The sequence below is a fragment of the Aeromonas media genome, from assembly GCF_020423125.1.
In the GTDB taxonomy this organism is placed as follows: domain Bacteria; phylum Pseudomonadota; class Gammaproteobacteria; order Enterobacterales; family Aeromonadaceae; genus Aeromonas; species Aeromonas media.
The window spans coordinates 2,430,251-2,487,921 of the sequence record NZ_CP075564.1 but is presented as its reverse complement, the minus strand read 5'-3'; the positions used below and the strand labels follow the sequence as shown (position 1 = coordinate 2,487,921).

Genomic DNA, 57,671 nt, shown 5'->3' with positions numbered 1-57,671 from the left:
TGGAAGGCGGCGCTCAATGACGCCAAAAACCTGCCGGACTTCGAGGTGCCGCCGCACCTGCGCAACGCCCCCACCAAGCTGATGAGCGAGCTCGGCTATGGCGCCGAGTACCGCTACGCCCACGACGAGCCCGGCGCCTATGCCGCCGGCGAGGAGTACTTCCCGCCAGAATTGGCCGGCAAGCACTACTACCAGCCCACCGATCGGGGCCTCGAGAAGCAGATCGCCCAGAAGCTCGATTACCTGCGCGATCTGGACCGGCAGAGCCCGCGTCAAAGAGACAAGTAAAGGCACGTTGTCCGGGCAGCATGGCGATCCCTCGGATCGGCGAAGATAAGCCTGCCGATGCCGTCAAACTTGGCAAAAACGACAGCAATACGCCCTGTTCGGGCGGGGGGGCGGTCTGCTACACTGCCCCTCTGACCCCGCTTGTCTTGGCCTTGCACCATCTTCTTGATTTAGAAGGCCCGATTCCGAAGACATAGGGGTGCGCCAACCGACGTTAACTTCCGGATCTGTTTTCTCGCCAGGGCGGATGACCCAGGCCCAGATCCCATTAAAAAAAGTAGGTAAACCATGCTGGATCCCAAATATCTGCGCAGCGATATCGAAGAAGCTGCCGCTCGTCTGGCGACACGTGGCTACGCGCTGGACGTAGCGGCTGTCAATGCTCTGGAAGAGAAACGCAAGGATCTGCAGTCCCGTACCCAGGAGCTGCAGGCCGAGCGCAACGCCCGCTCCAAGTCCATCGGTGAGGCTGCCCGTCGCGGCGAAGATGTGGCTCCGCTCAAGGCCGAAGTGACCAATATCAACGACGAGCTGGAGACCAGCAAGGTCGCGCTCGAGACCCTGCTGGCCGACATCAAGGCCATCTCAGACGCCATCCCCAACCTGCCGAGCGACACCACCCCGGTGGGCCGCGACGAGAACGACAACGTGGAAGTACGCCGCTGGGGCACCCCGCGCGAGTTCAGCTTCCCAGTGCGCGATCACATCGATCTGGGTGAAGCGGCCAAGGGCGTGGACTTCAAGAACGGCGTCAAGCTCTCCGGTGCCCGTTTTGTGGTGATGAAGGGTCAGATTGCCCGCCTGCACCGCGCGCTGGCGCAGTTCATGCTGGACCTGCACACCCTGCAGCACGGCTACACCGAATGCTACGTGCCCTATCTGGTGAACCCGGACAGCCTGTACGGCACCGGCCAACTGCCGAAATTCTCCCAGGACCTGTTCAACACAGGTATCGAGGGCGAAGGGGAAGACGAAGGCAAGGTGCGCAAGTTCTCCCTCATTCCTACCTCCGAAGTGCCGCTCACCAACATGGCCCGCGACGAGATCTTCGACGAGCAGGAACTGCCCATCAAGATGACCGCCCACAGCCCCTGCTTCCGCTCCGAAGCCGGCTCTTATGGCCGTGACACCCGCGGCCTCATCCGCATGCACCAGTTCGACAAGGTCGAGATGGTCCAGCTGGTGCACCCGGAGAAGTCCTGGGATGCGCTGGAAGAGATGGTGGGTCACGCCGAGAAGGTGCTGCAACTGCTGGAGCTGCCGTATCGCGTGATGGCGCTCTGTACCGGTGACATGGGCTTCTGCGCCGCCAAGACCTACGATCTGGAAGTGTGGCTGCCGGCCCAAAATACCTACCGCGAGATCTCGTCCGTCTCCAACTGCACCGACTTCCAGGCGCGCCGCATGCAGGCCCGTGTGCGTGTCGACGGCAAGCCGCAACTGCTGCACACCCTGAACGGCTCCGGCCTGGCGGTAGGGCGCACCCTGGTGGCGGTGATCGAGAACTACCAGCAGGAAGACGGCCGCATCGCCATCCCGGCGGCGCTGCAATCCTACATGGGCGGCCTGACTCACATCGGCTAAGTCCCCCTTGCTCAGCACAACGCCATGGCCATGCCATGGCGTTGTGCATTTGGGCGCCAGTCGCCCTCTCGGCAGGGGACGAGAGTGGTCTCTTTCGGCGCTCAGTTGAACCTTTAACACATTTTTATCAAGCATTGCGCAATCGTTTTTGTTAGACTGCGCCGCAATTTCGCAGGACATCTTTTTCTATGGTCTGGATTGATTACGCCATCATCGGCATCGTCGGTTTCTCTGCCCTCATCAGCCTGGTGCGCGGCTTCCTGAAGGAAGCCATGTCCCTCGTCACCTGGTTCGTCGCCTTTTTCATTGCCAGCCATTTCTATCCGGATCTCGCCGTCTACTTCACCTCTTTCTCCGACGCCATGGTGCGCAACGGCCTCGCCATCGCCGCCCTGTTCGTGGCGACCCTGATCCTGGGGAGCGTGGTCAACTACGTGGTGGGCCTGCTGGTGGAAAAGACGGGACTTTCCGGCACCGACAGAGTGTTGGGGGTCTGTTTTGGCGCCATTCGCGGGGTACTGATCGTCAGTGCCCTGCTGTTTTTCATGGATACCTTCACCAGCCTCTCCCAGAGCGACTGGTGGGTGGCGTCCAAACTGGTTCCCGAGTTCAAGCCGGTGATCCAGTGGTTTTTCGGGTTCATGCTGAACTCGTCCAGTTTTCTTCAACAGGTACAGTGACTTCGAGGTAGCAAAGACATGTGCGGTATTGTCGGTATAGTTGGCACCACCCCCGTCAATCAGGCCCTCTACGACGCCTTGACGGTGTTGCAGCACAGGGGACAGGATGCCGCCGGGATCGTGACCATTGACAGTGGAAACTTCCGGCAACGCAAGGCCAACGGCCTGGTGAAGGATGTGTTTGAAGTGCGCCACATGCAGCGACTGAAGGGGCATATCGGCATAGGACATGTCAGATATCCCACCGCAGGCAGCTCCAGTGCCGCTGAAGCCCAACCCTTTTACGTGAACTCTCCCTACGGCATGGTGCTGGCCCATAATGGCAACCTCACCAACGCCAAGGATCTCAAGGAGCAGCAGTTCAAGGTGGCCCGCCGCCACATCAATACCACCTCCGATTCGGAAGTGCTGCTGAACGTGCTGGCCCACGAGCTGGATCTGTGCGACAAGATGGCGCTGCGGCCGGAAGACATCTTCTCTGCGGTGCGCAAGGTGCACCAGCAGATCCGCGGCGCCTATGCGGTGGTCTCGCTGGTGATTGGCCACGGTCTCATCGGCTTCCGCGATCCCAACGGCATCCGCCCGCTGATCCTGGGTCGTCGCGCTGACGAGCAGGGCCAGGTGGAGTACATGCTCGCCTCCGAGAGCGTGGCGCTTGACGCCATCGGTTTCGAGACGGTGCGTGACGTCGCTCCGGGCGAGGCCATCTACATCACAGAGCAGGGCCAGCTCTTCTCCGAGCAGTGTGCGGAAAACCCGCAGATGAGCTCCTGCATCTTCGAGTACGTCTACTTCGCCCGCCCCGATTCGTGCATCGACAAGGTCTCCGTCTATGCCGCCCGTCTCAACATGGGCCGCAAGCTGGGCAAGAAGATTGCACGGGAGTGGGAAGATCTCGACGTGGACGTGGTCATCCCCATCCCCGAGACCTCCTGTGACGTGGCGCTGGAAATCGCCCATACCCTGGGCCTGCCTTACCGCCAGGGCTTCGTGAAGAACCGCTACATAGGTCGTACCTTCATCATGCCGGGACAGACCCAGCGCAAGAAGTCGGTGCGTCGCAAGCTCAACGCCATCAGCTCTGAATTCAAGGGCAAGAAGGTGTTGCTGGTGGATGACTCCATCGTCCGTGGCACCACTTCCGAGCAGATCATCCAGATGGCCCGTGAAGCAGGGGCGGCCAAGGTCTACTTCGCCTCGGCGGCACCGGAAATCCGCTTCCCCAACGTCTACGGCATCGACATGCCGACCGCCAACGAGCTGATCGCCCACGGCCGTGAAGTGGAAGAGGTGTGCAAGCTGATCGGCGCCGATGGCCTGATCTTCCAGGATCTGGAAGATCTGGAAGAGGCGGTGCGGGAGATCAACCCCGAGCTGCGCCACTTCGAGACCTCGGTGTTCAATGGCCACTACGTGACCTCGGACGTGGATCAGGGTTATCTGGACCACCTGAACGCCCTGCGCAGCGACGACAACAAGGCGGTGCGCGAGTGGCAGGAAGGGACCAGCAACCTGGAGATCTTCAACGAAGGCAGTTAAACGTTTTCTGACTGTCGTCGACATGACACAGAGATGGGGGCCCAGGCCCCCATCTCTGTTTTTGTCCCTGCCGCAAGCCGCCCCTTCGTCTGCGGGGCGGCCCTCGTCATGCCAGATCTTCCCCGTTGCTGGCGATGACCTTCTGGTACCACCAGAACGACTTCTTGCGCCTGCGCGCCAGGGTGCCCTGGCCGGCATCGTCCCTGTCCACATGGACGAAGCCGTAGCGCTTGCTCATCTCGCCGGTGGAGGCGGAGACCAGATCGATGCAGCCCCAGCTGGTGTAGCCCAAGAGCGGCACGCCGTCTTCGATGGCATCCCCCATGGCGCGGATGTGCGCGCGCAGGTAGTCGATGCGATAGTCGTCCACTATCTCGCCATCGGCGTTGATCTCGTCCATGGCCCCCAGGCCGTTCTCCACCAGGAACAGCGGCTTCTGGTAGCGATCGTACAGGCTGTTCATGGTGATGCGAAGGCCGAGGGGGTCTATGCCCCAGCCCCACTGGCTCACCTCGATGTGGGGATTTCGCAGGGACTTGACAACGTTGGCGGCGCTGGTGTTGCCCGCATTCATGTCGGCCGAGGCGCAGCGGGAGGCGTAGTAGCTGAAAGAGACGAAATCGACGGTGTGCTTCAGAACCTCGTCATCCTCCGGCGCCTTGACGAGCCGGATCCCCTTCTCGCGAAACACCCGGGCGGCATAGGCCGGGTAGGCGCCTCTCGCCTGCACGTCGATGAACAGCAGGTTCTCCCGCTCCTTTTGCAGCGCGGCCCAGACATCTTCCGGCTTGCAGGAGTAGGGGTAGAAGCTGCCCCCCGCCAGCATGCAGCCCACCTGGTTGGCCGGGTTCACCTCGTGGGCAATTTGGGTCACCAGGGCGCTCGCGACCAGCTCGTGGTGGGCCGCCTGGTATTTGACCTGCTCCTGGTGCTCCCCTTCCTCAAACACCAGCCCCGCCCCGGAGAAGGGGCTGTGCAGCAGTATGTTGATCTCGTTGAAGGTGAGCCAGTACTTCACCAGGCCGTCGAATTGCTCGAAGCAGGTGCGGGCATAGCGGGTGAAAAAGTCCACCATCTGGCGGTTGCGCCAGGAGCCGTACTCCACCACCAGGTGCATGGGCACGTCGAAGTGGCACAGGGTCACCAGGGGCTCGATGTTGTACTTTCTGCACTCCTCGAACAGCGCCCGGTAGAAGGCGATGCCCTCGGGGTTGGCTTCTTGCTCGTCACCCCTCGGGTAGAGCCGGCTCCAGGCGATGGAGGTGCGAAACACGGTGAAGCCCATCTCTGCCATCAGGGCGATGTCTTCCTTGTAGCGGTGGTAGAAATCAATGGCCTCGTGGCTTGGGTAGAACTCGTCATCCCGCAGGGTGAAGCGCTTCTCCTGGCCAAGCTTGACCGCCATGCGGTTGGCGCCATGGGGGATCATGTCGACCGTGGTCAGCCCCTTGCCCCCCTCGCGATGGCCGCCTTCCGCCTGGTTGGCGGCCAGGGCGCCGCCCCAGAGGAAATCCTGGGGAAATCTGGTTATCGACATCGGTTACCTCTTGTCATGTCGGATGATATGAATTCACAGGCTGGTGGCCGGCTGGCCCGGCATGGCCGCGTCGGCCCGGGCTGGCGTCTGGGAAGCCTGCTCCTGCACCGGTATGTCTTCAAAGCCCATCACCAGGGTCAGCACGAAGGAGAGCACCACGGAGAGCGCCATCACGGCGAACACCCAGGCGATGCTTATGGGGTTGGCCGGATCGAAGAACTGCACGCTGGTGAAGAGCCCGGGGGCCGCCATGGAGTGGCTGGCGAGCCCGGCCATGCCCGCGACGGCGCCGCAGATGAAACCGCTGATGAGGCTGGCGATGAGGGGGCGCTTCAATCGCAGGGCGACGCCGTAGAGGGCAGGTTCGGAGATCCCCGCCATGATGGCGGAGGCGGCCGCCGCCAGTGCAGTCTGGCGCAGCTCGGGGTTTTTGGTGCGCCAGGCGACGGCCAGGGAAGAGCCGCCGAGGGAGAGGTTAGCGCCTATCTCAGAGGGCATCACCATGCCTTCCTTGCCGGTCTCGGCGATGGTCTGAATGATGGTCGGGGTGAAGACGCGGTGCATGCCGGTCATCACCAGCAGAGGCCAGAGCGCGCCCATGATGGCCACCGACAGCCAGCCCAGGTAGTCGTGGACCGTGTAGACCAGGCCCGAGATGGCGGTGCCAATCCAGATGCCGATGGGGCCAATGAGCAGGATGGCGAGCGGCGCCGCAATCAGCACTATCAGCATGGGCTTCAAGAAGTTCTTGGTCACCGCCGGGGTGATGCGATCGATCCAGCGCTCTATGTAGGAGAGGCACCAGGTCATCACCAGGGCCGGGATCACTGTGTAGGTGTATTTCACCGCGGTGACCGGGATCAGGGCGAAGGTCACCTGTTCACCCTCGGCGGCCCTGGCCATCAGCTCGATGAAGCTGGGGTGCACCAGCACGCCGGCGATGGCGATGGCGAGCGACATATTGGTCTTGAACTTGACGGCGGCGGAGGCGGCCACCATCAGGGGCAGGAAGAAGAAAGCGCCGTCACCGGCCACCGCGAGTATGGTGAGGGTCGAGGAACCTTTCTCCAGCACGCCGGTCATCTCCAGCACCATGGCCAGCAGCTTGAGCATGGAGCCACCGATGATGGCCGGGATGAGCGGCGACATGGTGCCGATCAGGGCGTCGAGGATGGCGGCGCCCATGCGGCGCAGGCTGAAACCTGGCTTGGCCGCTGGCACGTCTCCCTGTGCGCCTTCCGGCAACTGGGCAAGCACCTCGCGATAGGCGTGGGAGACCATGTTGCCGATGATCACCTGGCACTGGTTATCACTGCTGACCACCCCAAGTACCCCGGCAGTGGCCTTGAGCATTGGACTGTCCACCTGGGTGGGGTCTTGCAGCACGAAGCGTAGGCGCGTCATGCAGTGGGTCACGGCGATTATGTTGCCGGTTCCGCCGAGGGCCGTGATGACCTTGCCGGCCAGGGCCGCGTAGTTCTTTGACATCTAATCGTATCCTTTTTACCAAATGAGGCCTGTCGAACCCTGTCATTGACGACGGGAAGGACGGGAATGAAACTGCATTGTGGAACCGGTTCCACACAGCATGCTCAGTTTCATACTCACAGACAAGACGGTCGCACCGCCATTGTGCAGAAGCGTGAATGGGATCACTGAAAGGGGGGGCTGCGCCCATTCTCGTTAGCACAAGCGGGTCCCGTGCAGTACACTGCGGCCCGTCGAGAAGAGGGGAAGATGATGACGACTATGCTGGAGGTGGCGAAGCGGGCAGGGGTGTCGAAGGCGACTGTCTCCCGGGTACTGTCGGGCAATGGTTATACCAGTCAGGAGACCCGGGATCGGGTGTTCCAGGCCATAGAGGAGAGCGGCTATCGCCCCAACCTGCTGGCCAGGCAGCTGGCCACCAAAAACACCCAGACTCTGGGCTTGGTGGTGACCAACACCCTCTATCACGGCGTCTATTTCAGCGAGCTGCTCTCCCACGCGGCGCGGCTGACCGAAGATCGGGGCCGCCAGCTGATCCTGGCCGACGGCAAGCACAGCGCCGAGGAGGAGCGACAGGCCATCCAGTACCTGCTCGACTCCCGCTGTGACGGCGTCATCATCTACCCGCGTTTTCTCAGCGTCGAGGAGATGGACGAGCTCATCGAGCAGCACTCCCAGCCCATCATGGTGCTCAACCGGCGGCTGCGGCGCCACCCGGCGCACTGCGTCTACTCCGATCAGCAGGCTGCTGCCGCGGCCGTGGTGGAGAGGCTGGTCGGGATGGGGCACAGCGACATCGCCTTCATCACGGGCTCGGCGGATTCCCCCACCGGCATGGAGCGCCTCGTCGGCTACCGCGAGGCCCTTGCTCTGCACGGTATTCCCGTGCAAGAGGCGCTGATCGCCCCCGGCAAGTGGACGCCCGCCTGCGGCGCGGCCGCCGTCTCGACCCTGCTGGCGCGCGGGATGAGCTTCACTGCCCTGATCGCCAGCAATGATGACATGGCGATCGGTGCCATCAAGCAGTTGCACGAGTGCGGCGTGTCGGTGCCGGAGCAGGTCTCCGTGGTGGGGTTCGACGACATCGCCCTGGCTCCCTACGTCATTCCGTCGCTGGCCAGCGTCAAGATGCCGGTGACCGAGATGATCCAGGAGACCATCAGCCGGCTGATCACCATTGTGGAGGAGGGGGAGCCCGAGGCGCTGCCCTCTTTCAGTGGCAAGCTGGTCCGGCGCGATTCCCTCAAACGCCTGCTGGAGTGAGGCTGCCTCTGTGCTGGGCAGGCGGGGCGGGATCCGTTAGCATGGGCCCCCTTCGCGGGCTTCGCCCGCCGTATCAAGCCGCATCAAAATATGCCAATCAAGACCAACCAGAGAGTACAAGAGTTCAAATGGATGACCTGCTAGCCCCCGTTCGCCAGTTCCTGTATTGCGAGACCCCGGATGAGTGGGTGGAGATGGCGCGGGACCCCGCCCAGTTGCCGACCCTGCTCATCGATCACGCCAACTGCGAGAACAAGGCCGCCCTGACGGCCCACAGCCTGGTGCGCCGCTACTGCCTGCCCAAGGAGAAGCGGCACCTGCTGCCCAAGCTCGAATTTTACCGTGAGCTGGACGCCATCCCCGAGAAGGCCGAGATCCTCGGCAAACGCACCATGGGCGAGTCCGACAGAAGCGTGTTCGCCGAGCTCGAACGCAATCCCCTGCTGTTCCCCATGGTGCGGCTCATTCAGGAGGAGCTGCACCACTTCGAGCAGGTGCTGGAGATCATGCAGGCCCGCGGCATCCCCTACGGCCCCGTCACCGCCTCCCGCTATGCCCGCAGCCTGCTGGCCCACGTGCGCACCTACGAGCCGGCGGCCGTGGTGGACAAGATGATCATCGGCGCCTACATAGAGGCGCGCTCCTGCGAGCGCTTTGCGAAGATTGCCCCTCACCTTGACGAGGAGCTGGGCCGCTTCTATGTCTCCCTGCTGCGATCGGAGGCGCGCCACTACCAGGACTATCTGGCACTGGCTGAGCAATATGCCGGGGAGGATATCAGCGAGCGGATCGCCTTCTTTGGTCGTCTCGAGGCCGAGCTTATCTGCTCACCGGACCCGCAATTCAGGTTCCATAGCGGCCTGCCTGTCAGATCTGACAGTTGTTGAGCCCAAAGGGGCTGCCTACTATCTCGGTGTTCCTACTACGAGCGACGCAATCACTTTTTTGAGCGCAATCCCCCGGCGACTGATGTGACATCAGGCCGGGTTTTTTTATGCTCGGCCCATGGGCCGGAGGGGGAACGGCTGGGGATCAGCGGCGGTATTCGTTGTTGTAGTTCTGGATGAGGCGGCGGGTCACGTCGTGCTGGGGATCGGCGAAGACCCGCAAGGTCTTGCCGCGCTCCACCACCCGGCCCTCGTGCATCACCAGCACCTCGTCGCTGATGTGGCTGACGATGCCCAGATCGTTGGCCACCAGCACATAGCTCAGCCCCATGGTCTCCTGCATCTCCAGCAGCAGGTTGATGATCTGGGAGCGCACCGAGATGTCCAGGGTGGAGAGCGCCTCATCCGCGACCACGATTTTCGGGTTGAGGATCAGCGCACGCGCCAGCCCCACCCGCTGCTGCTGACCGGCGGAGAGCATCTGTGGGTAGAAGAGGGCGTGATCTGCCAGCATGCCCACCATGCGCAGGGTCTGGATCACCTTCTCCCGACGCTCCTCCTCGCTCAGGGCCGTGTTGAGGCGCAGCGGCGTCTCCAGGATCTGGCCGACCCGAATTTTTCGGTTGAGCGAGGTGTTGGGGTCCTGGAAGATCATCCGCAGCAGCTTGCAGCGGGTCTGATAGTCACCGTGAACCAGGGGCTGCCCCTCGATGGCGATCTCGCCGCCGCTCGGCTCTATCATGCCGGCCAGGATCCGCGCCAGCGTGCTCTTGCCCGAGCCTGCCTCCCCGACGATGGCTAGGGTCTGGCCCACCCCGAGATCAAACGACAGGGGCTTGATGGCCTCCACCGCCTGGCGCCGAAACAGGCCGGTGCGGTTCTGATAGGTCTTGCACAGGCCCCTGACCTGCAACAGGGCGGGTTCGATCACAGGCTTGGCTCCTTCATGACAACATTCACGTTCAGGCTCATTTCTTTGGCTCTTCCATGTTCAAGGGGAAGTGGCAGCTGGGGCATGGATGTCCCTTGGCCTAGCTGATTGGGCATGGAATGGTGATGACTCGGGTTCATTTCTTCGGCTCTTCCATGTTCAAGGGGAAGTGGCAGTTTAGAAATGGATGTCCCTTGGCCTTGCTGATTGGGCATGGGCTGGTGATGACTCGGGCTCATTTCTTCGGCTCTTCCATGTTCAAGGGGAAGTGGCAGCTAAATTGGTGTCCCTTTACCTTGCTCATCAGCGGGGTCTGCACGCACTGCTTCTGGGCATAGGGACAGCGGGGGCCGAGGCGGCAGCCGATGGGCAGGTGCTGCAGGGGGGGGATCACCCCGGGCAGGGTCTCGAGCCGGGACTTGTGGCGCACCAGCTTGTCGAAGTCGGGAATGGACTTGAGCAGGGCATCCGTATAGGGGTGACGGGGGGATTCGAGGATCTGATCCCGGGTGCCCACCTCCACCATCTGGCCGCAGTACATGATGTTGATGGTGTCGGTCAGGTTCGCGATAGCGGCGATGTCGTTGCTGATGATGAGGATGGTGGTGTTGCCCAGCTTGTTCATCTTGTCCAGCAGCCGCAGGATCTGGGAGTGGGTGGTGGACTCCATGGCGCTGGTGGGTTCATCCGCCACCAGCAGCCGCGGCTGATTGGCGATGGCCATGGCGATCATCACCTTCTGGCACATGCCGTCCGACAGCTCGTGGGGATAGGCCCGCATCACCTTGCGGTGATCCTTGACCCCGACCCGGTGCAAGAGGGCGATGGCCCGCTTCTTGCGCCACTGGAAGCGCTGCCAGAACTTGCCGGCGAAGGCGCTGGTGGGAATGGCCTCTTCCAGCTGGGTGCCTATCTCTTCCGAGGGGTCGAGACAGCTGATGGGGTCCTGGAAGATCATGGCGATCTCGCGGCCCATGATGCGACGCCGCTCCTTGGGGGCCATGGTCAGCAAGTCCATGTCGTTGAAGCGCATCCGGTCGGCACGCACCGTCCAGTTGTCCTTCTGGATGCCGACGATCACCTTGGCCACCAGGCTCTTGCCCGAGCCCGATTCTCCTACCAGGCCGCGGATCTCCCCCTCGTTCAGGGTCAGGCTGACCCTGTCCACCGCCTTGACCTTGCCCTGGGGAGTGTCGATCTCGATGGTCAGGTTGCGTATATCAAGCAAGGGCATGATGATTTCCCCCTTTTAACGGCGCGAGGGTGACTGTATCGGCTCGTGACGGCTGGGCCTGAACGCTGTACCGGCGTGAACCCGGAACCATGAGGCTGCCTCTCTTCAATGATACCCCCATCAGTCGTTCCCCTCTTTAAGCGCTTCGCGAATGCCTTCACCCACCAGGTTGGTCACCAGCACGCTGAACAGGATGGCCATGCCCGGCAGGGTCACCGTCCAGGGGGCCAGATAGATGAGATCGCTCGAATCCGCCAGCATGGCGCCCCACTCCGGCTGGGGTGACTGGGCCCCGAGGCCGAGGAAACCCACCGCCGAGATATCCAGGATGGCGGCAGAGAGGGTGCGGGTGGTCTGGGTCACCAGGGTTTCCACTATGTTCGGCAGTATGGCCAGACGCATGATCCGCAAGGGGGGCGAGCCGTCAAGGCGGCTTGCGATGATGTACTCCTTCTGCATCTCGGCGTGGACGGCGTTGTAGGTCGCCCGGATGAAAGGCGGTATCAATGCCAGCGTGATGGCGATCAGGGTATTGAACAGCCCGGGCCCCAGGATGGCGACCACTATGATGGCCAGCAGCAGGGAGGGGATGGAGAGCAGGGTATCGAGCAGGTGATGGAGCACGCTCGACTTCACCCCCTTGCTCATGCCGCCGAGGATGCCGATGGCGGAGCCGACGAGGAGCGCTATCACCACCACCAGCAAGGCGTTGCCGAAGGTGAGGCGGGCCCCCACCACCAGGCGGGAGAGGATGTCGCGGCCCAGATCGTCGGTGCCGAGGAAGTAGTCAATGTTCCCCGTGCTGGCCCAGGAGGGGGCCAGCAGCAGGCGGCCGCTGTGCTGATCATCGATGCCGTAGGGCACCACCAGGGGGCCCACCAGGGTGATGAGCAGCAGCAGGCCGAAGCACCAGAGCCCCCCCATGGCCAGCGGATTGCGGCGATAGGAGGCCCAGGTCTGCTCCAGGGGGGAGAGGATCTTGAGCTCCGGATAGATGTTCGATTTATCGTGCATGATGCAGGCTCCAGCCCTGGCCCCAGTTCAGGCAATAAGCGAGTTCAGTCTTGTTTTGCATAGAGTTCTTTGCGTCGTGCCGGATACATGATGGTGGTCAGCAACTCGGTGCTGACGCTGATGAAGATGACGAAGCTGGCCACCACCAGGAAGGCGCCGCGGATGGCGGCATAGTCCTGCAGCGCTATGCTGCTCACCAGCCAGCGGCCGATCCCGGGCCAGTCGAACACCACCTCGGTGATCATGGCGGAGGTGAGCACGCTGCCGAGCTGCAGGCCGAGCAGCGGCAACACCGGCGGCAGGGCATTCTTGAGGCCGTGGCGCCAGACGATCTGGCGGCGGGAGAGGCCGCGGCTGGCGGCGGCCTTGATGTAGTTCTGCTTCATCACGTCGATGAGGGAGCTGCGCACGTGGCGGATCACCTCTGTGGTGGGCACCACGGCTAGCACCAGAGACGGCAGCACCAGGTGACGCAGGGCGTCATGCAGCGCCGCCTCGCGCCAGGGCTCCTGGCTCATCAGCACGTCGACGATGGCGATCCCCGTGATGGAGGGAACGTCGTAGAGCAGGCTGATCTGACCCGAAGAGGGCAGCCAACCGAGATCCAGGGAGAAGAACATCACCATCAGCAGCGCCAGCCAGAAGACGGGCACGGCGTAGCCGATGAGGCCGGCGGCCATGATGGAGAGATCCAGACCGCGCCCCTGATAGAGGGCCGCCAGGGTCCCGAGCGGGATCCCCACCAGCAGCGAGATGGTAAAGGCCGCGAGACAGAGGGTCAGGGTCGCCGGGAAGTAGTGGCGGATCTCGTCCAGCACCGGCAGGCCGGAGACGCTGGAGAGGCCGAAATCCCCTTCGACGATGCGCTGCAGAAAGTCAGGATAGCCGTGCCAGAAGTCCAGCACCTGGCCGATGAGGCGAAACTCCAGCAGATAGGCCCCCAGCGTCAGCACCAGCAGGGTGATCACCAGCAGGGTGATGCGGCGCAGAATATAAAAAAACATGCTTATGCCTCCGCGTGCGGGTGCGTCGATGGGAAGGGAGGCCAGATGCCACCTGTGGGATGGATGTCAGCCATGTTCACTCCCGATGGGCCTGGTTGAAGGTGGTGCCGCCAAAGGGCATGAGGGTCAGCCCCTGGATGTCGCTGCGGCTCACCTGGGTGCGCAGGGCATGAGCCAGCGGGATGAGCGGCAACTGTTCGTTGAGCAGCGACTGGGCATAGTAATAGTTGCGCAAGCGGAACGCGAGTTGCGGGGTGGTTACCGCATCGTCCAGCAGTTGATCGAAGGCGGGGCTGCACCAGCGGCTGTAGTTGTTGCCCCGCTCGACGGCGGCGCAGCTCAGCAACTGGCGGAAGAAGTTGTCCGGATCCGCGTTGTCGGCGATCCAGCCGGAGAGCAGGCTGTCATATTGTCCCTTGGCGAGCCGGGTCTCGATGACCGGCCAGGCCTGCTGCACTATCTTGAGCTTCACCCCTATCTTGGCGAGATCGCTGCGCATCAGCTGGGCGGTCTTGAGGCCGTCCGGGTTGTAAGGGCGGGCACCGGGCTGCACCAGTACCTGCATCTCGAACCCGTTCGGGTAGCCAGCATCCCTGAGCAGCTGACGGGCGAGCGTCAGGTCTGGCTTGCGCTGGGTCAGGGAGGGGTTGTAGCCCCAGGAGAGCGGCGGCAGCAGGCTGGCGGCAGGCTGGCCGGTCTCGAAATAGACCGCCTGCAGCAGGTTTTGCACGTTGATGGCGCTGGCCAGCGCCTGGCGCACCTGTACCTTGTTGAAGGGGGCCTTGCGGGTGTTGAGGGCGAGGAAGGCGACGTTCATGCCCGACTGTACCGACAGGTTGAGGTGAGCGTCCCTGTCGATCACCGACAGCTGGCTGGCGGAGGGGGTACTCATCACGTCGCACTCGCCGGTCAACAGCTTGGCGAGCCGCTTGGACGACTTGGGGGTGATGTCGTAGATGAGCTGATCAATCTTCGCCTCGCCGCCCCAGTAGCCGGGGTGGCGCAGGTAGCGCACGAACTCGTTGTGACGGTACTCCTTGAAGCTGAAGGGCCCGGTACCTATGGGTTGGCTGTCCAGCAACTCGGGGGTGCCGGCCTTGTCCATCTGCTCGCCATATTCGGCCGAGAGCACGATGGCGTAGTCGCTGGCCAGGGTCGCGAGGAAGGAGGCATCCGGCCGGTTCAGCTCGAACACCACCTCATGGGGGCCATTTTTGTAGACCCGCTTGATGAGGCTGGTCAGCCCCAGGCTGTGAAAATAGGGGTACTCGCCACCCGAGATGCGGTGGAAGGGATGCTGTTCGTCCAGCAGGCGATGATAGGTGAACAACACGTCGTCGGCGTTGAAATGGCGTGTCGGATTGAACCAGGGGGTGTGATGGAAGGTCACGCCCTTGCGCAGGGTCAGGGTATAGGAGAGGCCATCTTCGCTGCTGCGCCAGTGGGTGGCGAGGCCCCCCTCGATGCTGAGGGTATTGGCATTGACCTCGAGCAGGCGATCGTAGAGCGGGCGGGCGCTGGCATCCAGGGTCGCCTCGGCATTGGCAAGCTGCGGGTTGAAGGATCTGGGCGCCCCGTCGGCACAATAGATGAGCCCGGTCCTGGAGGCATCGTCTTGTTTCTGACAGCCGGTGACCAGTACCAGGAGACCGAGCAGCAGTGGTGTGAGCATTCTCATGTTGGAACCATGTTTTCAGACAGAGTTGCCCGCCAGAGGGCGAGCGCGTTGCGGAATCCTGCCGGGCAGGGACTCCCATCGGGATGTGCGAAGATCCCGTTCGTCAATTCCCTCGAGCAGCTGGCATTGGCTCCTGAAGGGGGATGGCTCGGGGTCAGTCGTTGTCCGCATTGCCATTGTTGTCATCCCCGTCGAGCAGCTGGTATTTACGCAGCATGCCCCTGAACTGGTGGTAGCTCAGGGTCAGCAATTGGGCGGCTTTGCGCTGATTATACTGGGATTGCTGCATCGCTTGCTTGAGTAAATTAATCTCGTATTCCGCGACCACTCCCTTGAGATCCAGTGGCAGGCTGATGACCTGGGGGCCGCTTGCCGAGGCCGCCTCGGTGGCAACCGGGGACGGGGTGCCGGTCCGGGGGCGCCAGGGGGAGTCGAAGGGGTTGATCACCAGCTCCGAGAGCGGCAACTGCGGGTTACCCTGACGGTAGAGGCTGCGCTCCACCACGTTCTTGAGCTCCCGCACGTTGCCGGGCCAGGAGTAATCTTGCAGCAACTGGGTCGCCTTGCGGGAGAAGCCGGCAAACAACGGATACCCCAGCTCCCGGGTCATGCCGTGGGCGAAGTGCTCCGCCAGCATCAGTATGTCCTCCCGTCGCTCCCGCAGCGGGGGCAGGGTGATGACATCGAAGGCCAACCGGTCCAGCAGATCGTGACGAAACTGTCCCCGGGCCGCCAGCTGCGGCAGATCCTCGTTGGTGGCGCACACCAGGCGCACATCCACCTTGAGCGCCTTGGCACCGCCGACGCGCTCGAATTCACCGTACTCGATGACCCGCAGCAGCTTCTCCTGCACCCGGGCGCTGGTGGTGGCCAGCTCGTCGAGGAACAGGGTGCCGCCATCGGCTCGTTCGAACCGGCCCTGATGACGCTTGGCGGCGCCGGTGAAGGAGCCCGCCTCATGGCCGAACAGCTCGGTTTCCAGCAGGCTCTCGCTCAAGGTGGCGCAGTTGATGGTGACAAAGCTTTGATCCCAGCGATCCGAGAGATAATGTAGGCGGTGGGCAATGAGCTCCTTGCCGGTCCCCCGCTCGCCGATGATCAGCACAGGTTTGCGCAGGGGGGCGAGTCGCGAGGTCTGCTCGATGATTTCTAGAAACGCGTTGGACTCACCCAACAGACTTTCCGTGGCCGTGGTCATCCTGATCCCTGTTCGTTGAAAAATCTGGTTAATCTTACCAAAAGTTGGTTATTTTTATCATCTCTTGTTCCGGGCATCTTGCAACTCATGGAGAGTGCCCATATAAATCAACAAGTTAATTATTGTTCCAGATTGGCACACAAGTTGCCATTGTCAATGGAGAAACAACCCAATGCCCATCACAGGAGTAGAACCATGAGTATTTTTTCCCGCCTGGCCGACATCATCAATTCCAATCTGACGTCCCTGCTGGACAAGGCCGAGGATCCCCAGAAGATGGTGCGCCTGATCATCCAGGAGATGGAAGATGAACTGGTGAAGGAGCGCTCCAACCTGGCCCGCTTCCTCGCCAACCAGAAAGAGATCGGCCGTCAGGTCAGCCGCCATCAGGAGCGGGTGAACGAATGGCAGGCCAAGGCCGAGCTGGCCCTGACCAAGGGGCGCGAGGATCTGGCCCGTGCCGCCCTTATAGAGAAGAACAAGCAGAGCGAGCTGGCCGAGGCGCTCTATCGCGAGCAGCAGGCTGTGGACAGCGGCATCGACAAGCTGGGCGACGAGATCCGCCAGCTGGAAGCCAAGCTCGAAGACGCCCGTGCCCGCCAGAAGGCGATGGCCATTCGCAGCGAAGCGGCCAGCAGCCGCCTGAACGTGCAAAGCCAGGTGGCCCGTGGCGACAGCCAGGCCGTGGTCAGCAAGTTCGAGCGCATGGAGCGTCGCATCGACGAGATGGAAGCCCGTGCCGATCTGGGACAGTCCGACAAGGCCCTGGCCCAGCAGTTTGCCGAGCTGGAAGCGGACGATCAGATCAGCAAAGAGCTCGAGGCCATGCGCCAGAAGCTGGGTCAAGGCGATACCACGCCGAAACAGGGGGAGTAACAGATGGAAGATCTGCTGGGTGTATTGATGGTTCCCATGGTGGTCTTCATGGTGGTGGTGGCCCCCATCTGGCTGGTGCTGCACTACCGCGCAAAGGGACGCATTGGCGCCGGTCTTGCCGATGACGAGCGTGAACAGCTGCAGGGGCTGTTGGTGCGTGCCGAGAAGATGCAGGAGCGGGTCGGCGCCCTGGAGTCGATTCTGGATGCGGAAGTGCCGGGCTGGAGGAACAAGGTATGACACAGTGGAGCAAAGAGGGGCGCAACCTCTATCGTGATCCCCAGCGCGGCAAGATAGCCGGCGTCTGCGCCGGCCTTGCCGACTACTTCGGAGTGGAGACCTGGATAGTGCGGCTGCTGGCCATCAGCGGCCTCATCTTCGCCGGTTTCATCACCTTCACCGCCTACGTTGCCGCCTGGTTTCTGCTCGACAAGAAGCCAGTTACCCTCTACGCCCAGGAGGATGCCGATTTTGCCGAGGTGCGCATGAAGGCGCGCAGCTGGCAGGCCGGTGTCACTCCCCATCAGGCGCTCGGTCGCATCGCCCAGGAGCTCGACGCGCTCGAGCCTAGGGTGCAGCGGCTCGAGAAGCTGGTGACCTCCAAGGAGTTCACCCTGCAGCGCGAGTTCAGCAGGCTGTAAGTGCCGCAAGGGCTGCGGGGCCATGGCCCCGGCCCTTATCCTCATGGTTCGGCTGTGACAGGAGAAAAAGACCCGCCTTGATACGCAACAAACTCGAACAGTCATGGTCTGTGCTGCAGCACAAGGCCTTTGAGGTGGTGAACCGGGCTCGGGATCGCCACATCCGGCTGGCGGTCACCGGCCTGTCGCGCAGCGGCAAGACTGCCTTCATCACGGCGCTGGTGAACCTGCTGGAGCACGCCGCCATCGACGGCCGTCTACCCCTGTGGGATGCCCATCGTCAGGGGCGGATCCTCGGCGCCCGCCGGGTTCCCCAGCAAAACGCTCACATCCCCACCTTTCCCTACGAGCGGGGCCTCGATGCCCTGTTTGGTGATCCCCCCGCCTGGCCAGAGCCGACCCGTGGGGTGGCCGAAGTGCGCCTGGAAATCCGCTACCGCACCCGCCATCCCTTGCGCCGGCACCTGGGGGAGATCTCCACCCTCTATGTGGATCTGGTGGACTACCCAGGCGAGTGGCTGCTGGACTTGCCGCTGCTGGATCTGAGCTACGAGCAGTGGAGCGAGCAGGTGGCAACCCAGTTGCGTCGCCCCGAGCTGCAGGCCCTGGCCGCCGACTGGCTGGCCCCCGGCTGGCAGGCCGAGCAAGCCTTCGAGGAGCGGCCGGCGAGCGAGTTGGCGGCACGTTACACCGACTATCTGCATGCCTGCAAGCAGGAGCTCGGGCTGCACCTCATCCAGCCGGGCCGTTTCGTGCTGCCGGGGGAGTATGCCGGGGCGCCGCTGCTGCAATTCGTGCCCTGGGTGTGGGACAAGCCAGCCCGGGAGCCCGCCGATGGCACCCTCTACGCCACCTTCAAGCAGCGATTCGAGCAGTACAAGCAGCATCTGGTGCAAGGCTTTTACGAGCAGCACTTCGCAGGCTTCGATCGCCAGATAGTGCTGGTGGACTGCCTGGCGCCCCTCAACGCCGGGGCCGCCAGCTTTGGCGACATGCAGCAGGCCATCGCCCGCATCATGGAGAGCTTCGCCTATGGCAAGAGCAACTGGTGGCGCCGGCTGTTCTCTCCACGCATCGACAAGCTGTTGTTCGTGGCGAGCAAGGCCGATCACGTCACCCCGGAGCAGCACGGGCCCCTGGTCTCCCTGCTCCAGCATCTGGTGAGCAGCGGCCGGGGTCAGGCCCGCTTCGAGGGGATAGAGACCGAATGCCTGGCGCTGGCCGCCATCAAGGCCACCGAGGTGGGCAAGGGGGTCGCCAATGGTCGCGAGTTCCCGGCCATTCGCGGCACCAGTCTCGCCGGGGAGCCGCTCTTGCTCTTCCCGGGGGAGGTGCCACCCCATATTCCACCCGCTCAGTGGTGGAGCACCCAGGGCTTCGATTTTCAGGCATTTCGCCCGCTGCCCATGAGCGCCCATCAGGCGCTGCCCCATATCCGGTTGGACGCGGCACTGGAGTTCTTGCTCGGGGATCACCTCGAATAACCGGCGCCGCACCAAGGAGCAGACAACAAGATGAACGATCAGACAACACAGAAGGTGCCGCTGCAAGGCAAGGTGATCCTGGAGCCGACCCTGTCGGTGGCGAGCGAGACGCCGCCCCCGGCACCGGCCCAGCGGCTGGAAGAGGAGAGCTTCGAACGACTCGAGGCGTTGGACGAGCTCACCGAGGTCGAACCCGCGCTCACTGTCAGGCCTCGCCGTCGTCATCGCCTGCTGGCCTGGGGGCTGGGGGCGGTTGGCCTGCTCTCCCTGGGCCAGTTTGGCGCCTTCCTCTACGACCAGTTTCTCACCACCCCGCTCTGGGGCGGCGCCTGGCTGCTGGCTTCGGGTCTGGTGGCGGTGGGCACGGCCGGCGTGGTCGGGCGCGAGTGGCTGCGGCTGCGCACCCTCAAGCGGCGCCAGGATGTGCGCTCAAGGGCCGAAGATCTGCTCGCCCATCAGGGGGTGGGGCAGGGGCAGGCATTCTGCGAGGCCCTGGCCGAGAAGAGCGGCGACAAGGGGCGGGAGGGATATAGCACCTGGCTGGCCCAGCTCGATGAGAGCCACAGCGATCGGGAGGTGCTGACCCTCTACAGCCAGCTGGTGCTGGGGGAGCGGGATAAACTCGCCCAGGCCCGGGTCGCCAAGTGGTCCGGGGAGGCCGCGGTGCTGGTGGCCCTGAGCCCGCTCGCCACCGTCGACATGATGCTGATGCTCTGGCGCAACCTGCGGATGATCGAGGACATCGCCGATGTCTACGCCATCGAGCTCGGCTACTGGAGCCGCATTCGTCTCATCCGCCAGGTGTTTCGCAACATGCTCTATGCCGGCGCCACCGAGCTGGTGACCGAGGTGGGGATGGACTTGCTGGGAGCCGAGCTCACCGCCAAGCTCTCCGCCCGCGCCGCGCAAGGGGTGGGGGCCGGCCTGCTCACCGCTCGCCTTGGGCTGCGCACCATAGAGGCGTGCCGCCCGCTGCCCTGGTGTGCGGACGAGAAACCCAGGCTCGGGGAGCTGCGCAAGCGGCTTGTCGGCCAGCTGGCGGGCTATCTTCGCAAGTCATAGTGTCATTCAAGGGCGGGGATCACCCTGCCTGATCTCTCCCCGTGCGGGTCGTTTGCGCCACCACAGCGTCCGGGAAAGCACATCATGATGTCACAAATTATTTACATCTGTGGCAGGCAGCCGACCTCGGGGTCGGCTGCTTTTTTGCTGGGCAAGCCGTTACAGTGATCCTGAAGAGCAACGACAAGGGGCCCCTAGGGGCAGGAGATGGCAGGGATCATGGCAAGCCGCTACACAGCACACCAACCGGACGTACAGGGCGTCATCCACTACTCGGAGGAAGAGCAGGGGACCTGGCAGATCCTGATCGCGCGCCAGCTCGCGGCGCTCGAGGGCAAGGCCTGCGACGCATACAGGGCGGGGCTGGAGAGGCTGGCACTGCCCCGTGATCGCATCCCGCAACTGGGGGAGATCAACGCCGCCCTGACCCCCACCACCGGCTGGTCGGTGGCCGCCGTGCCCGCCCTCATCTCCTTTGATCGCTTCTTTGCCCTGCTCGCTGATCGCCAGTTTCCGGTGGCCACCTTCATCCGCCGCCGGGACGAGCTCGACTACCTGCAGGAGCCCGATATCTTCCACGAGATCTTCGGCCACTGCGCCATGCTGACCAACCCCGCCTTTGCCCATTTCACCCACCTCTATGGCCAGCTCGGGCTGAATGCCAGCAAGGAGGATCGGGTCTATCTGGCGCGGCTCTACTGGTTCACCGTGGAGTTTGGTCTCCTGCAGGAGGGGGAGGGGCTGCGCATCTACGGTGGCGGCATCCTCTCCTCCATCGGCGAGACCGCCTATGCCCTTTCCGGGCAGCCGGTGCTGCAACCCTTCGATCTGCTGGAGGTGCTGCGCACCCCTTATCGCATCGACATCATGCAGCCCGTCTATTTCGTGCTGCCAAGTCTGGATTGTCTCTACCGCTTGGGGCCGCAGGAGATCATGGCGGCAGTGGCCGAGGCCCGTCGCCTCGGCCTGCGGCCGCCCCGCTTTGCCCCGGCCCCTGGCCGGCAGGCGAGCTGAACCCATTTTCAACCCATTCCACAACATGATTGATGAAAGGAGTCCCGAATGTCTGAACTGGCAACCCAACGGTGCGAAGCGTGCCGCGCCGATGCCCCCAGGGTGACCGAGCAGGAGCTGAGCGAGCTGATGCACGCCATCCCCGACTGGCAGCCCCTGGTGGTGAACGGCGAGCTGCAACTGAGGCGCGAATTTGCCTTTCGCAACTTCAAGGAGGCGCTGGCCTTCACCAATCGGTTGGGGGAGCTGGCGGAGGCCGAGTTCCACCACCCGGCGATCCTGACCGAGTGGGGCAAAGTGACCGTCAGCTGGTGGACCCACAAGATAGGCGGGTTGCACCGCAACGACTTCATCATGGCGGCACGTACCGACGAGCTGCTGAGCTGAGATTCCGCGCCTCTGCATCCCCATTGAGAGGGGCTGCCCGGTGAAAACGGGGCAGGCCCGCATTTTTATGGGGGAGCGCTCGCACTGGCGGGATCGAGTCTGTATCATCCGGCTATTCAGAATGTTAGCTAGGAAGTGTGTGCCGAATGCGTCTTGAAGTCAGCTGTGAAGACCGTCTGGGCCTGACCCGGGAACTGCTCGACCGACTGGTGGAGCACAACATCGATCTGCGCGGCATCGAAATCGATACCTCAGGCATCATCTATCTCAATTTCCCCGAGCTGGAGTTTCGCGATTTCCAGCATCTGATGCCGGAGATCCGCCGCATTCCCGGCGTCTATGACGTCAAGACCATCCCCTACATGCCCTCCGAGCGAGAGCATCACGAGATAGAGGCCCTGCTCAAGGCGCTGCCGGATCTGGTCTTCTCCCTCGACAGCAAGGGACGGGTGACCCAGGCCAACCAGGCCGCCCTCACGACCCTGGCGCTGCCGCCGGAAGAGGTGCGCGGGGTGGCGCTCGCCTCCCTAGTCAAGGGTTTCTCCTTCGCCCGCTGGCTGGAGGCGAGCGAGATCAAGCCCCAGACCTGCAAACTCAGCCTCGGCGGTGAGGAGTACCTCGGCGATCTGATGCCGCTGTTCGTGGCAGAAGAGAAGGGCAAGCAAGCCTTGGCCGGCGCCGTGGTGGTGCTCAAATCCGCCCGCCGGGTCGGCATGCACTTCAGCGCGCTCCATGCGGTGGAGGTGGGAGGCTTCGAACACCTGCAGGCCGAGAGCCAGAAGATGAAAGAGGTGCTGGCCCAGGCCGCGAAACTCGCAATGCAGGATGCCCCCCTGCTCATCGTCGGCGAGACCGGCACCGGCAAGGAGCTGCTGGCCCGTGCCTGCCATGGCGCCAGCCTGAGATCCAGCCACCCCTTCATGGCTCTGAACTGCGCCGCCATGCCGGACAACGTGGCCGAGAGCGAGCTGTTTGGCTACGCCCCCGGCGCCTTTGGCAACAACACCGAGGGCAAGCGCGGGGTGCTGGAGCTGGCGAGCGGCGGCACCCTGATGCTGGACGAGATCGGCGACATGTCCCCCCATCTGCAGACCAAGTTCCTGCGGGTGCTGCAAGACGGGGTCTTTCGCCGGGTCGGGGACGAGCAGGAGGTGAGGGTCAACGTGCGCTTCATCTGCACCACCCAGAAGCAGTTGCTGGATCTGGTGCACGAGGGCAAGTTCCGGGAAGATCTCTACTACCGCCTCAATGTGCTGAGTCTGGCGCTGCCGCCGCTGCGCGAGCGCAAGGCGGACATCATGGCGCTGGCCCAGCAGTTCGTCTCCCGCTTCGCGATCGAGTTGCAGCGCCCGCGCCCGCGCTTTACCCGCAACATGGCAGAATACCTGACCGCCTACCGCTGGCCCGGCAACGTGCGCCAGCTGCGCAACTGCCTCTACCGGGCCATGACCCTGCTGGAAGGGGACGAACTCGGCCCCGAGCACGTTGACTTGCCGGTGGCGGCGGATGCCATGCCGCTCATCGACGAGTGGTTCGAAGGGGGGCTCGACGAGGCGGTGAAGCGCTTCGAGAGCCGGCTGCTGGAGCGGCTCTACCCGGCCTTCCCCTCTACCCGCCAACTGGCCAAGCGGCTCGGGGTCTCCCACACCGCCATCGCCAACAAGCTGCGCGAATACGGGATTGGTAAAAAGTAACTCCGAAGGCGGTGTGCACCCAGGACGCCCCTCCTGGTGTGGGCGGCCGCCATCGCTGCGACGCCAGATGACGCAGCCGTGTGTGTCCGGATGGGGAGCCGCCGCGCGGCTGGTAAGCTCGGTGCGACTCCTCTCTGGCACTCCCTTCATGGGCGTCGGCCCATCCCGGTACCGACGTGGATTTAAGCGCGGGCATCATGCAGTTGTTTTGTTTCATCCGGATTTCCATGTGGTTGCTGCCACTGTGTTGCATGCTGGCACTGGCCAACGTGGCGGTGGCCGCGACCTCGGCCGAGATCCGCAGCGACATGGTGCGTCAAACCGTGCTCGATATCCTCAGCTACACCCGTTGGCCCAGCGAGCCTGCCACACTGCGGCTCTGTGTCGCCGCGCCCACGGCATATGCGGCGTCGCTGCTGACCATCAGACAACAGGCCAATGGTCGCCCGGTCGATGTGCATCGCTACGAGCTCGACGACGAGGCGTTGTTTCGGCGCTGCGATGTGATCTATCTGGGAGTGCTGACCCCCGAGCAACGCCTCGCCCTGTTCGAGCGTCTGCATGGTCACGCCATCCTCAGCATCAGCGAGCAGAGCCGCGAGTGCATCGCCGATGCGGTGTTCTGTCTGCAGGCAGGGGAGCGGGTGCGCTTTCGGGTCAACCTGGATGCGCTGGCCCGCAGCGGCGTGCGGGTGCACCCGGCCGTGCTGAAGCTCGCCAGGGCGGATGAGGACGCGCGATGACAATCAATCACGCAAACCCTCGACTCACGCTGCGACAGAGCCTGGGGCGTACCCACATGATGATCTCCCTGACCGCCGTCTGCATGGCGGGCCTCTTCCTGACCATCACGGCGCTGCTGGCCCTGCGCCTCTATGCGGATCACAACCTCAAGCTGGTGGCGCGTGCCATCAGCTACACCACGGAGGCGGCCGTGGTGTTCGATGACAAGGATGCGGCCAAGGATGCCCTGGAGACTATCACCTCCCGGGAGGACATCGCCAGCGCCAGTATTCTGCTGCCCGACGGTCAGGTGCTGGCGAGCTGGCGGCGGGACATCACGACCCCCTGGACCAGCCTGGAACAGCAGTTGGCCCGCTTGATCCTGCCGGGGCAGGTGGAGCTCTCCATGGTGCGGGAGAACAAGGAGATTGCCCGGGTCCACCTGGTCGGTCACGGACAATACCTGTTGCGCTTTCTCTTGCAGACCCTGATGGCGACCCTGGTGTGCCTGTTGCTCAGCATCCTGGGGGCGCTCTATGTGGCGCGCCGGATGCAGCGTTCCATCACGGCACCCCTCAAGGCCCTGACCGAGGTTGCCTACAACGTCAGCCGCCAGCGTGCTCTCAAGCAGCGAGTACCGGCGGCCAACATCGCCGAACTGCACGCGCTCGGGGAAGACTTCAATTCCCTGCTCGACGAGCTGGAGGCCTGGCAGGCTCACCAGAAGCGAGAGAATGCCAGCCTGCTGCACCAGGCGACCCATGACCCTCTCACCGGTCTGCCCAACCGGGCGCTGTTCGAGGCGCGGCTGGAGCAAGCCATCCAGGCAGGACACACCCGGCATGAGCGGTTTGCCCTTCTCTATCTGGATTGCGACCGCTTCAAGCAGATCAATGACAACCTGGGCCATGCCATAGGTGACGAGGTGCTCATCGCGCTGGCGCGGCGGGTGCAGCATCAGCTCAGGCCCATGGATCTGGTGTGTCGATTGGGAGGGGATGAATTTGTCATCCTGCTCTCTCCGGTGCATCAGGAGAGTGAGGTACACGAGGTGATGATGCGGATCCAGCAGGCGATGACCACTCCTGTGGTCTTGAGCGATGGCCGCCATCTGCAGATAGGGGTGAGCGTCGGCTCCGCCCTCTACCCCGAACAGGGGGGGACGGCAGAAGCCCTGTTGCAATTCGCCGACGGTGCCATGTATGAATCCAAACGACAACGCAGGGAGGGAGCCGGAGACCATAAGACAACCACTTGAAATTGAAAATAATGAAAGGACAAGAACAATGACTTTTTTCAACCTGATGAGAGCGGGTCTGTTCGCGCTCTTGCTCGGTGGGCTGGCGGCTTGCCAGAGCGCGCCCAAGGGCCTCACCGAGCAGCAGATCGCCGCACTCAAGGAGCAGGGGTTTCACCTGACCGACGAAGGCTGGACCCTGGATATCTCCAACAAGGTGCTCTTTGCCAACAACGTGGGGGCCCTCAATCCCGGCACCCGCCAGGTGGTGGAAGCCTTGGGCAGGGCCCTGATTGAGGTGGGGCTGAACCGGGCCCGGGTGGACGGTCACACCGACTCCAACGGCGAGGCGGCCTACAACCAGCAGCTCTCGTTGAAACGGGCCCAGTCCGTGGCCGAGGTGCTGGCATCTGTGGGCATGCCTGCGGCCAACCTGGACATCCGTGGACGCGGGGAAGAGGCGCCCATTGCCGATAACGGCACCGCCGCCGGGCGGGCGGAGAACCGCCGGGTCGCCATCATCATCGACAACGGCTGATCGGCCAACGCCCTGCATCAACTGCTATCATCCGGTTTTCCGGATCCCTTCGTTCGTTAGCCCGAATGCGTGTGTGCCACCACTCTCCTGGCGGAGAGTGGCTCTCTTCCTGCCACTCCTTCAGCATGATCCCGCTCTACATATTTTCTCGCACCCAGATAGCGGAGGCGATGACGCTTTCTCAATGTTCCTGACTTGATCCAGCACAACACGGAGATCAACTGATATTCGTTATCATTTGCATTATTTCCAGACGGTAACCTGCCAGTGATGACGCCACTATTCACCCCGACCATGACGGGGCTCGCCACCCCGGATCCCCTGAAGTTCGCCTTTGGCGCCAAGACCTCGGCCCATGCCAGCCGGGGCGGCGCAGCTCCCTTGACGCTGGACGACGCCGGTTGGCGAGCCTGGTGGCAGCGGCCGAGCGAGGCCCAGGAGCGGGCGCTCTATATCCATGTTCCCTTCTGCCGCAAGCGCTGCAGCTTCTGCAATTTCTTCGAAAACGGCGCCAACCCGGCGCGCATGAGCCACTACATGGCGGCCCTGTGCGACGACCTGCAACGGGCCGCCGAGTCTCCCTTTGGCCAGAGTCGCCCCTTCTCGGCCGTCTACGTGGGGGGCGGCACCCCGACCGACATGGCGGCGGCGGATCTGGGGCGACTGGCCAGGGCCATTCGCGCCTTCCCCCTGACCCCGGATGCGGAGCTGACCCTGGAGGGGCGGCTCAACGGTTTTGATGATGTGAAGTGGCAGACGGCCCTTGCGGGGGGCTTCAACCGCTTCTCGTTCGGGGTGCAGAGCTTCAACACAGCAGTGCGCCAGCAGGCGGCCCGTTTCGACGACAGGGAGACACTGCTCGTCCGACTGGGGGAGCTGACCCGGGATGACGCAGCCGTCATAGTGGCGGATCTCATCTTCGGCCTGCCGGGGCAGGATGATGCCCTGTGGCGCCAGGACATCGCGGACGTGATGACCAGCGGTGTGCACGGGGTGGATCTCTACCAGCTCATCTCCATGCAGGGCACCAATCTGGATCGGGCGCAGGAGAAGGGCCGGCTCGGCTGGTGCGCCGATGGCCAGCAGCGGGCGGCCATGTATGCCTATGGCGCCCACACCCTGGAGCAGGGGGACTGGCAGCGCCTCTCCTGCAGCCACTGGCGGCAAGGTGAGGCCGAGCAGAGCCGCTACAACCAGATGGCCAAGCGCGGCGCCGAGATCCTCCCCTTCGGCGCGGGGGCGGGGGGCAACATCCATGGCCACGGCCTCATGTATGGCCGGGATCTGGCAGCCTGGCACGAGGCGCTGGCGGCCGGTCTGCGTGCCCCCGGCATGGTGATGAGGCCCAACCCCAACGCGCCCGTCGATGGCCTGCTGCGCGGTGGCCTCGATACCGGCTGGCTGGCCCTCGGGCGCTTGCCGTCTCCCTTGCGGACGCATCTGTTGCCGCTCTTTGAACGCTGGCAACAGCACGGCCTGGCCGAGCTGACCGGGGAGACACTGGCGCTGACCCTGGCGGGGCGCTTCTGGAACGTCAATCTGCAGGCGGGTCTGTTCGAGTATCAGCAGTCAAATCCCCTGGGAGGGGAGGCGGCAACCCTCGCCGCTCATCCGGGCGGGGCCCGGCATCACTCGCGGGTGTAGTGGGCAGGGAGCAAAACGAGAAAGGAAAGGGGGCCGCTTGAAGGCCCCCTTTTCGTCATGGAGTGTGCACTTCCTCCACCCGCACCCGCAGGCTGCCCTCGGCGAGCGTGGTGACCAGTTGCTGGCCCGGGCTCACCTGGGCGGCGCGGCTGATGACCTCGCCACTGGGGGTACGGGTGATGGAGTAACCCCGCCCCAGGGTGGCCAGCGGGCTTATCCCGTCGAGGCGCGCACTCAGCATGGCGAGGCGGTGGGCGGCGAGATCCTGGCGCTTGTTCATCAGGGTATGGAGCCGCTCTTGTGCCAGCTGGTGACGACGCTTGCCAGCGGCCAGCAGTTTTTCCGGGCTCCTGGCCTGCAAGCGCAGTTCTAGGTTTGCGAGGCGCCGCTCCCCCTGATGCAGGCGCAGATTGAGCAGTTGCTGCAGGCGGCCGGACAACTCGTCCAGACGCTGGGACTGCTGCTCCAGTCGGCGCTTGGGGTCCTGATGGTCGAGCCGCTTTTGCAGCAGCGCGAAGCCGTGGCGGGCGGCGGTCTGGCGCCGGGAGATGGCCTGCACCAGGCGCTGCTTGAGGTGCACCAGGCGCTGGGCGCGGGCGCTCCTGTCCGGTGCTACCAGCTCGGCGGCGGCGGAGGGGGTGGGGGCGCGCAGATCGGCGGCGAAGTCGCTGATGGTGACGTCCACCTCGTGGCCCACGGCGCTCACCACCGGAATGGTGGAGTGGGCAATGGCGCGGGCCACCGCCTCCTCGTTGAAGCACCAGAGATCTTCCAGCGATCCGCCGCCGCGCCCGACGATGAGCACATCCACCTCGGCGCGGCGGTTGGCCAGGGCAATGGCCGCGACGATCTGGCCGATGGCGGCGCTGCCCTGCACCTGGGTCGGATAGATGAAGACCGGGAGATCCGGGGCGCGGCGCCCCAGCACCGTCAGCATGTCGTGCAGGGCGGCGCCGGTGGCCGAGGTGACCAGCCCCACGGCTCGCGGCTCGCGGGGGAGCGGGCGCTTGCGGCCCTCGTCGAACAGCCCCTCGGCGCCGAGGCGGCGCTTGAGCTCCTCGAAGCGCAGGGCCAGCATGCCGTCCCCGGCGGGTTGCATGGATTCGATGATGAGCTGGTAGTCGCCCCGGGGCTCATAGAGGGAGACCCGCGCCTGCACCAGCACCTGCATGCCATCTTGCGGCCGGAACGGCACCCGGCGGTTGTTGCCCTTGAACATGGCGCAGCGCACTTGGGCTGAGATGTCCTTGAGGGAGAAGTACCAGTGGCCCGAGCTTGGCATCGCCAGGTTGGAGAGCTCCCCCGTCAGCCACACCAGCCCCAGATCCTGCTCCAGTATCATGCGCACGGCGCTGTTGAGGCGGGTGACGGTGAAGATCTGCTGTTGCCTGCTCTGGCTGGATTCGTCGAGATGGTTCAAGGCTGGCCCTGCTGCTGTGTCCGCCGGGGCGGGGAGAAAACGATGGGGCATATCTTACCCCAGTTCAGCCCATCCGCCGAGTCCGTGTCTGTGGCAGCAGCGGCATCTGGCACCAGTTTGGCTGTGCCAGACGCCGAGCCATGGGGTCCGGCAGATGGCAGTTAGCTCTGTGGCTGCGCCTTGGCCGGTTTGGCGGCCTTGCTCGGGCTCACCACCAGCCAGACCGCGAGACAGACGATGGCGCCGCCCGCCACGAAGCCGCCAGTGAGGGTCTCGCCGAGCACCAGATAGCCCCACAGTATGCCAAAGGGCGGGATCAGGAAGGTGACCGTCAGGGAGCGCAGGGGCCCGATATCGGCGATCAGCCTGAAGTAGATCAGATAGGCGAGGGCGGTGCAGATGAAGCCGACCGCCAGCACGCTGGCCCACACCTCGGGCAGGGCCCAGTCGACGGTGGGGCCAGTCACCAAGGTGTAGCCGAAGAAGGGGAGCAGGAAGAGGCAGGCACCGAGCTGGCTGCCAAAGGCCACCAGCTTGGCGTCCAGGCCGCCCCGCTCGCTGATCCAGCGCCGGGTGAGAAAACCGGCGCAGCCATAGCAGGCGGTGGCGATGAGGCAGGCCAGCACGCCGATGGCCAGCTGACCGCTCAGGTCGACCTCCCCCGTGGTGGTGATGAGCCCTATGCCCATGAGCCCCAGCATGACGCCGCTCCACTTGCGCAAGGTCAGCGTCTCGTTGAAGAAGGAGAAGCCGATGAGGGCCCCCATCAGCGGTGTGGTGGCGTTGAGGATGGCGGAATAACCGGCGGGCAGCCAGAGCGCGGCGATGGCGTACATCAGGAAGGGCACGCCTGAGTTGATGATGCCGAGCACCATGATGGACTTGAGCTTGCCCTGAAACAACATGGGGGTGCGCAACAGCAACAGCATGGCGGCGAGCCCGACCAGGGCGAAAAAGACCCGCAGGAAGGTGGTGTTGACCGAGCCGAAGGCGGGCGCGGCGATGCGCATGAACAGGAAGCTGGCGCCCCAGATGGCCGCCAGCACCAGCAGCCGCACGTAATCCGATGTTCTCATCTTCTCTCCCTGAATGAACCGCCCTGCTGCCCGAGATGGCAAGGGGCCTTGCATCATGGCGGCAAGCGCCCCCAATGGCAACGGCCCAGTGCAGGAGGCAAGGCGCTGATAAGGTTCCCCGATGTGACCGCCACGGGCGACGCGTCTATATCCTCCGGGTGGGGGACTTCCCCTTCACTCCCATGCAAAGAAATGAAAGCGCTATCAATCACATACAGCCAATGGCGAGGTCGATATCGGTCACATTTTGCGCGTGTTTGCCATGAGTCGGTCACTCGGGACTCTAGACTGGTCGGGCTCATCCGAAGGCGGGACGTTGCGGATGGGGGAATGCCTGGGTACACAGGCGTCACACACAAAACAATGAAAATAAAGGACTATCAATGGCTAGATGGATACTCGCGGCCGGATTGTTGGGAACCCTGATCACGGCGCCGAGCACGGCGGCGGAATGGTTCTTCCGGGGCACCGCGAATGGATGGGCGGCGACCGCCATGACATCGACGGACGGCGTCAACTTTGATACCTGCCAGCGCTTCGTGAGCGGGGACGCCAGCGGCGGCCCGCGCTTTAAAATCGACCGATACGGCAACTGGCAACAGAGCTACCCGAGCGCCGACTACGCGGTCACTGCCAATACCTCCTATCAGATCCGCATCCATGCCGGCACCCAGGCCATCACCACCACGGCGGTGGCGAGTTGCGAGGCCGCGGGGTTTACCAGCACGCTGCCGCAGCTCAACGTGCGCGGCACCTTCAATGGCTGGGCCAGCCTGCCCATGACGCTGGTGGCGGATCACCTGTGGCAGGCCGACGCCTACATGGATGGCAAGACCAATCAGCGGCTCAAGTTTGATCAGGCGGGGGACTGGACCATCAACTTCGGCGACAGCAACGCCGATGGTGTGCTCGAGCGCAGCGGCGGCGACATCCTCTGGAGTGGCACCGGCAATGTTCGCTTCCAGGTCAATGACCAGACCCAGGCCTACAGCATCACGGCGCTCGGGGACGACAACCAGCCCCCCATCGCTGTCATCACCCCGGGGGGCACCCTGAATGTCGCTGTGGGGGATGCCGTGACCTTGAGCGGCAGCGACTCCACGGATCCCGACGGCCAGATAGCGAGCTATCTCTGGAGCAGCGGTGAGACCACGGAGAGTATCAGCGTCAACACAGCTCAGGCGGGCACCTTCACCTATGGCCTGACGGTCACCGACGATCAGGGCGCCAGGAGCAGCAGCAGCGTGAGCCTGGTGGTTGCCGCTGCCCAGACCGGCGGTAGCTGGTATTTCCGCGGCACCCCCAACAATTGGGGCCTGACCGCCATGACCAGCGAGGATGGAGTGACCTTCTGTACCGAGCAGACCTTTGGCAGCAGCAACCCTCGCTTCAAGATTGACCGCAAGGGGGACTGGACCGAGGCTTACCCGGCCCAGGACTACAAGGTGAGCGCCAACACCAGTTACCGCATCTGCTTCGACAGCCAGGACAAGACGCTGGAGGCGGCACCGCTCGCTGGCGCCGACAATCAGGCGCCCACCGTGACCGCCACCCCGGCCCCGGGCAGCTATGTGGATAGCCAGTCCATCACCCTGGGAGTGAGCGACGATAACGACAGCGCCCCCGCCATCCATTTCACCACGGACGGCAGCACCCCCACCACGGCATCCCCCCGCTACGCCGGTCAGGCCATTCTCGCCAGCGACAAGGGCAGCGGCACCGATCTGGTGATCCGCACCCTTGCCATCGACGCCAGCGGCAATCAAGGGGTGCAGAGCTTCAGCTATCAGATTGGCGAGACCCCGGTGGCGAGCGGCGATTTTCGCGTCGAGAGTATCTACTTCCTGCTGACCGCCCGTTTCTACGATGGGGATGGGAGCAACAACTACTACAATCGGGACCGCTACAAGGCGGGGGATCCTCATTGGCGTGGCGACTTCAAGGGGCTCATCGAGAAGCTCGACTACATCAAGGATCTCGGATTCACCGCCATCTGGGTGACGCCGCCGGTGGAGAACCGCTCCGGTCTCGACTATCACGGCTATCACGCCTACGACTTCTACCGGGTCGATCCCCGTCTGGAGTCGCCGGGGGCCGGTTATCGCGAGTTCATCCAGGCCGCCCACGCCAAGGGGCTCAAGGTGATACAGGATGTGGTGATCAACCATTCGAGCCAGTACGGACTGCGCGGCAAGACCTGGATCGATCGCCTGCCGGTCAAGTACTACGTGCCGGCAGGCTCCAGCCAGGGACTCATCAACAACGGCCCCTATCAGGGCAACCTCGGGGACTACGCCAGCGCCAACCGCTGTGACGACGACAACCCGGCGGCCCCCGACTGGTACAAGGCCCGCTGCCAGTCCGATCCGGCGGGCACCCAGCCCCTGGTGGACCCCAAGACCGGCGCCACAGTGCCGAGCGCAGGCTACAACCCGAACCGCTTCTTTGGCATCGACGCCCAGACCCTGGATCCCGCCTGGTATCACCTGGACGGCTTCATGTCCGGCGGCGACTGGGAGAGCCCGCTCGCCCTGCAGCGCAAGCACATGGCGGGGGATTGCATCGATCTCGCCACCGGCAACCAGAACGTCAAGGATTACCTCAACGGCGCCATCCACCAGTACCTCGACATGGGAGTGGACGCCATTCGCATCGATACCTTGAAGCACATCGAGCGGGACGAGCTGCTGACCTATGTCCACGATTGGCAGGCCCACAAGCCGGGGCTGTTCGTCTTTGGTGAGAACCTGGTCAAGGGCACCGGCTGGGGCTCTGAGCTGGCCAATGACAACGCCTCGGCGGTGATCCGCCCCTGGTGGTATACCCGCACCACGGCCAACCCGGCGGATCCCCGCGCAGGGGGTGATTCCGGCCTCTCGGTGCTGGACTTCTCCCTCTTCTCCACCTTCCGTGACAACGTCACCAAGGGGAGCTTTGGCGGGGTGGGGGGGATCTTTGGGATGGACTGGGTCTATGGCGATGCCACCAAGCTCATCACCTTCTTCCAGAACCACGACGTGGGGCCGGACAACGACTTCAAGTACCGCTACGGCGGGGAAGAGGGCAATGCGGCCATGACCTACAACCTGCTCTGGACCGCGCGGGGCATCCCGACCCTCTACTACGGGGAGGAGGTGATGTTCCAGGCCGGCAAGCCGCAAGACATCGACGGGGCCACCATGACGGTGGATCAGACCGGTCGCGCCTACTATGGGGACGTGCTGGACAACCCGGCGACTCCTAGCCACCCGCTCTATCAGCACATCAAGCGCCTGAACCAGATCCGCAAGGCGGTGCCCGCCCTGCAGAAGGCGCCCATGAGCCAGGTGAACGAGTTGGGGAGCGGCATCAGCTTCGTGCGCGACCTGAGCGCTCAAGGCAGCTACGCCGCCGTGGGCCTCGCGGCCAACGCGGCCCAGCAGATAAGCCTGAGCGGCCTGAAGAACGGCACCTACAGGGACGCGGTAACCGGCGCGAGCCAGAGCGTCAGCAACGGCAGCCTGAGCTTCCAGGTGCCGGCCTACTCGGCCCGGGTCTGGGTGTTGAACGGCCCGGGCAAGGTGGGGATTGACGGCAAATACCTCAAATAAGGGAAGCCTGTCATGGTGTGCAGCGAGTCGGCCTTGGGGCCGACTTTTTTATGGCACCGAGGCGTGAAGCGGGGGATGAAGGTAGGTGCATCCCACCCTGGTCGCGCTGGGGGAGGCAAGCCCAGGGCCCAGAATTGCACGTATTTGGTGCGTTTGCCCCGATGTGGTGCATTTCCTTGTTGTTTGCCCTTGAGCCCAATCCCGCAGAAACATGCCGTATCACCCCCATGGCTCCCTCCTGATGGGCATCTTACATGCTTTAAAGTGGCATTTAATCGGCATGATCCACCGAATAAACGGGTTAATCAGGAATGACCGCGACATGTTTTTGAGTGGATTGGGTAAACATGCTGATCCAGCAGGGTAGCCCATCCCCGGATTGGTATGTTCCATCTGTTTCTTGATGGCTATACGGAATTTAAATTCGATTTTTGATGGTATCTCGGACTCTTGTTTTGATTGGCGCTCTTTTTGCTGTGACTTGTCATGCCCATGATGGCGATGTCAGGGGCAGGGGGCCGCAAGGTCGGGGGTTGGTGTCAGCAGGCTGAATGCACCGCCGCCACCCGTGCCGGAGCGGCCTGGTTTTCGGGCAAGGGACGCCACAATCAATTCGTGTTAAGGAGTCATATGGAAGGTGAAATGACCATGCAGCCACTCTCAGTGGACAAGGGGCTGGCCCACAGCCTCAAGGACGATGTCTACGGCATGGTGCTTGGCGTCATGTTTATCGCAGTCGGCCTCAATCTGCTCAAGTGTGCCGGCATGATCACCGGCGGCATCGCGGGTATAGCCCTGCTGCTCGCCCATGTCAGCAGCCTGCCCATAGGGGTGCTCTTCTTTCTGGTCAACTTGCCCTTCCTGGTGTTTGGTTACGTCACCATGGGGAGGGCTTTCATGGTCAAGACGCTGATCGTCAACGTCGCCCTCTCGGCCGCCACCCAGGCGGTGCCGCTGCTCTTGACGGTGAGCTATGTCCACCCCCTGTTTTCGGCCCTGGTAGGGGGCACCTTCCTCGGCATGGGGGTCTTGTCCCTGGCCCGTCACAATGCATCGGTGGGGGGCATAGGCGTGGTGACGCTCTGGCTGCAAAGGCGCACCGGCATCAACGCGGGAAAGAGCCAGATGGTGCTCGATGTGCTGGTATTTGCCCTCTCCCTGCTCACCCTGCCGCTCTCTCTGCTGCTCTGGTCCACCCTGAGCGCACTCGCCATGAACGCCATGCTGATGAACTGGCACAAACCCGGTCGCTACCAGGGGGGCTGAGTCCGGCCCCCTGCGGGGCGTGAGGGAGGGGAATTGTTAAAAAGTGACCCGACGGGCACTTGGCGTGCATGTGGCTGCCAACGGCAAAAAAGATCATCTTGTCGCGAAAAAAGGCATGGTTACGCCTGAATTTATTGGTTTTTTGCCCCGTTGGTCGTATTAAATCGGGCTACGCCATAAAAAATTCAAAAAACTTCTTTACCACTGGCCAATGCATGAGTAAAATTTGTCGGCAATATTTTACACCCCCACTCCTCAACGGTGAGATATTGCCATGCTCAGGATTGCCAAAGAAGCGCTGACCTTCGACGATGTACTGTTGGTTCCAGCACACTCCACTGTTCTTCCGAATACCGCCGACCTGCGTACCAAGCTCACGTCTGCTATCTCCCTGAATATCCCGATGATTTCCGCTGCCATGGACACAGTGACCGAAGCCCGTCTGGCTATCGCACTGGCCCAGGAAGGCGGTATCGGCTTCATTCACAAGAACATGTCCATCGAGCAGCAGGCTGCCGAAGTGCGCAAGGTCAAGAAGTACGAGAGCGGCGTGGTCTCCGACCCCGTCACCGTACGCCCTGACATGACCATCGCCCAGATCAAGGAGCTGAGCCACAAGAACGGTTTCGCCGGTTACCCCGTGGTGACTGACGGCAACCAGCTGGTGGGCATCATCACCGGCCGTGATGTGCGCTTCGTGATCGATCTCTCCCAGACCGTTGAACAGATCATGACCCAGAAGGATCGTCTGGTCACCGTGCGTGAAGGGGCCCCTCGCGAAGAGGTGGTTGCCCTGATGCAGAAGCACCGTATCGAGAAGGTGCTGGTGGTGAACGCCGATTTCAAACTCAAGGGCATGATCACCGTTAAAGATTTCCAGAAAGCCGAACGCAAGCCGAACGCCTGTAAAGACGAGCGCGGCCGTCTGCGGGTCGGTGCCGCCGTCGGTGCCGGTGCCGGTAACGAAGAGCGCGTTGCCGCCCTGGTAGAAGCCGGTGTGGACGTGCTGCTGATTGACTCCTCCCATGGCCACTCCCAGGGCGTGCTGGATCGCATCAAGGCGACCCGTGATGCCTATCCTGACCTGCAAATCATCGGCGGCAACGTCGCCACCGCCGCTGGCGCCAAGGCGCTGGCCGCCGCCGGCGTCAATGCCGTCAAGGTAGGTATCGGCCCGGGCTCCATCTGTACTACCCGTATCGTGACCGGTGTGGGTGTGCCCCAGATCACCGCCATCTCCGACGCCGTCGACGCCCTGGAAGGCACCGGTATCCCGGTGATTGCCGATGGCGGCATCCGCTTCTCCGGTGACGTGGCCAAGGCCATCGCTGCTGGCGCGAGCTGCGTCATGGTGGGTTCCATGTTCGCCGGTACCGAAGAGGCACCGGGTGAGATCGAGCTCTACCAAGGCCGCTCCTTCAAGTCCTACCGCGGTATGGGTTCCCTGGGTGCCATGTCCAAGGGCTCCAGCGATCGCTACTTCCAGACCGACAACGCCGCCGACAAGCTGGTACCGGAAGGGATCGAAGGGCGCGTGCCGTACAAGGGCCGCCTCAAAGAGATCATCCATCAGCAGATGGGCGGCCTGCGCTCCTCCATGGGCCTGACCGGCAGCGCCACCATCGACGACATGCGCACCAAGGCCGAGTTCGTGCGCATCTCGGGCGCCGGGATGAAAGAGTCCCACGTTCACGACGTGACCATTACCAAAGAAGCCCCCAACTACCGGATGGGCTGATAAAACGGGGCCCTGCGCCCCGTTTTTCCACCATTTTTTTATCCCGTGCTTTTTGTGACAACATCAGCCTGATGCAGGAATAAAATGACTAAAGACATTCACGCCCACCGTATCCTTATCCTGGATTTTGGTTCCCAGTACACCCAGCTCATCGCCCGTCGCGTCCGTGAAATCGGCGTCTACTGCGAGCTGTGGGCCTGGGACGTAACCGAAGAGCAGATCCGCGAGTTCAATCCTAGCGGCATCATCCTCTCCGGCGGCCCGGAATCCGTGACCGAGGCGGGCAGCCCGCGCGCCCCCGAGTACGTGTTCAATGCCGGCGTGCCGGTGTTCGGCATCTGCTACGGCATGCAGACCATGTCCGAGCAGCTCGGCGGCAAGGTGCAGTCCTCCAACCTGCGTGAATTCGGTTATGCCCAGGTCGAAGTGCTGGGCCACTCCGGCAAGACCAGCGCCTTGCTGCGCAACATCGAAGACGCCATCGCCGACAACGGCCATGCACTGCTGGACGTCTGGATGAGCCACGGCGACAAGGTCACCGAGATCCCGGCTGGCTTCACCACCATAGCCCAGACCGCGACTTGTCCCCATGCGGCCATGGCCGATGAGGCCCGTCGCTTCTACGGCGTGCAGTTCCACCCGGAAGTGACCCACACCCGCCAGGGTGCCCGCATGCTGGAGCACTTCGTGAAAGAGATCTGCGGCTGCGAATGCCTCTGGACCCCGGCCACCATCATCGACGACGCCGTCGCCCGCATCCGCGAGCAGGTGGGTGACGACGAGGTGATCCTGGGCCTCTCCGGCGGCGTGGACTCCTCCGTTGTTGCCATGCTGGTGCACCGCGCCATCGGCGATCGCCTGACTTGCGTCTTCGTGGACAACGGCCTGCTGCGCCTGAACGAAGGCACCCAGGTCATGGAGATGTTTGGCGATCACTTCGGCCTCAAGATCGTCAAGGTCGATGCTGAAGAGCGCTTCCTGTCAGCTCTCGCGGGCATCGACGAGCCGGAAGCCAAGCGCAAGACCATAGGTCGCGTCTTTGTGGAAGTGTTCGACGACGAAGCCAAGAAGCTCAAAAACGCCAAGTGGCTGGCCCAGGGCACCATCTACCCTGACGTCATCGAATCCGCCGCCAGCAAGACCGGCAAGGCCCACGTCATCAAGTCCCACCACAACGTCGGTGGCCTGCCGGAAGAGATGAAGATGGGTCTGGTGGAGCCCCTGCGCGAGCTGTTCAAGGACGAAGTGCGCCGTGTCGGCCTCGAACTCGGCCTGCCCTACGACATGCTCTACCGTCACCCCTTCCCGGGTCCGGGTCTGGGCGTGCGCGTCCTTGGTGAAGTGAAGAAAGAGTACTGCGATCTGCTGCGCAAGGCCGATGCGGTCTTTATCGAAGAGCTGCGCAAGGCCGACCTCTACAACCAGGTCAGCCAGGCGTTCGCCGTCTTCCTGCCGGTGCGCTCCGTCGGCGTCATGGGCGATGGCCGCAAGTACGACTGGGTCATCGCGCTGCGCGCCGTCGAGACCATCGACTTCATGACCGCCCACTGGGCCCACCTGCCGTACGACTTCCTCGGCCACGTGTCGAATCGCATCATCAACGAGATCAACGGCATCTCCCGCGTGGTGTACGACGTTTCCGGCAAGCCGCCTGCAACCATTGAGTGGGAATAAAAGGCGTGGGCATAAGCGGCTAACGCTTTCCTGCCGATAACGCAAAACTGTCAAAAAGGCGCCCTTGAGGCGCCTTTTCTTTTTCCAATCGTTTGCGCCACACATATTCGTTTTTCGAGCAGCTTTTTCACCGCTTTGCCCCTGTCATATGTGACAGGGGCATTTTTGCGATCCCGCACCAGGCTCTTTTATGCCAATTGAGCCCGCTGTCAACAGCGGCTCCTGGCAAGGGGGAGGGCTGAGACACGTGCAGATAGCTGCACAAATGGGCCCATCGTCATCGCGCCAACCGGCTGTGATAACCCACCCCGGTGGAGACCGGAAACCACTTGAATCAACGGGGCGCAGCCCGACCGCCCAAACGAGTCGGGATCATAGAGCTCGGAGAGTTTGATATGTCAGAACAAGCCGTGTTGGTGGGTGGATAGACCCATATTACAAGCTGACCGCCGAGGATCAGGCGGTATTTGACCAGACGCTGAAAGGATTTGTCGGGGTGCAGTACGTACCCTTTGAAGTCTCCACCCAGGTCGTCGCCGGCACCAACTACCGTTTCAAATGCAAAACCACTGTGCCGCTGCCCAACCCGATCCACGGGGAAGCCGTGGTGCAGATCTTCCAATCTCTGGATGGATCGGCCCATATCACCTCCATCACCCCGATCTGATTGGGTTGAGGGGCAAGGCGGGGAGGAATAGCCTCCAGCCGGTTTGCTCCAAACCTACTACTAGGGAAGGTGCGAACAAGTCCCTGATATGAGATCATGTTTGTCATCTGGAGCCATGAAAAAGGGTTCATCATGAGTCATCAGCTCACCTTCGCCGACAGTGAATTCAGCAGTAAGCGCCGTCAGACTAGAAAAGAGATTTTCTTGTCCCGCATGGAGCAGATTCTGCCATGGCAAAACATGGTGGAAGTCATCGAGCCGTTTTATCCCAAGGCTGGTAATGGCCGGCGACCTTATCCGCTGGAAACCATGCTACGCATTCACTGCATGCAGCATTGGTACAACCTGAGCGATGGCGCGATGGAAGATGCTCTGTACGAAATCGCCTCCATGCGTCTGTTTGCCCGGTTATCCCTGGATAGCGCCTTGCCGGACCGCACCACCATCATGAATTTCCGCCACCTGCTGGAGCAGCATCAACTGGCCCGCCAATTGTTCAAGACCATCAATCGCTGGCTGGCCGAAGCAGGCGTCATGATGACTCAAGGCACCTTGGTCGATGCCACCATCATTGAGGCACCCAGCTCGACCAAGAACAAAGAGCAGCAACGCGATCCGCAGATGCATCAGACCAAGAAAGGCAATCAGTGGCACTTTGGCATGAAGGCCCACATTGGTGTCGATGCCAAGAGTGGCCTGACCCACAGCCTAGTCACCACCGCTGCCAACGAGCATGACCTCAATCAGCTGGGTAATCTGCTGCATGGAGAGGAGCAATTTGTCTCAGCCGATGCCGGCTACCAAGGGGCGCCACAGCGCGAGGAGCTGGCCGAGGTGGATGTGGACTGGCTGATCGCCGAGCGCCCCGGCAAGGTAAGAACCTTGAAACAGCATCCACGCAAGAACAAAACGGCCATCAACATCGAATACATGAAAGCCAGCATCCGGGCCAAGGTGGAGCACCCATTTCGCATCATCAAGCGACAGTTCGGCTTCGTGAAAGCCAGATACAAGGGGTTGCTGAAAAACGATAACCAACTGGCGATGTTATTCACGCTGGCCAACCTGTTTCGGGCGGACCAAATGATACGTCAGTGGGAGAGATCTCACTAAAAACTGGGAATAGCGCCTTAAATGGCGAAGAAACGGTCTAAATAGGCTGATTCAAGGCATTTACGGGAGAAAAAATCGGCTCAAACATGAAGAAATGAAATGACTGAGTCAGCCGAGAAGAATTTCCCCGCTTATTCGCACCTTCCTTAGCCTGTGGGAACCGTGTGAAGAAGCTGAAAGGATGCAAATGTCAGAGTCTGCGCTTAGGCTACTTGAAGCCTCGTCGGATCCTGTTGTCGTCTTGGAGACTTTCGCTGAGCGTGTCACTCCTTCATCTTGGTCTGGTAGTCGAGCCAAAGTAATGCAGTCCAGAGCGGAGGCAATTCGCAAGTTGGTTGAACATGAAAGGGCAGATATTTCGACTACGGCTCAAACTGTTTCAGAAAATTTGGTTCAGCTTATCGAGCGCCAGAAAGAACGAGAGCAGCGGGAGGATATGGAGCACGAGCAGCGGTTTGAATAAAAAATACCAGCTCCAAGTCCGTAGGGTGCAATGAACAGCGTGAATTGCACCCCTAATATCGTGCCTCATACCTTGCCCCAAAGCCGCTCTGAAAGTGGTGCAATGCGCTGCGCTTATTGCACCCTACGTGTTTCGTCAATCTGCTGGGGCGGTGTTGCTCGCCATGTCCGTCACCAAAGCAACAAAATGGACGATCTGCGCCCCGAATTCTTTATAATGCCCCCCTTTAAAATTGCCGGACGCAGGTTCGGCGCGCGCTGATGGTCGCTGTGCCATCAGGCAGATCATCAGGATTGAGAAACGGTTATGCATACCTTGGAACAGCTGCGCGCAGGTGAACTGTGCGGTGCCCGCCATTTGAAGCTTTGTGAAAATCTGACGGAGTTCCCCAGCGAGATTTTGAGCCTGAAAGAGACGCTGGAGGTGCTGGATCTCACCGGCAACGATCTGGATCGGCTCCCTGACGAGCTGGCCGAATTCACCAGGCTGCGCATTATCTTCTGCTCCGAGAACCGCTTCACCGAGCTGCCCGAGGTGCTGGGGCGCTGCCCTGCACTCACCATGGTGGGGTTCAAGGCCAACCGGATCGCCACGGTTCCCGCCGCGTCACTGCCTGCGGGGCCGCGCTGGTTGATCCTGACCGACAACGCCATCGAACGGCTGCCGGACGAGCTGGGGCAGTGCGCCGCCCTGCAAAAGCTGATGCTCTCTGGCAACCGCCTGCGCGAGCTGCCGGCGAGCCTTGCCAACTGCCAGCGTTTGGAGCTGTTGCGCATCGCCGCCAACCGGCTGGAGGCACTTCCCGAGTGGCTGCTCGGTTTGCCGCGCCTCGCCTGGTTGGCCTATGCAGGCAACCCCTTTAGCGACGAGCAGGAGCGCCGACTCGGCGAGACGACAACCGCGGCCGAGATCCCCTGGCAGGCGTTGACGCTGGGGGAGCCACTGGGGCAGGGGGCGTCCGGGGTTATCCACAGCGCAGCACTGCGCTCTGATGAGGGGACGCAGGGGGTGGCAGTCAAGCTCTTCAAGGGGGCCATGACCAGCGATGGCCTGCCTCGTTGCGAGATGGCGGTGTCGCTCGCCGCAGGCAGGCATCCCAACCTCATCGGCGTGGCGGGCCAAGTGAGCGGCCACCCCTCTGGCATGCCGGCCCTGGTGATGACGCTGATAGACCCCGGGTTTGTCAACCTGGCTGGGCCGCCGAGCCTGGACTCCTGCACCCGGGATGTCTATCCGGCGGATCTGGCCTTCACTCCGGCCGCGCTGCTTGCCATGGCGCAGGGGGTGGCGAGCGCCGCGCTGCATCTGCACGGGCGCGGCATCCTGCACGGGGATCTCTACGCCCACAACCTGCTGCACTCTCTTCAGGAACAGGGTCGGGTGCTGCTCGGGGATTTCGGCGCCGCCTCCTGTTATGACCGCGCCGACCGCGAGCAGGCTGCCCGGCTCGAGCGTATGGAGGTCAGGGCCTTTGGCTGTTTGCTGGAGGAGCTGCTGGCGCGCTGCCATCCCAGGGATGAGGCGCTTGGGGCGCTCCATTCACTGGCCGAAGCGTGTCTCCTGGAGACTGTGTTGCAGCGCCCCTCGTTTGCACAGATTGCTGCCCGGATAGACGCTGTGTCCACCACCATGGCGGCGGAGCCCGTCTGTGCTTGAGTGCAGTCGCCTGGACTTCATCGAGCCCTCTCTTCCGGTGCAGTGGACAACAAGGCTTGCGCCGTTCCGATGAAGTTGTGATATTGATGCATCAATGCAGATGACGAGAGGAAGATGATGGAAGCGGCGTTTTGGCATCAGAAGTGGAAAGAGAACCGGATTGGCTTTCATCAGGCAGATTTCAACCGCTGGCTGCAATCCTGGTGGTCGGCCCAGCAGCAGGGTGAGCCCGTGCTGGTGCCCCTGTGCGGCAAGTCACGCGACCTGCTCTGGCTGAGCGGCCAGGGGCATCCGGTGGATGGTTTCGAGCTCTCCGAGCTCGCCATTACCCAGTTTTTTGACGAGAACAATCTGAGTGCAGAGACAAGCGAGGTGGGCCCCTATCGGTGCCACCGGCACGACGACCTGCGCATCTATCAGGGGGATTTCTTCGCCGTCCCCGAGCTTGGCCGCCGCTACCGGCTCGCCTATGACAGGGCCGCCCTTATCGCCCTGCCGACGGCCATGCGCCGCCAGTATGCAACCCTGATGAGCCGCCTCATCGAGGCGGGTGGTCAGGTGCTGCTGGTGACCCTCGAGTATCAGCCGGAGCAGCAGGTACAGCCGCCGTTCTCGGTGGGGGAGATGGAGGTGCGCACCCTGTTCGAACGCGACTTTAGCGTGGAAGTGCTGGGGCGCGCCGCCGAGCTGGATCACCCCAGGGTGCGCTCGGGGCAGCTCTCCTATTTCGATGAGGTGGCCTATCGCCTGATCCGTCGGGGCTGAGGTGACTGCGTGATCCCGCCACTGAAGAGGAAAAGCGCGCTTCTTTACCTCCTTTGACATAGATCAACGTGACAAATCGGGGGAATGCCTAAGATGAGGCTGTTTCTCAATCACTGCAGGTGTCGACCGATACGCTCTGGTTTGAACCATTCGGCCGTTCATCGACTCAGTGTCTGATTTTCACGCTCATGTTCACTTTTGGCGGCTCTGGTCGCAATTGACTATGGTTTTTCCAGCCGACCCTCAGGGGTCGGCTTTTTATTGCCCGCAATCTGCCGTGGGGAGGGAGTCGAGGCCTGATCAGGCCTCGAAGGTGGCGGCATTGAGCCGGAAGGCCCGGGGATCGTCGATGAACTGGCCGGTGATCCGCTCGTCGTGCTCGTGGCCCAGGCCATAGCTGCAGAGGATCAATCGATCCGAGGTGCGTGAGCGCAACTGGGTGATAAAGCGCACCAGATCGGCGCGGCTGAGTCTGCCCACCTCCTCGCGCACCCGTTCGCGCTGATCGAAGCCGAGATCCTTGTTGCCTATGCTGACCCAGAGCCGCTGGCCGCGGCTGCGCAAGTTGGCATCCCGCTCGCTGAGCTGGGCCTGCAGCCCCGCCTTGCTGTCCTGCCACTGCTGCTCGGTGAACTCCAGCATGGCCAGCGGGAAGAGATCGATGAACTCCTCCACCGCATCCAGCAGGATCTGCGGCCCCGCCACCGGCGACTGTATATAGAAGATGAGGCCGGGGTGGCGATTGAGGGGCAGGTTGCCGGCCCCCACCACGTAACCGAGCTGCTGGCGGGTGCGCAGCTCGTGGAAGAAGGTGGAGGACATGATGTGGTTGGCCAGGGTGAAGCAGGCGAGATCCCGCGCCCGGGTGGTGCGGGACTGGTAATAGACCAGCAGCGCCGAGTCTTCGTGTTCACACCCCTGCTCGCGAATGAGGGTGCCTCTGTCCTGAATGGAGATGAGGGGGCGGCGGGTCTCGGCACTGGGCTGGCTGCTGACGCCGAGGTGACGCTCCAGCAGGGCGGCCAGTTCAAGCGCCTCGGCGGCGGTCCAGTCGCCGTGCACCAGGGTCTCTATGTGCACCTCGGCAAAGAGCCGGGTGACGAAGTCGGGCATCTCGTCGAGTGCTATGGTGCGCAGGTGGCGCAGCAGTTGCTCGAACGGCGGGTTGTTCGGTTGCAGCAAACTGGTGAGCTGGTTGAACAGCTGGGAGATGGGCCTGGTCTTGGACTGGTTCTCCCAGTTGCGGATGAGCTGCTCCTTGATTTCGCTGAAGCGGGCCGGATCCGGGTAGCCCAGGGTACGGTTGCCGAGGATCATGTCGAGCAGCAGCGGCAACTTGTCGGCAAAGCCGCTCAGGTTGATGGTAAAGCCCCCCTGATGGGCATAGATCTGGTAGCCGAGCCCGGCGAGCTCGGCCGGGTAGGTGAGGGCATTGAGGTGATCCGTGAGCAGCTCCACCGCAAGCCTGGCCATGGCGATGTGGCGCGGGCTTCTGACCGCATGCTCGCTGTCGATGGAGATATAGAGGCTCCCCTTGGGCACCCCAAACAGGTGCTCGTGCAGATGCCAGAGCCGAAAGCCGGGGCGGTCGACCAGGCAGGCCGGCATGTCGGCGCTGAGGGCCGGCGTTCTGGCATCGAGGCGGCTGCTGATAAAGGGGTTGGGAGAGGCCAGGTGCAAGGCGGGATCCGGCTCGCTCTGCTGCCAGCGGATCTTCTCCGCCTCGGTGATGCTCTGGACGCTGTAGGGGGTCTGATACCAGCGGGCGAGGCGATCCGTGCTCACCTCCGGCGCCTGTATGGTCACGCGCAGGTTGTGGGGGGTCAGCTTGGCAAGGAAGCGCCGGATCAGTGGCTCATCGTACTCGCGCATCATGTAGTCGCCGTGGATCAGATCGTCCGGGGCATAGCTGAACAGGTTGAGCACGAGACCCGAGACGGTGTCGAGCGCCCGGCCCCGCTCCTGGAAGCGGAAGGCCGATTCCAGCACGCTGCGCTTCTCGTCATAACGCCAGGCCTGCAAGCCATCGCGTTCGATGAGCTTCAAGTAGCCGAACAGGTCGGCGATGATGTCGTCCACATGGGCAAGCCCCAAGGGAGTGATGCCGAAGCTCACCCCAAAGTCCTTGAAGTTGGCACCGCTGATGCCGCCTCCGGCGGCGAGCTGGTTGACCCAGCCTCTTGCCTTCAGCAGAGAGAGCAGGCTGCCTTCCCCTTCGTAGCCGATGAGGTGGCTCAGGAAGGTGAGGGGTTTCTTGTCGTAGAGGGCATCCACGCTCGGCAGCGGGAAGGTCAGCGCCAGCTTGCGGGTCTCCTTGACCGGGGCTATCTGGATGCGAATGCCGAGGTCATCGAGCCGGTAGAGGGGGGCCGAGAGGGCAGGAGGCCCCAGGCGGCGATCCAGAATGGTGCCAAAGAAGCGATCACACCAGCCGAGCTGGGTTTCAATAGATGCCGAAGAGAGCATCACCAGCGCCATGCGATCCGCGCTGTAGTGTGTTTCGTAGAACGCAATGAGGTCGGAGCGCAGATCCCGGCCGGGCAGATCCGCCAGGGTATCCAGGTTGCCGACCGAGAACTTGGAGAAGGGGTGGGCCGGGTTGACCGTCTCCTTGTGCACCTGATAGCTGCGGCGCACGTCGTCCTGCAACTTGAGGCGGTATTCGGAGTCGACCGCGTTGCGCTCCTTGTCGACCCACTCGGGGGCGAAGGTGGGGCAGATGAAGAACTGGGAGAAGCGATCCAGCCCCGCTTCGAAGAAGCCGTTGTCGATGTCGAAGAAGAAGTTGGTGAACTCGGTGCCGGTCCAGGCGTTGTTGCTGCCCCCATGGCGACTCATGAACTGCTGGTACTCGCCGGGTTTGGGATAAGTACGAGTACCGAGGAACAGCATATGCTCAAGGAAATGGGCCATGCCCTGGCGATCGACAGGGTCATCGAAGTGGCCGGTGTTGACGGCCAGGGAGGCGGCCGATTTATCGGTCTCGGGATCGCAGATCAACAAGACCCTGAGCCGGTTTGCCAGCTCCAGATAGTGATACCGCCGATGGTCGTTGGGACTGGCATATGGGCTCATTGGGGAGTGACTCGCGGTGAATTTATTTGAATTTAAACATGATTATCGACCCCGCTATCTCACGAGGCAAACCCTTTTCTGAGAGGTAGCGCAATTGTTTCCCCCTGCATGGCGGGGTAAGATCCCCCCGCTATTTAAACAGGCCCCCTGGGCGAGGTTGTAATGAAAATCTACATCATGCGTCATGGCCAGGCTGGCATGAACGCAAAGACTGATGAACAGCGTCCACTGACCGAGCAAGGCATCGAAGAGTCCATCCACATGGCGGGCTGGTTGGCCCCTCAGCTGACAGGCTCTCTGAGCCTGGTGATCCACAGCAACTACCTGCGTGCCAGACAGACCTGGCAGGCCATCTCTGCCGAGCTGCCCGAGGCCCTGAAGGTCGAGGAGAGCGGCGAGATCACCCCCTACGGGGATCCGGCCTTCGTGGCGAGTTATCTCACCGCGCTCGCGGCGACCCACGACAATATCCTGATGGTCAGTCACCTGCCCCTGGTCGGGTATCTGGTACAAAGTCTCTGCCCGGCGGCAGGTGCGCCCATGTTTGCCACCTCGGGTCTGGCTTGCATCGAGTGGCAAGATGGCAAGGGGGTCTTGCTCTGGCTTGAAGGACCGCATACAATACGATAAAAGTTAATAAAAAGTTACAGATTGGTTTTTTGGGGAAGAGAGAGTCGATTTTTCCGGTTTTTTATACAAATTTAACGGAATTATCTCGCATAAGCTGCTGTCATACGGATACAACTGCAAGAGGTTGCAAACGATGAGAGTGTTCAAGAAGTACCTGCCACTGATGGTGGCAAAGCATGTCAAAACCTTCTTCAAGGGACGGATCTACATCCACGGCAGGGGGCGCTTCGATTTCCAGTCGGGCCTGCTGATGATGCCACTGCAAGCCGATATTCCCCATCGTCAGACGGTGCTCGAAGTCAACGAGTTGATATCGAGGCTGCACATGGATGCCGCTTGAGTTGCATCAGCATGGCCATCTCCCCCTCATGCCCGCCCTGTGCGGGCATGATTGTATCTGGGGCTGAGTGAAGCAGTTTGAGCCCGTTCAAGTCGATTTCTGGATGAGGTTGTCGCGCCCCGCATCAGTGCGCTTGCTTATCCTGTTTGCCTCTCTATACTCCCGCGAAATATCCGCCCCTTTCTCTGGACATAGCGATGCCCCTTGCCTTTCTGTTCCCCTTCTCCTGCATGGCCATCTGGGCCGGCAACGGCATCGTCAGCAAGCTGGCGGTGGGGGTGCTCTCGCCGGCCGCTCTGGCCTGGTCCCGTTGGATGGTGGCGGCCCTGGTACTGACTCCTTTCCTCGCGCGGCGGGCCTGGCGCATGCGTGACCAGCTGCGGGCCGGTTTCTCCCGGCTGGCCATGCTGGCCCTGCTCGGCATGGTGTTGAACCAGACCTTCGGTTACTACGCGGCCCAGACCCTGGGAGCCACCGAGATCGGGCTGATGATGGGACTGACCCCGCTGATGACGGTGCTGCTCAGTATCTGGCTGCTGCGCGAGCGCCCTACCTGGGGCGCGCTGATAGGCGGTGTCATTTCCATCCTGGGGCTGGCCATCTTGTTGGGGCAAGGGGACCCGACCCGCTTGTTCACCCAGGGTATTCATATCGGCTCCGTCTACATGCTGCTCTCGGCGGCCACCTATGCGCTCTACAGCGTGCTGCTCAAGCGTTGGGATCTGGGGCTCGACAACTGGTCCATGCTCTACGGCCAGGTGCTCTGCAGCCTGCTGTTCCTCACCCCCTTCTACCTGCTGGTGGATGGCAAATGGCCGGATGGCAGCGCGCTTTGGCTCATCCTCTATGCGGGGATCCCGACCTCGGCCCTCTCACCCTGGCTCTGGATGCAGGGAATCGCCCTGCTGGGAGCCAGCCGTACGGCTATCTTCATGAACTTGCTGCCGGTGATGACGGCGGCGCTGGCCATCAGCTGGCTGGGGGAGCGGCTCACCAGTTATCACCTGATCGGTGGCGGGATGACACTGCTTGGCGTGCTGCTGGCGCAACTACTGGTCAAACCGGTGAGGGGGCGGCGGCGGGCCCGGCTCGCGATGGCCACCTGCCGGGAAGATTAAGAAGAAAGACCGCCGAAAGGCGGTCTTTTTGTATGCGGGATAGCGAACCTTATTGCGCGGTCAGATAGAGGTCTTTCGAGTAGACCAGATCCTGCGGGTTCTGATAGGGGTAGCCCTTGATGTTGGGCTTGAGCAGGCGGGATTTGACGTAGAAGTAGACCGGAGCGATGGGCGCCTCCGCATCGATCAGGGCTTCGGCTTGTTGATAGAGCCGGTTGCGCTCGGCTGGATCTCTGGCGTCATGGGCCTTGGCCAGCAGGGCGTCATACTGCTTGTTGAACCACTTGCCGCTGTTGGCGCTGCTGCTGGAGGTCATGATGTCGAGGAAGGTGGAAGCATCGTTGTAATCCCCGTTCCAGGCGTAGCGACTCACCCCGAAATCCCCTTCGTTCAGGGCCGACACCATGGTCTTCCACTCCATGTTGTTGAGCTCGGCCTTGACCCCCAGGTTGTGCTTCCACATGGAGGAGATGGCCAGCGCTATCTTCTTGTGCCCCTCGTTGGTGTTGTAGAGGATGTCCACGTCCAGCGGATTCTGCGGCCCGTAGCCCGCCTCGGCGAGCAGCGTCCTGGCCTGCTTGATGCGTTCTTCCTTGCTCATCAGCTCGCTCGCCGGGCGCTTGAGTTCGAAGCCGTCCACAATGGGCGGTGTCAGGCTGAAGGCAGAGAGCTGGCCCTGTCCCAGGATCTTCTCGGTGATGGTGTCCCTGTCGATGGCAAGAGACAGCGCCTTGCGTACCTTGGGGTTATCGAACGGTTTGCGCTGGGTGTTGAACACGTAGTAGTAGGTGGCCAGGGTCGGCACGCTCACCAGCTCCTGCGGGCTCTGCTGCTTGAGCTGCTTGTACTGCTCCAGCGGATAGCTGGTGTAGTGCAGCTCGCCGGCGCGATAGCGGTTGTAGGCGGCGGTGTCGGAGACTATCTCCAGATAGAGCACCTTGTTCAGCACCGTATGCTGGTTGTCCCAGTAATAGGGGTTGCGCTCGGAGATGAGACGCTCGTTGGGAGTCCACTCCTTGAGCACGAAGGCGCCGTTGGAGACGATGTTGCCCGGCTTGACCCACTCATGTCCGAACTTCTCTATGGTCGCCCTGGGGGCCGGGAAGGTGGTGTAGTGGGAGAGGGTCTTCAGGAAGAAGGGCACCGGGTTCTTCAATGTGATCTGCAGGGTATGGGCGTCGAGTGCCTTGATGCCCAGCGCATCCGGGCTCTTCTTGCCCTGCACCACGTCACTGGCGTTGGTGACACCGGTCAGCTCGATGAACCAGGCATAGTTGGAGGCATTCTTGGGGTCCGCTGCCCGCTGCCAGCCATAGACGTAATCGGCTGCCGTCACCGGCTCGCCGTTGGACCACTTGGCATCGGGTCTCAGTTTGAAGGTGTAGACGGTGCCCGTGGGATCGAGCTCGTAGCTCAGGGCGCCGGCAGGCTGCAACTTGCCGTCGCCATCCAGGGTGTAGAGTCCTTCGAACAGATCGTTGACGATGTCGCTGCCTGCGGTCTCTTCCACCATCTGGGGGTCGATGGAGGCGGGTTCGGTGCCGATGTTGCGGATGAAGGTTTGCTGTTCTGCTGGCAGCAGCTTGGTACCGGCCGGTACCTGGGCCGCCAGCGCGGGGAGCGCGAGCAGGGCGGCAACCGCACCGGCAATGAGAGTCCTTTTCATTGAATATCCTTATGTTTTTTTGCTTCCAAAGCCAGAGCAGTGTGCGGGATTGATGGCGAGATCTCAAGAGGGGGACCGACTGGCATTGCGGGGCGAATGCCGGATGGGGAAGAGTGGAGACAGGAAGTGTGAAGTAGCATTCTCGTCACGAATTAACATGATGAAAGACGCCAATCGAAGCCCTTTTTTCAGCGCTGCATGCCGTACTGACGGGGTTTTCTGGTGATTTATACGCCGGCTTAATTCGCTGCAAAAACAAAAAACAGGCGTTACATTGGGTTACAAAATAACGCTGCCGAGGATCGGCACTTTTTTTGCCGACACTTGCAAACGTTTTCAACGGCCAACGGAAACGATCTTAAAGGAACAAGAATGCGAAACATGATCACCATGGGCGAGTTCATCGTCAAGAAACAGGCGGACTACCCTACCGCGACCGGCGAGCTGACCTCCTTGCTCAGCTCCATTCGCCTGGCCGCCAAGGTGGTGAACCGGGAGATCAACAAGGCGGGGCTGGCGGACATCATCGGTTCCATGGGGGCCGAAAACGTGCAGGGGGAGGTGCAGCAGAAGCTGGACGTCTACGCCAACGAGCGCTTCAAGGCGGCGTTGGAGGCCCGTGGCGAGGTGTGCGGCATGGCGTCCGAGGAGGAGGAGGACTTCGTCTCCTTCGATTCCGAGCTCTCCCGCCACTCCAAGTATGTGGTGCTGATCGATCCGCTCGACGGCTCTTCCAACATCGACGTCAACGTCTCGGTCGGGACCATCTTCTCCATCTATCGCCGGGTCAGCAAGCCGGGCGCCGGGGTGACCCTGGAGGACTTCCTGCAGCCGGGCAACCGTCAGGTGGCCGCCGGTTATGTTGTCTATGGCTCCTCCACCATGCTGGTCTACACCACGGGCTTTGGTGTCAACGGCTTTACCTACGACCCTTCCATCGGCTGCTTCTGCCTCTCCCACGAGAACATCCGCATCCCGGAGGAGGGCAAGATCTACTCCATCAACGAGGGCAACTACATCAAGTTCCCGGACGGGGTGAAGAAGTACCTGAAATATTGCCAGGAGCGGGACGAGGCGACCCACAGGCCCTACACCTCCCGCTACATCGGCTCCCTGGTGTCCGACTTCCACCGCAACCTGCTCAAGGGCGGTATCTACATCTATCCGTCCGGCACCAACTCCCCGAACGGCAAGCTGCGCCTGCTCTACGAGTGCAACCCCATGGCCTTCCTGGTGGAGCAGGCCGGTGGCAAGGCGTCCGACGGCTTTGGTCGCATCATGGATATCCAGCCCACGGCGCTGCACCAGCGTACCCCCTATTTCGTGGGCTCCACCAAGATGGTGGAGCGGGCCGAGGCCTTCATGCGGGAATTCTCCGCCCACGAGGATCCGGCCCGTCAGGGGTGATGCCAGGCGTGTCGCGGCGATAGTCACATAAAAAACGGGAGCCGATATGGCTCCCGTTTTGTTTGGCGCTCCTAGCCACTAGAGGCTGTGGCTGGCGAGATCCGTCAGCAGGGCATCCACCAGTTTCAGGCGCATGGCTCTGTCCTGGTTCGGTACCTGGAAGCGCAATCGGGTCGGTCCATCCATTTTATAGATACGTGGCTGCTCGGAGAGCAGTTTTACCAGATAAGTCGGGTTGACCTTGGTCTCCTGGGTGAAGTCCAGGTAGCCGCCGCGATCGCTCATCTCTACCCGGCGAATACCCAGGGCCGTGGCGCGCTGGCGGAAGGCCGCGATCTCCATCAGCGTCTTGGTCGGCTCCGGCAGCAGGCCGAAGCGGTCGATGAGCTCCACCTTCAGCTCGCGCAGCTCCTGCTCGTCCGCCGCACTGGCGATGCGCTTGTACATGGATAGACGCATGTTGACGTCCGGGATGTAGTCGTCCGGCAACAGCGCCGGCAGGCGCAGCTCCACCTCGGTGTGCTGGCTCATCAGCTGCTCCAGCGACGGCTCCTTGCCGTTTTTCAGCGCCTCCACCGCCTGCTCCAGCATCTCCATGTAGAGGGTGAAGCCGACCGATTCGATCTGGCCGCTCTGATCGTCGCCGAGCAGCTCGCCCGCGCCCCGTATCTCCAGATCGTGGGTCGCCAGCGCAAAACCGGCGCCGAGATCTTCGAGCGACGCGATCGCCTCCAGTCGCTTGGCCGCATCCTTGGTCATCAGCTTGGGATGGGGAGTGAGCAGATAGGCATAGGCCTGGTGGTGGGAGCGGCCGACTCGGCCCCGCAACTGGTGCAACTGGGCCAGCCCCAGGTTATCCGCCCTGTCCATGATGATGGTGTTGGCGCTCGGCACGTCTATGCCGGTCTCTATGATGGTGGTGCACACCAGCAGATTGAAGCGCTGGTGGTAGAAGTCCGACATGATGCGCTCAAGGTCGCGCTCGCGCATCTGGCCGTGGGCGATGCCGATACGCGCCTCCGGCACCAGTTCGGCGAGATCGCTTGCGCACTTCTCGATGCTCTCCACATCGTTGTGCAGGTAGTAGACCTGACCGCCGCGCTTGAGCTCCCGCAGCACAGCCTCGCGCACCACGGCTGGCTCGTGCTGGCGCACGAAGGTCTTGATGGCGAGCCGCTTGGCGGGCGGGGTGGCGATGATGGAGAGATCCCGCATGCCGGACATCGCCATGTTGAGGGTGCGCGGGATAGGTGTTGCCGTGAGGGTGAGGATATCCACATCGGCGCGCAGCGCCTTGATCTTCTCCTTCTGGCGTACCCCGAATCTGTGCTCCTCGTCGACGATGAGCAGCCCCAGATCCTTGAAGGTGAGGTCGGAGCCGAGCAGCTTGTGGGTGCCAATGATGATGTCCACCTTGCCATCGGCAAGCTCCTTCAAGACGCTGGTCTGCTCCTTGGCGGAGCGGAAGCGGCTCAGCACCTCCACCCGCACCGGCCAGTTGGCGAAGCGATCGCGGAAGTTGTCGTAGTGCTGCTGCGCCAGCAGGGTGGTGGGCACTAGCACCGCCACCTGCTTGCCGCCGTGCACCGCCACGAAGGCGGCCCGCATAGCCACTTCTGTCTTGCCAAAGCCCACATCGCCGCACACCAGCCGGTCCATGCTCTTGGCCTGGCACATGTCCCCCAGCACCGCATTGATGGCATTGAGCTGATCCTCGGTCTCCTCGAACGGGAAGCTGGCGGCAAACTGGCGGTAGCTCTCCTTGTCGTGCTTGAAGGCAAAGCCGGCCCGCGCCGCGCGTATGGCATAGACATCCAGCAGTTCGGCCGCCACGTCGCGTACCTTTTCCGCCGCCTTGCGCCGCGCCTTGACCCAGGCCTCGCCGCCGAGCTTGTGGCTGGGGGGGTTATCCGACCCCGTGTAACGGCTGATGAGGTGGAGGTTGGTGACCGGCACGAACAGCTTGTCGCCACCGGCGTATTCCAGGGTGAGGAACTCGGTGGGCAGGCCGCCGGCATCCAGGGTCTCGAGCCCGAGATAGCGGCCGACCCCGTGATCCAGATGCACCACGGGCTGGCCCTGGGTCAGTTCGCCGAGGTTGCGGATAACCGCATCCGAGCTCAGGTTCTTGCTCTTCTCCCGCTGCCGCTTGCTTCTGATCTTGCCGCCAAGCAGCTCGGTCTCTGTGATGAGGGCCAGGGCCTCTGCCTCGGCGGGTTCCAGCAGAAAGCCCCGCTCCAGCGGGCTGACCAGCAGGCCATGACGCGCCTTGCTCCCGACGAACTCATCGAGGGAGGCGAACTCCTTGGGTTGCAGCTTGATCCGCGCCAGCAGATCACCTAGCCCCTCGCGCCGCCCTTCGGACTCCACCGCAAACAGGGTGCGGCCGGCAAAGTCTTGCAGGAACTGGCTGAGGGCCAGCAGGGGCTGATCCTTGCTGTGATCGAGCTGCAGGTCGGGCAGGGGGGCGATGGGCAAGTCGTGCTGGCCCGCGCCGCCGTCGGTGGTGGCCTCCTGCAGGCGCACGGCACCATACTGGCCCAGCGCCGCAAACAGCTGCTCCACCGGCAGGTAAATTTGCTGGGGAGGCAGCAGGGGGCGGGTATTGTCCCAGCGCCTGTCTTCATAGCGCTGGCCTATGTCGTTCCAGAAGCGCTGGGCCGCCGGGTAGATCTCCCCCACGGTGAGCAGCAGGGTGTTGTCCGGCAGGTAGTCAAACAGGCTGGCGGTCTGGCTGAAGAAGAGTGGCAGGTAGTATTCGATGCCGGCGGGCCAGCGCCCCTTGCTCACCTCCTGATAGACGGAGCCCTCGGCGCGCGACAGCTCGAACTGCTCGCGGAACTGGCCGCGAAACAGCTCGATGGCGGCCTCGTCGGTGGGAAATTCCCGGGCGGGCAACAGGCTCACCGACTTGACCGGCTCGCTGGAGCGCTGGCTCTCGGGATCGAAGGGGCGGATGGAGTCCACCTCGTCATCGAAGAAGTCGATGCGATAGGGCCGGTTGCTGCCCATGGGGAAGAGATCCAGCAGGGAGCCGCGGGCGGCGAATTCGCCGTGCTCCAGCACCTGCTCCACCGCCACGTAACCCGCCTCGGCCAGATGCCCCCGCAACTGTTGCAGGTTGAGGCGCTGGCCGCTGGTCACCATCAGGCTGTATTTGTCGAGATAGGCCTGGGGCGCCGTGCGCAGCATCAGGGTGGAGATGGGCACTATCAGCACGCCGCTGCTCATCTGAGGCAGCCTGTAGAGGGTCTCGAGCCGCTGGGAGATGATGTCCTGATGGGGGGAGAAGGTGTCGTAGGGCAGGGTTTCCCAGTCCGGGAACATCAGCACCGGGCAGCCTTGGTCGGCCAGCAGGTACTGCAACTCCTGTTCGAGGCGCAGGGCACTCGGGGTATCGGCAGTCACCAGCAGGACGGGGCGGTTGGCCTCCCGGGTGAGGCGGGCTGCAACCAGCGCCAGGCTGCTGCCGACCAGCTGGCCCAGGGTCAATTTCTGGCCCGCTTTGGCGGGCAAGGCGGGGAGTTTCATTGGCATCGTTCGATTCTTTTAACGTTGACGTTGGCTGTGATTAGCGCTGACGCTCTTGGGCACGCAGCTTGAGCTGTTTCGATTGCACATGCAGGCTGGCACGCACCAGCAGCTCCCTGTCATCCTCGCGGATCCGCACATAGTCGAGCACCACATGGGTGCCATGCTCGCCGGGCTCCCGCTGCTTGACTTCGCCATAGCAGTAGACGGCGGAGGCCTCTTCCCGCAGGAAGATCTTGAGCCGCACTATCTGGTGCAACTGCGGCGGCTCGCCGTGACCCTGGCGCGGGTGCAGGTAGGTGAGCTGACCGGCGCCAAAGCGCAGGGTGTGGAAGCGATGTTCGGGGTGATCCTGAGCCGCCAGCACGAAACCCATGATCATGTCGATCTTGCGGGATTGCTGATTGATGATCTCCACCAGATCGTGCATGGATTCGTTCTGGTTGCGCAGCAGGCGGCTGCTCACCAGGTCGATGGAGGTGATGGCGGAGGCGATGCGAAAGGGCTCGGGTAGCTCGGCGTCAAGGGCCTCCAGCGTCGGCAGGTGAAAGTCGGCCGGCATGGGGATCACATTGACCGGCGTGGCATGGGTGACGCTGAAGAACTGTTCCTGCATGGAGGCTATCCCTTGTTGTCATAGACGATTTTTTATAGCACTGTTGACCTTGCCTCGCGGCGGCGTCCCCAGCCTGGCGCGGGACGCCATCTCCGGCCGTCCCTTGGGCCCTCACGTCACGGCGGGACGTGCAACATGGCGGCAGGGGCCTGCGCATTGGGTGAAACATGGCACCATGGGTTGCCTCTTGGGCTCAGGGGGAATGGGCCATTGCGCCAGCTCCGGCGTCATCTGCTGCGGCAACGCGGCTTGCGTTGAGGCGTCAACAGACCCTATTATCCGGCATCTTATTTTGTTGGCAACGTAGATATCCTTGAAGACCGGACTTTTTCAGCCACTCTCGCTGGCCATAGGCCTGCGTTATGCAGGCTCGCGACGCAGTAACCGCTTCGTCTCCTTTATCTCCCTGTTTTCCACCTTTGGCATCGCCATCGGGGTTGCTGCCCTGATGGTGGTCATTTCGGTAATGAACGGGTTCGAGGGGCAGCTCAAGGGGCGCATTCTCGGGGTGATCCCCCACGTGGTGGTGACCAATCCGGCGGGGCGCATCGATGCCCATCCGCCCGGTCTGCCCGATCTCGACAAGCTGCCCCACGTGGTGGCCACGGCCCCCATGCTCGACAGCGAAGGCATGTTGCAAAGCCCGGGCCAGCTCACCGGGGTGAGCGTGCAGGGGATAGATCCGGCCCGCTGGCCCAAGGATGACATCCTCCATGCCCAGATGCTGGGGGGGCGGCTGGACAGCCTGCAGCGCGGCCAATACCACATAGTGCTGGGGCAGGGGGTGGCCAACCGCCTCAAGGTCTCCATTGGAGACGAGGTGCGTCTCATCCTGACCGAAGGGACCCGTTTCACCCCCTTTGGCCGGGTTCCGGCCCAGCGGATCTTCACCGTCTCCGGCATCTTCGGGGTCGGCGCCGACGTGGATAGCCAGGTGGCGCTGATTGCCCTTGGGGACGCCCAGCGCCTGCTGCGCCTGCCCGAGGAGACAGTGGGCGGCATCCGCCTCTGGCTCGACGATCCCTTTGCCGCCGACCAAGTGGTGAAAACCGCGCTGTCGGACGGACTGGAGTGGCAGGATTGGCGCCGGGAGCGGGGTGAACTCTTCCAGGCGGTGGCCATGGAGAAACGCATGATGGGGCTGATGCTGGTGCTGATCATCGCGGTCGCCACCTTCAATATCCTCTCCGCCCTGGTGATGGTGGTCACCGACAAGGAAGGGGAGGTGGCCATACTGCGTACCATGGGCATGAGCGAGTCGGGGATCGTCAAGATTTTCATGGTGCTGGGGGCGTCGAGCGGCGTCATCGGCGCCCTGTTTGGCGGTCTGGCGGGGCTGGCCCTGTCGTTCGGACTCAACCCCCTGCTCGATGCGGTGGGGCTCAACCTCTATATGGCGGCGGGGGGCAGCGGTCTGCCGGTCATCGTCGAACCCGCCCAGGTCATGACCATCTTGCTGGGGGCCGTGCTGCTGAGCTTCAGTGCCACCCTCTATCCGGCGGCCCGTGCGGCCCGGGTCAAACCGGCCGAGGCATTACGTTATGAATAGCACTGTGAATAAATCGTCTTCTGTTGTTACCTCCGGTGCGAGTGCCGGCGTTGTGACTGGTGCCAATGTGGTCACTGATATAAGTGGAGCTCCTGTTATGAATGAACCCCAGTCCTGCGAGCCTCTGCTGCGCTGTCAGGCCCTCAACCATGTCTATAAAGAGGGCAATCTGGAGACCCGGGTGCTCAAGGGGATCGATCTCTGCGTCGCCCCCGGCGAGATGCTGGCGGTGGTGGGGAGCTCGGGCTCGGGCAAGACCACCTTGCTGCACCTGATGGGGGCGCTGGACAACCCCTCGAGCGGCGCCGTGCTGTTCAAGGGGCAGGATATCCACCACTGGGACAGCAAGACCCAGGCCCGTTTTCGCAATCAGGAGCTGGGCTTCGTCTATCAGTTCCACCACCTGCTGGCCGAGTTCACCGCGCTGGAAAACACCGCCATGCCGCTGCTGATCGCCGGCGAGTCGGTGGCGAGCGCCACCGACAAGGCAACCCGGATGCTGGGACGGGTGGGGCTCTCCCACCGTCTCAATCACCGGCCGTCCGAGCTGTCCGGTGGCGAGCGCCAGCGGGTGGCCATCGCCCGTGCCCTGGTCAACGAGCCGAGCCTGGTGCTGGCGGACGAGCCCACCGGCAACCTGGATCATGCCAGTGCCACTGCGGTGTACGAGCTGCTCTGCGAGCTCA

47 protein-coding genes (2 of these 47 running past the window's edge) are annotated in these 57,671 nt (G+C 62.6%); 32 read left to right on the top strand and 15 right to left on the bottom strand.

Features of this window, described 5'->3' with window-relative positions; all coding sequences use genetic code 11:
• From KI797_RS11420 to purF, 4 genes are all read left to right on the top strand, one after another.
• Window positions 1–288: the end of a replication-associated recombination protein A gene (locus KI797_RS11420; protein ID WP_226169389.1), read on the top strand. The gene continues 1,050 nt to the left of window position 1, outside the view; 288 of the gene's 1,338 nt are visible here — the last part of the coding sequence; the start codon falls outside the window, past its left edge; the stop codon is at window positions 286–288.
• 288 nt (window positions 289–576) lie between these two features.
• Window positions 577–1,872, top strand: a complete 1,296-nt coding sequence (gene serS / locus KI797_RS11415; RefSeq protein ID WP_226169388.1) for a serine--tRNA ligase — start codon at window positions 577–579, stop codon at window positions 1,870–1,872.
• A 188-nt stretch (window positions 1,873–2,060) separates the two neighbouring features.
• On the top strand, window positions 2,061–2,552 hold the full coding sequence (locus KI797_RS11410) for a CvpA family protein (protein ID WP_005325372.1): 492 nt from the start codon (window positions 2,061–2,063) through the stop codon (window positions 2,550–2,552).
• Window positions 2,553–2,570: 18 nt separating this feature from the next.
• On the top strand, window positions 2,571–4,091 hold the full coding sequence (gene purF, locus KI797_RS11405; protein WP_005325371.1) for an amidophosphoribosyltransferase: 1,521 nt from the start codon (window positions 2,571–2,573) through the stop codon (window positions 4,089–4,091).
• A 106-nt stretch (window positions 4,092–4,197) separates the two neighbouring features.
• Here the strand turns inward: purF and KI797_RS11400 are convergent, their stop codons facing one another.
• Both KI797_RS11400 and ascF read right to left on the bottom strand, forming a co-directional pair.
• On the bottom strand, window positions 4,198–5,628 hold the full coding sequence (locus KI797_RS11400; protein WP_161507260.1) for a 6-phospho-beta-glucosidase: 1,431 nt from the start codon (window positions 5,626–5,628) through the stop codon (window positions 4,198–4,200).
• 33 nt (window positions 5,629–5,661) lie between these two features.
• Entirely contained in the window at window positions 5,662–7,116 is a 1,455-nt protein-coding gene (ascF, locus tag KI797_RS11395) for a PTS cellobiose/arbutin/salicin transporter subunit IIBC (RefSeq protein ID WP_226169387.1), read from the bottom strand.
• Window positions 7,117–7,365: 249 nt separating this feature from the next.
• On the opposite strand from ascF, the gene KI797_RS11390 reads away from it, so the two are divergent.
• Together KI797_RS11390 and miaE are read left to right on the top strand one after the other, a co-directional pair.
• Complete coding sequence (locus KI797_RS11390) at window positions 7,366–8,379, top strand: LacI family DNA-binding transcriptional regulator (protein ID WP_319003217.1); 1,014 nt, start codon at window positions 7,366–7,368, stop codon at window positions 8,377–8,379.
• Window positions 8,380–8,507: 128 nt separating this feature from the next.
• Entirely contained in the window at window positions 8,508–9,266 is a 759-nt protein-coding gene (miaE, locus tag KI797_RS11385) for a tRNA isopentenyl-2-thiomethyl-A-37 hydroxylase MiaE (RefSeq protein WP_043131987.1), read from the top strand.
• A 145-nt stretch (window positions 9,267–9,411) separates the two neighbouring features.
• Here the strand turns inward: miaE and KI797_RS11380 are convergent, their stop codons facing one another.
• The 6 genes from KI797_RS11380 to pspF form a co-directional block, all read right to left on the bottom strand.
• Window positions 9,412–10,197, bottom strand: coding sequence for a peptide ABC transporter ATP-binding protein (locus tag KI797_RS11380; protein ID WP_005325357.1), 786 nt, complete (start codon window positions 10,195–10,197; stop codon window positions 9,412–9,414).
• Window positions 10,198–10,432: 235 nt separating this feature from the next.
• On the bottom strand, window positions 10,433–11,431 hold the full coding sequence (locus KI797_RS11375; RefSeq protein WP_005325353.1) for a peptide ABC transporter ATP-binding protein: 999 nt from the start codon (window positions 11,429–11,431) through the stop codon (window positions 10,433–10,435).
• A 120-nt stretch (window positions 11,432–11,551) separates the two neighbouring features.
• Window positions 11,552–12,445 carry an ABC transporter permease subunit gene (locus KI797_RS11370; protein WP_005325348.1) on the bottom strand — a complete coding sequence of 298 codons (894 nt, stop codon included), beginning with the start codon at window positions 12,443–12,445 and terminating at the stop codon, window positions 11,552–11,554.
• Window positions 12,446–12,489: 44 nt separating this feature from the next.
• A complete protein-coding gene (locus KI797_RS11365; protein WP_043131985.1) occupies window positions 12,490–13,449 on the bottom strand; it encodes an ABC transporter permease in 960 nt (319 codons plus the stop codon).
• Between the two features lie 76 nt (window positions 13,450–13,525).
• Window positions 13,526–15,121, bottom strand: a complete 1,596-nt coding sequence (sapA, locus tag KI797_RS11360; RefSeq protein ID WP_226173096.1) for an ABC transporter substrate-binding protein SapA — start codon at window positions 15,119–15,121, stop codon at window positions 13,526–13,528.
• A gap of 160 nt (window positions 15,122–15,281) precedes the next feature.
• Window positions 15,282–16,325, bottom strand: coding sequence for a phage shock protein operon transcriptional activator (gene pspF, locus KI797_RS11355; RefSeq protein WP_226169386.1), 1,044 nt, complete (start codon window positions 16,323–16,325; stop codon window positions 15,282–15,284).
• A gap of 195 nt (window positions 16,326–16,520) precedes the next feature.
• Between pspF and pspA the strand changes: the two genes are divergently transcribed.
• The 12 genes from pspA to hutW all read left to right on the top strand — a co-directional run bounded on the left by pspA (window position 16,521) and on the right by hutW (window position 27,625).
• Window positions 16,521–17,201, top strand: coding sequence for a phage shock protein PspA (gene pspA, locus KI797_RS11350; protein WP_041205885.1), 681 nt, complete (start codon window positions 16,521–16,523; stop codon window positions 17,199–17,201).
• Window positions 17,202–17,204: 3 nt separating this feature from the next.
• Window positions 17,205–17,441: an envelope stress response membrane protein PspB gene (pspB, locus tag KI797_RS11345; protein ID WP_161507256.1), complete on the top strand. Its 237-nt coding sequence runs from the start codon at window positions 17,205–17,207 to the stop codon at window positions 17,439–17,441.
• Entirely contained in the window at window positions 17,438–17,842 is a 405-nt protein-coding gene (pspC, locus tag KI797_RS11340) for an envelope stress response membrane protein PspC (RefSeq protein WP_218408676.1), read from the top strand. Before pspB ends, pspC begins: the two co-directional genes overlap by 4 nt.
• Before the next feature lie 77 nt (window positions 17,843–17,919).
• The gene (locus KI797_RS11335; protein WP_226169385.1) at window positions 17,920–19,326 is read left to right on the top strand and encodes a YcjX family GTP-binding protein; all 1,407 of its coding nucleotides are present in this window, start codon (window positions 17,920–17,922) and stop codon (window positions 19,324–19,326) included.
• 30 nt (window positions 19,327–19,356) lie between these two features.
• Window positions 19,357–20,388: a YcjF family protein gene (locus KI797_RS11330; RefSeq protein ID WP_043131975.1), complete on the top strand. Its 1,032-nt coding sequence runs from the start codon at window positions 19,357–19,359 to the stop codon at window positions 20,386–20,388.
• A gap of 219 nt (window positions 20,389–20,607) precedes the next feature.
• Entirely contained in the window at window positions 20,608–21,402 is a 795-nt protein-coding gene (gene phhA / locus KI797_RS11325; RefSeq protein WP_226173094.1) for a phenylalanine 4-monooxygenase, read from the top strand.
• A 48-nt stretch (window positions 21,403–21,450) separates the two neighbouring features.
• Window positions 21,451–21,789, top strand: a complete 339-nt coding sequence (locus KI797_RS11320; RefSeq protein WP_161507251.1) for a 4a-hydroxytetrahydrobiopterin dehydratase — start codon at window positions 21,451–21,453, stop codon at window positions 21,787–21,789.
• 146 nt (window positions 21,790–21,935) lie between these two features.
• The gene (gene tyrR, locus KI797_RS11315) at window positions 21,936–23,483 is read left to right on the top strand and encodes a transcriptional regulator TyrR (RefSeq protein ID WP_042650408.1); all 1,548 of its coding nucleotides are present in this window, start codon (window positions 21,936–21,938) and stop codon (window positions 23,481–23,483) included.
• A gap of 227 nt (window positions 23,484–23,710) precedes the next feature.
• Window positions 23,711–24,226: a YfiR family protein gene (locus KI797_RS11310; RefSeq protein ID WP_081805885.1), complete on the top strand. Its 516-nt coding sequence runs from the start codon at window positions 23,711–23,713 to the stop codon at window positions 24,224–24,226.
• Window positions 24,223–25,464 carry a diguanylate cyclase domain-containing protein gene (locus KI797_RS11305; RefSeq protein ID WP_226169384.1) on the top strand — a complete coding sequence of 414 codons (1,242 nt, stop codon included), beginning with the start codon at window positions 24,223–24,225 and terminating at the stop codon, window positions 25,462–25,464. The genes KI797_RS11310 and KI797_RS11305 overlap by 4 nt, the downstream gene beginning before the upstream one ends.
• A 28-nt stretch (window positions 25,465–25,492) precedes the next feature.
• Entirely contained in the window at window positions 25,493–25,981 is a 489-nt protein-coding gene (locus KI797_RS11300; protein ID WP_005325315.1) for an OmpA family protein, read from the top strand.
• Window positions 25,982–26,251: 270 nt separating this feature from the next.
• The gene (hutW, locus tag KI797_RS11295) at window positions 26,252–27,625 is read left to right on the top strand and encodes a heme anaerobic degradation radical SAM methyltransferase ChuW/HutW (RefSeq protein ID WP_226169383.1); all 1,374 of its coding nucleotides are present in this window, start codon (window positions 26,252–26,254) and stop codon (window positions 27,623–27,625) included.
• 55 nt (window positions 27,626–27,680) lie between these two features.
• Here hutW and xseA read toward each other — a convergent pair whose 3' ends face one another.
• Window positions 27,681–29,045 (bottom strand): exodeoxyribonuclease VII large subunit, encoded by a 1,365-nt coding sequence (gene xseA / locus KI797_RS11290; protein WP_226169381.1) that lies wholly within the window; start codon window positions 29,043–29,045, stop codon window positions 27,681–27,683.
• 161 nt (window positions 29,046–29,206) lie between these two features.
• Window positions 29,207–30,121: a DMT family transporter gene (locus KI797_RS11285; RefSeq protein ID WP_226169379.1), complete on the bottom strand. Its 915-nt coding sequence runs from the start codon at window positions 30,119–30,121 to the stop codon at window positions 29,207–29,209.
• 383 nt (window positions 30,122–30,504) lie between these two features.
• Here KI797_RS11285 and KI797_RS11280 point away from each other — a divergent pair, with 383 nt between their 5' ends.
• The 6 genes from KI797_RS11280 to KI797_RS11255 all read left to right on the top strand — a co-directional run bounded on the left by KI797_RS11280 (window position 30,505) and on the right by KI797_RS11255 (window position 40,169).
• Window positions 30,505–33,711, top strand: coding sequence for an alpha-amylase family glycosyl hydrolase (locus tag KI797_RS11280; protein WP_226169378.1), 3,207 nt, complete (start codon window positions 30,505–30,507; stop codon window positions 33,709–33,711).
• A gap of 648 nt (window positions 33,712–34,359) precedes the next feature.
• Entirely contained in the window at window positions 34,360–34,977 is a 618-nt protein-coding gene (locus tag KI797_RS11275; RefSeq protein ID WP_226169377.1) for a YitT family protein, read from the top strand.
• 274 nt (window positions 34,978–35,251) lie between these two features.
• Window positions 35,252–36,715 (top strand): IMP dehydrogenase, encoded by a 1,464-nt coding sequence (guaB, locus tag KI797_RS11270; RefSeq protein WP_042650401.1) that lies wholly within the window; start codon window positions 35,252–35,254, stop codon window positions 36,713–36,715.
• Between the two features lie 84 nt (window positions 36,716–36,799).
• Complete coding sequence (guaA, locus tag KI797_RS11265) at window positions 36,800–38,389, top strand: glutamine-hydrolyzing GMP synthase (protein ID WP_182785603.1); 1,590 nt, start codon at window positions 36,800–36,802, stop codon at window positions 38,387–38,389.
• A 496-nt stretch (window positions 38,390–38,885) separates the two neighbouring features.
• Window positions 38,886–39,056, top strand: coding sequence for a hypothetical protein (locus KI797_RS11260; RefSeq protein ID WP_226169376.1), 171 nt, complete (start codon window positions 38,886–38,888; stop codon window positions 39,054–39,056).
• Window positions 39,057–39,188: 132 nt separating this feature from the next.
• Window positions 39,189–40,169: an IS5-like element IS5 family transposase gene (locus KI797_RS11255; RefSeq protein WP_026141915.1), complete on the top strand. Its 981-nt coding sequence runs from the start codon at window positions 39,189–39,191 to the stop codon at window positions 40,167–40,169.
• A gap of 598 nt (window positions 40,170–40,767) precedes the next feature.
• On the opposite strand, the gene KI797_RS11250 is transcribed toward KI797_RS11255, so the two are convergent.
• Window positions 40,768–40,944 carry a hypothetical protein gene (locus KI797_RS11250; RefSeq protein ID WP_226169375.1) on the bottom strand — a complete coding sequence of 59 codons (177 nt, stop codon included), beginning with the start codon at window positions 40,942–40,944 and terminating at the stop codon, window positions 40,768–40,770.
• On the opposite strand from KI797_RS11250, the gene KI797_RS11245 reads away from it, so the two are divergent.
• Window positions 40,939–42,288 (top strand): leucine-rich repeat-containing protein kinase family protein, encoded by a 1,350-nt coding sequence (locus tag KI797_RS11245; protein WP_226169374.1) that lies wholly within the window; start codon window positions 40,939–40,941, stop codon window positions 42,286–42,288. The two genes, KI797_RS11250 and KI797_RS11245, sit on opposite strands and share 6 nt — an antisense overlap.
• A 117-nt stretch (window positions 42,289–42,405) precedes the next feature.
• On the top strand, window positions 42,406–43,053 hold the full coding sequence (locus KI797_RS11240) for a thiopurine S-methyltransferase (RefSeq protein WP_226173092.1): 648 nt from the start codon (window positions 42,406–42,408) through the stop codon (window positions 43,051–43,053).
• Window positions 43,054–43,353: 300 nt separating this feature from the next.
• Here KI797_RS11240 and KI797_RS11235 read toward each other — a convergent pair whose 3' ends face one another.
• Window positions 43,354–46,128 carry an insulinase family protein gene (locus KI797_RS11235; RefSeq protein WP_226169373.1) on the bottom strand — a complete coding sequence of 925 codons (2,775 nt, stop codon included), beginning with the start codon at window positions 46,126–46,128 and terminating at the stop codon, window positions 43,354–43,356.
• Window positions 46,129–46,290: 162 nt separating this feature from the next.
• Between KI797_RS11235 and sixA the strand changes: the two genes are divergently transcribed.
• From sixA to KI797_RS11220, 3 genes are all read left to right on the top strand, one after another.
• Window positions 46,291–46,758 carry a phosphohistidine phosphatase SixA gene (gene sixA / locus KI797_RS11230; RefSeq protein ID WP_005324078.1) on the top strand — a complete coding sequence of 156 codons (468 nt, stop codon included), beginning with the start codon at window positions 46,291–46,293 and terminating at the stop codon, window positions 46,756–46,758.
• A gap of 133 nt (window positions 46,759–46,891) precedes the next feature.
• Complete coding sequence (locus KI797_RS11225) at window positions 46,892–47,098, top strand: DUF1107 domain-containing protein (RefSeq protein ID WP_005324080.1); 207 nt, start codon at window positions 46,892–46,894, stop codon at window positions 47,096–47,098.
• A 197-nt stretch (window positions 47,099–47,295) separates the two neighbouring features.
• Window positions 47,296–48,216, top strand: a complete 921-nt coding sequence (locus tag KI797_RS11220) for a DMT family transporter (protein WP_226169371.1) — start codon at window positions 47,296–47,298, stop codon at window positions 48,214–48,216.
• Window positions 48,217–48,265: 49 nt separating this feature from the next.
• Here the strand turns inward: KI797_RS11220 and KI797_RS11215 are convergent, their stop codons facing one another.
• Window positions 48,266–49,882: a peptide ABC transporter substrate-binding protein gene (locus KI797_RS11215; RefSeq protein ID WP_226169370.1), complete on the bottom strand. Its 1,617-nt coding sequence runs from the start codon at window positions 49,880–49,882 to the stop codon at window positions 48,266–48,268.
• 372 nt (window positions 49,883–50,254) lie between these two features.
• Here KI797_RS11215 and fbp point away from each other — a divergent pair, with 372 nt between their 5' ends.
• A complete protein-coding gene (fbp, locus tag KI797_RS11210) occupies window positions 50,255–51,289 on the top strand; it encodes a class 1 fructose-bisphosphatase (RefSeq protein WP_042650393.1) in 1,035 nt (344 codons plus the stop codon).
• Between the two features lie 78 nt (window positions 51,290–51,367).
• On the opposite strand, the gene mfd is transcribed toward fbp, so the two are convergent.
• Both mfd and KI797_RS11200 read right to left on the bottom strand, forming a co-directional pair.
• Window positions 51,368–54,820, bottom strand: a complete 3,453-nt coding sequence (gene mfd / locus KI797_RS11205; RefSeq protein ID WP_226173089.1) for a transcription-repair coupling factor — start codon at window positions 54,818–54,820, stop codon at window positions 51,368–51,370.
• 40 nt (window positions 54,821–54,860) lie between these two features.
• Window positions 54,861–55,436, bottom strand: coding sequence for a PilZ domain-containing protein (locus tag KI797_RS11200; protein ID WP_005324090.1), 576 nt, complete (start codon window positions 55,434–55,436; stop codon window positions 54,861–54,863).
• A 313-nt stretch (window positions 55,437–55,749) separates the two neighbouring features.
• Here KI797_RS11200 and KI797_RS11195 point away from each other — a divergent pair, with 313 nt between their 5' ends.
• Both KI797_RS11195 and lolD read left to right on the top strand, forming a co-directional pair.
• Window positions 55,750–56,985, top strand: a complete 1,236-nt coding sequence (locus KI797_RS11195) for a lipoprotein-releasing ABC transporter permease subunit (protein WP_226169368.1) — start codon at window positions 55,750–55,752, stop codon at window positions 56,983–56,985.
• Between the two features lie 97 nt (window positions 56,986–57,082).
• Window positions 57,083–57,671 carry the 5' portion of a lipoprotein-releasing ABC transporter ATP-binding protein LolD gene (gene lolD, locus KI797_RS11190; RefSeq protein WP_226169366.1) on the top strand. 110 nt of this gene lie beyond the right edge of the window, so only the first 589 of its 699 coding nucleotides appear in the window; its start codon is at window positions 57,083–57,085; its stop codon lies off the right edge, out of view.

What these genes read in the sequence shown, in the direction of transcription:
- ascF (WP_226169387.1), bottom strand. Translation starts at nt 7,116, where the DNA reads ATGTCAAAGAACTACGCGGCCCTGGCCGGCAAGGTCATCACGGCCCTC.
- KI797_RS11240 (WP_226173092.1), top strand. Translation starts at nt 42,406, where the DNA reads ATGGAAGCGGCGTTTTGGCATCAGAAGTGGAAAGAGAACCGGATTGGC.
- KI797_RS11400 (WP_161507260.1), bottom strand. Translation starts at nt 5,628, where the DNA reads ATGTCGATAACCAGATTTCCCCAGGATTTCCTCTGGGGCGGCGCCCTG.
- phhA (WP_226173094.1), top strand. Translation starts at nt 20,608, where the DNA reads ATGGCAAGCCGCTACACAGCACACCAACCGGACGTACAGGGCGTCATC.
- miaE (WP_043131987.1), top strand. Translation starts at nt 8,508, where the DNA reads ATGGATGACCTGCTAGCCCCCGTTCGCCAGTTCCTGTATTGCGAGACC.
- purF (WP_005325371.1), top strand. Translation starts at nt 2,571, where the DNA reads ATGTGCGGTATTGTCGGTATAGTTGGCACCACCCCCGTCAATCAGGCC.
- KI797_RS11370 (WP_005325348.1), bottom strand. Translation starts at nt 12,445, where the DNA reads ATGCACGATAAATCGAACATCTATCCGGAGCTCAAGATCCTCTCCCCC.
- hutW (WP_226169383.1), top strand. Translation starts at nt 26,252, where the DNA reads ATGACGCCACTATTCACCCCGACCATGACGGGGCTCGCCACCCCGGAT.
- KI797_RS11280 (WP_226169378.1), top strand. Translation starts at nt 30,505, where the DNA reads ATGGCTAGATGGATACTCGCGGCCGGATTGTTGGGAACCCTGATCACG.
- KI797_RS11275 (WP_226169377.1), top strand. Translation starts at nt 34,360, where the DNA reads ATGCAGCCACTCTCAGTGGACAAGGGGCTGGCCCACAGCCTCAAGGAC.
- serS (WP_226169388.1), top strand. Translation starts at nt 577, where the DNA reads ATGCTGGATCCCAAATATCTGCGCAGCGATATCGAAGAAGCTGCCGCT.
- guaA (WP_182785603.1), top strand. Translation starts at nt 36,800, where the DNA reads ATGACTAAAGACATTCACGCCCACCGTATCCTTATCCTGGATTTTGGT.
- fbp (WP_042650393.1), top strand. Translation starts at nt 50,255, where the DNA reads ATGCGAAACATGATCACCATGGGCGAGTTCATCGTCAAGAAACAGGCG.
- KI797_RS11235 (WP_226169373.1), bottom strand. Translation starts at nt 46,128, where the DNA reads ATGAGCCCATATGCCAGTCCCAACGACCATCGGCGGTATCACTATCTG.
- KI797_RS11390 (WP_319003217.1), top strand. Translation starts at nt 7,366, where the DNA reads ATGATGACGACTATGCTGGAGGTGGCGAAGCGGGCAGGGGTGTCGAAG.
- tyrR (WP_042650408.1), top strand. Translation starts at nt 21,936, where the DNA reads ATGCGTCTTGAAGTCAGCTGTGAAGACCGTCTGGGCCTGACCCGGGAA.
- pspF (WP_226169386.1), bottom strand. Translation starts at nt 16,325, where the DNA reads ATGACCACGGCCACGGAAAGTCTGTTGGGTGAGTCCAACGCGTTTCTA.
- pspB (WP_161507256.1), top strand. Translation starts at nt 17,205, where the DNA reads ATGGAAGATCTGCTGGGTGTATTGATGGTTCCCATGGTGGTCTTCATG.
- KI797_RS11215 (WP_226169370.1), bottom strand. Translation starts at nt 49,882, where the DNA reads ATGAAAAGGACTCTCATTGCCGGTGCGGTTGCCGCCCTGCTCGCGCTC.
- KI797_RS11300 (WP_005325315.1), top strand. Translation starts at nt 25,493, where the DNA reads ATGACTTTTTTCAACCTGATGAGAGCGGGTCTGTTCGCGCTCTTGCTC.
- KI797_RS11410 (WP_005325372.1), top strand. Translation starts at nt 2,061, where the DNA reads ATGGTCTGGATTGATTACGCCATCATCGGCATCGTCGGTTTCTCTGCC.
- KI797_RS11255 (WP_026141915.1), top strand. Translation starts at nt 39,189, where the DNA reads ATGAGTCATCAGCTCACCTTCGCCGACAGTGAATTCAGCAGTAAGCGC.
- KI797_RS11220 (WP_226169371.1), top strand. Translation starts at nt 47,296, where the DNA reads ATGCCCCTTGCCTTTCTGTTCCCCTTCTCCTGCATGGCCATCTGGGCC.
- KI797_RS11305 (WP_226169384.1), top strand. Translation starts at nt 24,223, where the DNA reads ATGACAATCAATCACGCAAACCCTCGACTCACGCTGCGACAGAGCCTG.
- KI797_RS11375 (WP_005325353.1), bottom strand. Translation starts at nt 11,431, where the DNA reads ATGCCCTTGCTTGATATACGCAACCTGACCATCGAGATCGACACTCCC.
- sapA (WP_226173096.1), bottom strand. Translation starts at nt 15,121, where the DNA reads ATGCTCACACCACTGCTGCTCGGTCTCCTGGTACTGGTCACCGGCTGT.
- KI797_RS11310 (WP_081805885.1), top strand. Translation starts at nt 23,711, where the DNA reads ATGTGGTTGCTGCCACTGTGTTGCATGCTGGCACTGGCCAACGTGGCG.
- KI797_RS11320 (WP_161507251.1), top strand. Translation starts at nt 21,451, where the DNA reads ATGTCTGAACTGGCAACCCAACGGTGCGAAGCGTGCCGCGCCGATGCC.
- KI797_RS11245 (WP_226169374.1), top strand. Translation starts at nt 40,939, where the DNA reads ATGCATACCTTGGAACAGCTGCGCGCAGGTGAACTGTGCGGTGCCCGC.
- mfd (WP_226173089.1), bottom strand. Translation starts at nt 54,820, where the DNA reads ATGAAACTCCCCGCCTTGCCCGCCAAAGCGGGCCAGAAATTGACCCTG.
- KI797_RS11285 (WP_226169379.1), bottom strand. Translation starts at nt 30,121, where the DNA reads ATGAGAACATCGGATTACGTGCGGCTGCTGGTGCTGGCGGCCATCTGG.
- pspA (WP_041205885.1), top strand. Translation starts at nt 16,521, where the DNA reads ATGAGTATTTTTTCCCGCCTGGCCGACATCATCAATTCCAATCTGACG.
- sixA (WP_005324078.1), top strand. Translation starts at nt 46,291, where the DNA reads ATGAAAATCTACATCATGCGTCATGGCCAGGCTGGCATGAACGCAAAG.
- KI797_RS11330 (WP_043131975.1), top strand. Translation starts at nt 19,357, where the DNA reads ATGAACGATCAGACAACACAGAAGGTGCCGCTGCAAGGCAAGGTGATC.
- guaB (WP_042650401.1), top strand. Translation starts at nt 35,252, where the DNA reads ATGCTCAGGATTGCCAAAGAAGCGCTGACCTTCGACGATGTACTGTTG.
- KI797_RS11250 (WP_226169375.1), bottom strand. Translation starts at nt 40,944, where the DNA reads ATGCATAACCGTTTCTCAATCCTGATGATCTGCCTGATGGCACAGCGA.
- KI797_RS11225 (WP_005324080.1), top strand. Translation starts at nt 46,892, where the DNA reads ATGAGAGTGTTCAAGAAGTACCTGCCACTGATGGTGGCAAAGCATGTC.
- KI797_RS11365 (WP_043131985.1), bottom strand. Translation starts at nt 13,449, where the DNA reads ATGTTTTTTTATATTCTGCGCCGCATCACCCTGCTGGTGATCACCCTG.
- pspC (WP_218408676.1), top strand. Translation starts at nt 17,438, where the DNA reads ATGACACAGTGGAGCAAAGAGGGGCGCAACCTCTATCGTGATCCCCAG.
- KI797_RS11200 (WP_005324090.1), bottom strand. Translation starts at nt 55,436, where the DNA reads ATGCAGGAACAGTTCTTCAGCGTCACCCATGCCACGCCGGTCAATGTG.